The following is a 56,762-nucleotide window of genomic DNA, read 5'->3' on the forward strand; positions in this document are numbered from 1 at the left end:
GAGCAGCGTCGGAACCCTCGTCATGGTGTCCTCCTCCGGGACGTGTCCATTGTTCGATCTTGATCTTGCTTCGGTCACGGCGCGACGGGGTGCGAGCCCGATCAGAGCAGGGCCACCACATCCAGGCTGCGGTCGCGGTCCTCGGGCGTTCCGACCAGTGACAGCACCACCTCGTCGAGCCCGGCGTCCAGATACTCGCGCAGGCGCCGGCGGCAGGCGTCGCGGTCGCCCATCACGGCGAACACGTCCGCCGCCTCGTCGGGCACCAGGGCGAGCGCCGCGTCGCCGTCGCGCCGCGCGATCGCGGCCATGATGGCCTCCTGGTCGATCGGCAGGCCGCTGGCGCGGATGTTCTCCCGGATGTTCTCGTTGCGGAACAGGAAGGCGAGCTTGCGGCGCACCTTGAGCCGCTGATCGGCCGGATCGCCGCCGCCGATGAAGTACACGTAGGCTGTCTTGTGCAGCCGCTCGGCGGCGCGGCCGGCCTCGCCGGCACCAGCCGCCGCGGCGGCGAGCGAGCCCGCCACGAAGGCGGTGCTCAGTCCGGCCGACAGCACCAGCCCGTCCCCGATCGTGCCGGCGAGGCGCAGCATCTGCGGCCCCATCGGGGCGAGGAACACCGGCGGCGTCGGCTGCGGCGCGAAGGCGAGGCGAGCGCCGTCCAGCCTGAACGTGTGACCCTCGCGCGTCACCGGCTCGGCCCCGAGCAGGTCTCGCAATCCGGCGACATAGTCGCGCACCGCACGGAGCGGCTTGTCGATGGCGAGGCCGGACTCGCGCAGGAACAGCGGATTGCCGACGCCGACCGCGATCGCCAAGCGGTCCGGCAGGAATTCGGCCAGACTCGCCAGCGCCATCGCGGTCGGCGTCGGATGGCGCAGATAGGGGCTGACCGAGGTGGGGACCAGCCGGGCGCGGCCGGTGGCGGTGCCGAGCACCGCGGCGGTGACGAAGGACTCCCGGAAGCCGAGATGCTCGGCGATCCAGAACGAGGTCGCGCCACACGCCTCGGCCCGGCGCGCCGTGGCCACCATCTCGGCGATCGGCGCGAAGCAGTCGAAGCTGATCCCGAACGGAACGCTCATGAGAACCCCTGCTCGACCAGACGGCGGACGGCAGCGACATCGAGGCCGTCGAGGCCCAGCTTGGCGCGCGTCAGCCCGATGCTCCGGTAGGGCTTTCCGGTGGCGATGGAGGCGAGCTCGATCACCGCGTCGCTGACCGGCATGGCGACCCCGGCGAGCCGACCGAGCTCGGTGAGCGGCACCAGGCCGAACGGGATGTCCTCGTCGAAGAAGCGATGCTCGATGGTTGACGGCGCCTTGATCCAGCGGTTCGGCTCGCTGTTGTGGAACACGCTGTAGGCGGTGCCGCCGTCGCGGCCGCGCTCGTCCGTGTAGCCGATCTGGAAGAAGTAGTCGGCGAGCCGGTCGACCCGGCACCCGAAGGCGGCCGCCACCGCGCGCCGCTCCTCGTCGAGACCGTCGATGATGCGGCCGACCGATGGGGTGATGCCGTCGTAATAGTGGCAGTAGTCGCCGCCGGTCGATTCCACCCGGCCGATGTTGCACAGGAGCGCCGGTGGATGGTGGATCGCGTTGGTATAGGGAAACACCGTGTCGAGCAGCGTCGGCACCGGGGTCAGCGCCGGGAACAGCGGCCCCAACCGCTCGGCCAGCTCGTCGCGGCGGAAGGCCGGGAAGGCGGCGAACTTCAGCACGGCCGCCTTGCGCGACACCTTCACCCGGTCGGGCGCCACCTTGCGGCAGATGTAGGGGAGCGTCGCCGACTCGCAGGTCACCGGCCGGGCATGGCCGAGCGCACGCAGCGTGTGCGGCAACAGGGTCAGCGTATGGCCGGGTGCCGCGAACAGGATCTGGTCCGCCCGCAGATGCGGGCCGATCGCCCGCGCCATCGCCTCGTGCGCCTGGGTCGGCCCCATCATCACCACGGCATCGGCGCCGGTCATCGCCTCGGCCGGATCGGTGGTGATGGTCGACAGCGGCACGAAGCCGTCGCCGAAGATGCCCTCGTGCTCGACGCCGCCGCGCCGCTGTAACGGCCCGACGGTGCCGACACTGCGGCCGTAGAGCCGCACGTCGAAGCCGCGCCGGACCAGGTCGACCGCGGCCGCACAGCCGCCGTTTCCGGCACCGATCACGGCGACGGTCCTCACCACGCTCTCTGCCATCACGCGACCCTGTATTTCTGGAGCTTCGCTTCGTCGACCTCGATGCCGAGGCCCGGGCGATCCGGGATCGACAGGTGTCCGTCGGCGTAGTGGAACGGCTCGACCACGATGTCGTCGAGATACTTGCGGCCCGCACGCTTGGTACGCTGGGTCTCCGCCGTCGAGGTGATCGGGATCGTCCCGGGCAGTACGATCTCGGGCGCCGCCGCGGCGAGTTGCAGGTTGGCGGCGTTGCCGATGCCCATCTCGCCGGAGCCGTTGACGTCCGAGATCATTCGGTGGGCACCGGCGACGGTGAGCAGCCGCTTGGCTTTGTAGAGGCCGCCCGGCTTCGTATAGTAGGTCGAGATGTAGTGGGCGGCGCCGGCGGCCGCGATGCGGACGACGTCGCGATCGGTCCACACGCTCTCGTCCGCCATCACCGGCACCGGCGAGCGCATCGCGACCTCGGCCAGCTCGTCGATGCCGTCGACGAGCTGCTCCGCATAGGCGATGTCGTAGTCGCTCATGCGGCGGATCGCCGTCAGCGCCTCGGCCCAGGTCCGATAGCCCTGGTTGGCGTCGACCCGGAGGGCCGGGCCGTCGCCGACCGCCTGGCGCACCGCGCGCACCAAAGCGACGTCGCGCTCGACATCGATGCCGATCTTGAGCTTGAGAGTGCGGACGCCCTCCTCCACCACCTGCACGGCCTCGGCCACAGCCTCCTCGATCGGCATCAGGCCGATGCTGTGGGCGATCGCGACGCGGTCGCGGCAGCGGCCACCGAGGAGCTGGTAGATCGGCACCCCGAGCGAGCGACCGAGCGCGTCCAGCACCGCCACCTCGACGGCCGCCTTGGCGTAGGGATAGCCGCGCACCGCGCGCGCCATCGCGGCATGCAGCACCTCGATGTTGCGGACGTCGACCTCGGCGAGTCGCGGTAGGAGAAGGTCGTCGATCACGTGCCGGGTGGTCACCGGCGTCTCGCCGTAGCGGTTGCCGTCGTCGCCGCCCCAATTGGCCAAGGTCTGCGCCTCGCCCCAGCCGACCGTGCCGTCCGAGAGGGCGAGCTTGAGAACGACGTAACCTTGTCCGCTGGTGGCGGCGAGACCGGCCCACAGGTGCGGCCGCCGCAACGGGAGCGCCACCACGAAGGTCTCGACGCGCGCGATGGTGAGAGCGCCGGCCACGATCAGCCCACCTGGATCAGTTCGTCGTTCTTGCAGATGTCGCCGGTGATGAAGTCGAAGCCGTCGCGGGTGATGACGTACATGTCCTCCGCGTGAAACCCCATCTCGCCCGGGATCATGTAGAGCGGCTCCATCGTGAAGGTGATATTGGGCTCGAACACGATGTCGCGGGTGTCGGTGATGTAGGGCTCCTCGTGGATCGTCTGGCCGATGCCGTGACCGAGGAACTTGAGCGTCGGCTCGATGCCGCTCTCACGGCAGGAGGTGACGTAGGTCCGGTACAGATCGGCCACCGGCAGGCCCGGCCGGATCATGGTCTTGCAGATCTCGCGGGCGCGAACGAGGCTGGCGAAAATGTCGCGCTGACGGTCGGTCGGACGGCCGACCACCGCGGTGCGGGTGACGTTCGAGCGGTAGTTGTCGAGCTCGCCCAACACCTCGATGCGGATAATGTCGCCCGCCTCGATCTTCTTGTGCGTCGTTCCGCAGTTCGTCACGGAGCTGTTGACGCCGGAGCCGAACCGATACTTGAAGTTGGTCGAGCCGCCGGCGATGAGCTGATCGACGACGCGACGGGCAACGTCGATCTCGGTCATGCCGACCCGAACTTCCTTGAGGCTGTCGTGGATCACCCGCTCGGTCAGCAGGCCGATGCGGCGCAGGATGCCGACCTCCTCGTCGGTCTTGATCATGCGGGTGCGGAAGTAGATCTCCTTGCACTCCTCGAACACGGCCCGCGGCAGGCGCTCGCGCAGCCGCAGGAAGTCGCGCGCCGGCATGTAGTCGAGCTCGACGGCGATGCGGCCTTCGGCGACGCCGGCCTCGATCAGCGCGTCGGCCAGCACGTCGGCCGGATCGTCGGCGAACTGGTCGTAGCTGCGCACATCGGCGAATCGCGACCGCGCCACCGCCTGCTTCTCCTCGACGCTGACCACGATCTGGGACGCGAAGCTGTCGCCGGCGAGGATCGAGATGGTGCGGCGGAAGCGATTGGTCGCGTGACTCGGGACCAGGAAGCCCGCCGTGTAGGTGACGTTGTCCTGCGACAGCGCGACCAGCGCGTCGTACCCCGCCGCCTTGGTGGCGGCGCGTAGGCGCCGGAACACCTCGTGCTCGTCCTTGCCGTGGGTCGCGGGCGTCAGGGGTCGCGCGGTCGCCTTCTTGTGCTGCGCCGCCGCAATGCTTGACATGGGTCGATCCCTCGTTCGCTGGCGTCTCGGACGGGGCGTCGCACTGCCGTAGCGAGCCGCCGTGGTGATTCCATTGTGTCGAGACCGAACGACTTTTGATCGTTTTCTTGCTCGCGCTCGCGACCAATCGTGCGGCCGCGGCCGGGCCTCGCGACCAAACATGTCGCGTCGGCGAGTCAGGAGACCGGACGTGAGGGGCAAGGGCGCGCGCGAGCGCGGCGTCGGAGGTGACGTCCGGCGTGCCGCGGCGGCGATGCTGCGGCGCCGCGAGCCTTTCGAAGGTGTTCTGGCGTGTGAAACGAGCACGGCCGCGACGGGCCTGGGTTGGCCCGCGCGTCGGCACGGGCCGCGACAGGCGGGCGCCTGCTTCGGCAGCCGGATGCAGCCGCTCGACGGCGGCTCGGCGCCAAGCGGGAGGCGCGACGCGACGGAACGGCGGCCGCCCGCCTCGCCCGGCGGTCACGCGAGCCAGGCTGCGGGCCGGCAACCGGAGCCTCACTCGCCCCGGAACACCGGCGTCTCCTTGCGCAGGAACGCCTCGAACCCGATGCGGTAGTCACGCGAGTCGGCGAAGTCGTAGGACCGCGCCCGCTCGGCCGCCGTCACCGGGCTCCAGTCGCGCAGCAGGCGCAGGAGCTGCTCCTTGTTGCGGCGAGCCGCCAGCGGCGAGCCGGCGGCGATCCGCGTCGCCGTCGCCATCGCCTCGGCCTCCAGCGCCTCGGCCGCCACCACCCGCTGGACGAGGCCGACCCGCAGCGCCGCCTCGACGTCGTAGATGCGCCCTTCGAGCAGCAGCTCGGCCGCGACGTTGCGGCCATACAGCTTGAACAGCAGCTCCGCCTCGCCGAACGCCAGCGGAAAGCCCATGCGGGCGATCGGAATGCCGAAGCGGCCATCCGGCGCGGCGATGCGGATGTCGCAGGCGGCGGCGATCTCCAGCCCGCCACCCATGCAGGCGCCGCGGATCATCGCCACCGTCGGCACGCCGCATTCGAGCACGGCGGCCACGCAGGGGCCGACGCACTCCTCGTGGTAGCGGGTGATCTGCTCGCGGCTCGACCGCTCTTGCTCGAACTCGCTGATGTCGGCGCCCGCCACGAAGGTGTCGCCGGCCCCGCGCAGAACGACGCAGCGGCAGTCGGACGCCGCGTCGAGCGACACCATGGTGTCGCGCAGCGCCCGCCACAACTGCACCGTCAGCGCGTTGCGCCGCGCCGGGTTGGCGATCGTCACCACCGCGATGTCGCCCCGTCGGTCCAGATCGATCCGCGCCGTCACGGTCGCGCCGCCTCGCCGCCGAACACCACCCGCCCGTCCATGAGTGCCGCGATCGCATCGGGCGCGTAGCCGAACTCGGCCAAGACCTCGGCGGAGTGCTCACCGAGCCGCGGCGGCGGCCGGCGCACGCAGCGGCCTTCGAGGTCGGAGAGGCCGATCGGCGTCACCACCTGGCGCAGCGCCCCGATGGTCGGATGCTGCACGGTCTCGACCAGGCCCGTCTCGGTGACCTGCGGCTCGGACAGCGCATCGGCGACGTCGTTGATCGGCCCGGCCGGAATGCCGGCGGCGACCAGGCGGGCGGTCCACTCGGCCCGGGTGCGGGCGGCGAGCCGCTCGTCGATCGCGGCGTGCAGGGCGTCGCGATGATGCATGCGGCCGGCATTGTCGCGGAAGCGGGGATCGTCGGCCAGCGCCGGCACGCCGAGCACGCCGCACAGCGACACCCACATGTCCTGGGTGGCGGCGGCGATGTTGAGGTCACCGTCGGCGGCGCGGAACACGCCGTAGGGCGCGATGATCGGATGATGGTTGCCGGCCGGCCCGGCGACGTCGCCGAGGCTGAGCCAGCGCTGGCCCTGCATGCTGAGAAGGCCGATCAGCCCGGCGAACAGCGACGCCTCGACGCCCTGCCCGCGGCCGCTGCGCTGCCGCGTGATCCAGGCGGCGAGCACGCCGATCGCCGCCCACAGGCCGGCCGCGAGATCGCCGATCGCGACGCCGACCCGCGTCGGCCCACTCTCCGCCGTGCCGGTGAAGCTCATGAAGCCGGCATAGCCCTGGGCGATCTGGTCGAACCCGGGCTGAGCGCCGAGCGGGCCCCGGCTGCCGAAGCCGCTGATGCTGGCGACGATCAGCCCGGGCCGCTCGGCCCGCAGCCCGGCGGGATCGAGCCCCATGGCCGCCATGGTGCCGGGCTTGAAGTTCTCGACCACAACATCGGACGCGAGCGCGAGGTCGCGCAGCAGCCGCAGGCCGTCGGGTGAGCGGAAGTCGACGACGAGGCTGCGCTTGTTGCGGTTGGTGGAGAGATAATAGACGCTCTCGCCGTGATCGAACGGCCCCCACGCCCGGATCATGTCGCCGGCGGGCGCCGGCTCGACCTTCACCACGTCGGCGCCGAGATCGGCGAGGATCATGGCGCAGAACGGCCCCGACAGGGCGCGGCTGAGATCGAGCACCCGCATGCCGGCGAGCGGCAGGTCGCCGGCCTCGGGTGTCGGCGTCCCGTCGGCCTGCTCCTCGGTCGGCGATCGTTCGGTCGCGGCGTCGACCATCTCGTCCTCTCCTCAGCGGTGACAGAACACGGGCGGGCGCTTCTCGACGAAGGCGGTCATCCCTTCCTTGCGGTCCTCGGTCGCGAAGGTCGCGTGGAACACCCGCCGCTCGAAGCGGATGCCGACATCGAGGGGCGTGTCGAAGGCGCGATCGACCGCCTCCTTGATCAGCATCACGGCCGGGCGCGACAGCGACGCGATCTTCTCGGCGGTGCGCAGCGCCTCCGGCAGCAGCTCGGCGAGCGGCAGCACGCGGCTGACGAGGCCGGCGCGCTCCGCCTCGGCCGCGTCCATCTGGCGGCCGGTGAGGCACATCTCCATCGCCTTGGACTTGCCGACGAAGCGGGCCAGGCGCTGCGAGCCGCCCATGCCCGGCATGGTGCCGATGGCCACCTCGGGCTGGCCGAAGCGGGCGTTGTCGGCCGCCAGGATGAAGTCGCACATCATGGCGAGCTCGCAGCCGCCGCCGAGCGCGTAGCCGGCCACCGCGGCGATCATCGGCTTGCGGCAGGCCGCGACCCTGTCCCATAGCGCGAGATGATCGCCGAAATAGGCGTCGACGAAGCCCAGCTCGATCATTTCTTTGATGTCGGCGCCGGCCGCGAACGCCTTGTCGTTGCCGGTCAGCACCACGCAGCCGATGGTGTCATCCGCATCGATCTCGGCCGTCGCCGCCGCCATCTCGGTCATCGTCTGGTGCGACAGGGCGTTCAGCACCTTGGGGCGGTTCAGGGTGATCAGCGCGACACCGCCGCGCCTCTCCAACAGGATCATCTCGTAGGCCATGGACAGCTCCCAGGCGATGCATGACGGGGCGGCCGCGGCGGGCCGTGCCGCCGCGACGCGCATCAGGTCATGTTGAGAATGACGGTCTTTTTGTGGGTGAAGTGCTCCAGCATGGCTTCGAGCGAGGCTTCCTTGCCGAGGCCCGACTGCTTGATGCCGCCATAGGAGAGCGACGGCTGCACCACGAGGTTCTGGTTAACCTGCACGAAGCCGGCTTCGAGCCGGTGCGCCGCATCGAGCGCCGTTTTCAGGTCGCGGGTCCAGAGGGTGGCGGCGAGCCCGTAGTCGCTGTCGTTCGCTGCGGCGATCGCCTCCTCGTAATCGCGAAAGCGGATCACGCAGCACACCGGGCCGAAGATCTCCTCGCGCGCCAGCCGGCTGTCGTTGCCGAGCCCGGTGAAGACGTGCGGCCGCACGAACAGGCCGCCGGCGAGCGCCGGATCGTCCGGCAGCGCCGAGCAGGCCCGGACGCCGGCACCGGCCGCGCGGCCCGCCTCGATGTAGCCGCAGACGCGCTCGTGCTGGCTCTTGGACACGATGGCGCCGATGTCGGTCCGCTCGTCGAGGGGATCGCCCATCACCATGCGGTCGACGGCCGCGGCCAGCCTGTCCACGAAGGCGTCGTGAATGCTGTCGTGGACGAAGATGCGGCTCGACGCCGTGCAGCTCTGTCCCTGGCGGGTGAAGCGCATGCCGGCGACGGCGCCGGCCACCGCCCGGTCGAGATCGGCGTCGGCCATGACGATCATCGGGCTCTTGCCGCCGAGCTCGAGCGTCACCGGGATCAGCTTGTCGGCGGCGGCGCGGTAGACCGCCCGCCCGGTCTCGACGGAGCCCGTGAAGGTGATCTTGCGGACCGCCGGAGCGGCGACCAGCGGGGCGCCGCACTCCGGGCCGAAGCCGGTGATCAGGTTGAACACCCCCTTGGGCAGCACCGTGTTCATCACCTGCGCGACCCGCAGCACCGCCAGTGGCGCCTCCTCGGCGGCCTTCACCACGACGGCGTTGCCGGCCACCAGCGCCGGAGCGATCTTCATCGCCATCAGCATCATCGGGGCGTTCCATGGGATGATGGCGCCGATGACGCCGATCGGCTCGCGCAGCGTCACGGTCAGCATCGCCGGATCGAACGGGATGGTCTCGCCCTTCAGCTCCGAGCCGAGACCGCCGAAGAACGTGAACACGTCGGCCAGCACCGACGCCTCGCCGCGGCTCTCGGTGCGCAGCGCCTTGCCGGTCTCGAGCGCCACCAGCCGGCCGAGCTCCTCCACCCGGCCGGCGAGCAGGCGGCCGCATTCGGCGACCAGGGCGCCGCGCCGGCGCGCCGGCAGCTTCGCCCACGCCTTCTGGGCCGCGGCCGCGGAGGCGACCGCCGCCTCCACATCGGCCGCCTCGCCGAACGGCGCGGTCGCGATGGTCTGTCCGGTCGCCGGATTGATCACCGCGTAGGTGCGGCCCGAGACCGCCGGCACCAGGGCGCCGTCGATCAGCATGCGGCCCGACAGGGCCGCAGCGAGAGCGTGCGGATCGGTCACCGGCTCGATCGCGATGGTCATGGCTGTCGTCCTCGCTCGGTCACGCGGCACCGCGCAGCATCTCGACGATGCCGGAGAAGTCGCGGTCGCCGCGGCCGCTACCCACAAAGAGCGCGTAGAGGGACACCGCCGCGGTGCCGAGCGGCGTCGCGGCGCCGGTTCCGGCGGCGGCCTGCTGGGCGAGCGTCAGGTCCTTCAGCATCAGGGCGGCCGCAAAGCCGGCCTCGTAGCCCTTGTTGGCCGGCGAGGTCGGGACCGGCCCGGGAACCGGGCAATAGGTGGTGAGCGACCAGCATTGGCCGGACGAGGTCGACGATACGTCGAACAGGGTCTGCGCATCGAGCCCGAGCTTCTCGGCCAGCGCGAACGCCTCGGCCACCCCGATCATCGCGATGCCGCACATCATGTTGTTGCAGATCTTGGCGGCCTGGCCATTGCCGGACGCCCCGGCATGGACGACGGTGCGCCCCATCGCCCGCAGGATCGGCTCCGCCCGGTCGAACCCATCGCGCGGACCGCCGACCATGAAGGTGAGGGTCGCGGCCTCCGCCCCGACGGTTCCGCCCGACACCGGCGCATCCAGCATCGCGAGCCCGGCGGCGGCCGCCGCCTCCGCCACCGCCCGTGCACTCTCCACGTCGATGGTCGAGCTGTCGATCAGCAGCGTGCCCGGACGAGCCACCGCGATGATGCCGCTTTCGCCGAGATAGACGTCGCGGACGTGCCGGCCCGTCGGCAGCATGGTGATGACGACGTCGGCATCGGCGACCGCCTCCGCCAGGCCCGCAGCGATCCGGCCGCCCGCCGCCGCAAGGGCCTCGCACGCCGCCGGAACGACATCGAAGCCGATCACCTCGTGGCCGGCAGCGAGCAAGTTGCGCGCCATCGGGGAGCCCATCTTGCCGAGGCCGATGAAGCCGATCCGTGCCATGGTGGAACGTTCCCTTCCTGAGTCTTTTCTGTTGTTCCGGCGCCTCAGCGCCGCGGCGGCAGCACCAGCTCGTCGTCGCCGAGCGGCGCGAAGACGGCGTCGACGTCGGCGATCGAAACCTCCTCCAGCCGGGCCGGCCGCCAGACCGGGCGCTGATCCTTGTCGACCAGCAGGGCGCGGACCCCCTCGAAGAAGTCGTGGCCCGCCATCATGCGCCGCGCCATCCGGTACTCCATCGCCATCACCTCACGAAACACCAAGTGGGCGCCGAGGCGGATCTGACGCACCGTCACGGCGAGGGCGGTCGGCGACTTGCGGGCGAGCTCGGCCAGGATCTCCGCGGCGCGCGGATCGCGCTCGCGCGCCAGCGCCGCCATGATCGCCTCGACGGTGTCGAAAGCGAAGCAGCGATCGATCAGCGCCCGTCGCGACGACAGCGGCGCCGACCCGGGATCGACATGGTGCGCGCCGAGGATGTGGTTGATCGCCGCGACGGCGTCCTCGGCCGGATCGAGGGTCGAGAGCTCCGCCACGAGGGCGGCCGTGCGGTCGTGCGGAACGTGGTGGGTGGCGAGCCCGGTGTAGACGCAATCGGCTGCCTTCAGCCGCGCCCCGGTGAGCGCCAGGTACATGCCGATCTGGCCCGGCAGGCGCGGCAGCACGTAGCCGCCGCCGACATCGGGGAACATGCCGATCCCGGTCTCCGGCATCGCGAACAGCGTGCGGTCGGTGGCCACCCGGTGGCTGCCGTGCACCGAGATGCCGACGCCACCCCCCATGGTGATGCCGTCGATGAGCGCCACATAAGGCTTGGGAAACGCCTGGATCTGCGCGTTGAGGGTGTACTCCTCGCGAAAGAACCGCGGAAACAGGCCGGGATCGGCGGCGCGCGCCGCGAAGAGACTGCGCAGATCGCCACCGGCGCAGAAGGCGCGATCGCCGGCGCCGGTGACCAGCACGGCCGAAATCGCCGGGTCGGCGGCCCACTCGGTGAGCCGCGCCGCCATGGCGCGGATCATGTTCAGCGTGAGGGCATTGAGCGCCTTCGGCCGATCGAGGCGGATCATCCCGACGGCGCCGTGGACATCGAAGCGAATCTCGTCGGCCGCGACGGCTGCGTCGTTCATCTGCACGCTCTCCCCGGTTCGCATCGCCGCGGTCATTGACGCAGCAGCGCGCGGGAGACGATCACCCGCATGATCTCGTTGGTGCCTTCGAGAATCTGGTGGACCCGGAGGTCGCGCAGATACCGCTCGATCGGGAAGTCGCGCAGGTAGCCGTAGCCACCATGGAGCTGGAGCGCCTCGTTGACGATCCGAAAGCCGTTGTCGGTGGCCAGCCGCTTGGCCATGGCACACTGCATCGTGGCATTCGGCGCCTGGCGGTCGAGCGCCACCGCGGCCCGGTGCAGAAGAAGGCGGGCGCTCTCCAGCGCGGTCGCCATGTCGGCGAGCTTGAACTGGACCGACTGGAAGTCGGCGAGCGCCTGGCCGAACTGCCGCCGCTCGCGACTGTAGGCGGTGGCGAGATCCAGGCAGGCCCGTGCCCCGCCGAGCGAGCAGGCGCCGATGTTCAGTCGCCCGCCGTCCAGCCCCATCATGGCGATGGCGAAGCCGTCGCCTTCGCGGCCGATGCGGTTCTTCACCGGGACACGGCAGCCGTCGAACAGCACCGCGGCGGTGGGTTGCGACTTCCAGCCGAGCTTGCGCTCGTTGGCCCCGAAGCTCAGCCCCGGCGTGCCCTTCTCGACCGCGATACAGGAGATGCCCTTGGGGCCTGGACCGCCGGTGCGGGCCATCACCAGATAGAAATCGCTCACCCCGCCGCCCGAGATGAACGCCTTGGCGCCGTCGAGCACGTAGTGATCGCCGTCGCGCACCGCGCGCGTCGCCAGGCCGGCCGCGTCCGACCCCGCATTCGGCTCGGTCAGGCAATAGCTGGCGAGCCAGTCCATGGACACCAGCCGGGGAATCCAGGTGCGGCGCTGCTCGTCGCTGCCGAACCTGTCGATCATCCAGGTGACCATGTTGTGGATCGACAGATAGGCCGCGGTCGACGGGCAGGCGGCCGCCAGCTCCTCGAAGATCAGCGCGGCATCGAGCCGGCCGAGACCGGAGCCGCCGACATCCTCGCGCACATAGATGGCGGCGAAGCCGAGCGCGGCCGCTTCGCGCAGCGTGTCGACGGGAAAGATCGAGTCCTCGTCCCAGCGGGCGCCGTGCGGCAGCATCATCTCGGTCGCGAAGGACCGCGCCGCTTCCTGAAAGGCCCGCTGGTCCTCGGTCGGCTCGAAGTTCATGGCCGGGTCCTCCCCCTCCGGGGTGGTGCCGGCCTGTCGGTCCTGCGCGTGCTCATCGCCTGGTCGCTCCTTCCCCTGGCCGGCTGCGGGTGCGGTGCGATCCCGTGCCGACTCTCGATCGCCCGGTTTTCCGGGTCCGTCTTCTCGCCGGTGTCGCGGCGACCGCGACACCGCTTCGTTCGGCCCTCCTCGCCGGCTCAGCGCCGCGGTGCTGCGAGCAGCGTCACGGCGCAGATCGCCTCGTCGAAGCCGATCACGCCGCCGCCGTTCTCGGCGAGAGCGACGCGGGCGCGCTCGGCCTGGCGTGGCCCCGCCTCGCCACGGAGCTGCACGACAAGCTCGTGGATCATCGACAGGCCGGTCGCTCCGATCGGATGCCCTTTCGAGACCAGGCCGCCGGAGAGGTTGACGGGCCGCTCGCCGCCGAGCGAGGTCGCCCCCGACGCCACATAGGCGCCGCCCTCGCCGTCCGGGCAGAAGCCCAGCATCTCGCACTGGTAGAGCTCGCAGAACGCCGTCGCGTCGTGGACTTCCGCGATGTCGACGTCGGCGGGCGAGAGACCGGCGCGGTCGTAAGCCTTACGGGCGGCGACCCGGCTGAGACCCGGCTCGTCGGGGTCACGATACTTGCCGCCCGACATCTGCACGGTGAGCACCCGCACGGCGCGCTCGCGCACCTCCGGCGGCCGGCTGGCCAGGAACGCCTCCGAGCACAGAACCGCGCCGGCGGCCCCATCCCCGATCGGCGCGCACATGGCCCGTGTCAGCGGCCAGCTCACCTCGCGGTCGTTCAGGACCTCGTCGACCGACATCTCGAAGCGATACTGCGCGCCGGGATTGAGGCTGCCCATGTGGTGGTTCTTGGCGGCGCCCGCCGCGATCTGGCGCTGCGTCGTGCCGAACCGCTTCATGTGGTAGGCCGCCTGCATGGCGTAGGTGCTCATGAACACCGTGGCGCCGCCCGCCTTGGGCGTGAACGGCTTGCCGGCCCGCTCGCCGATGGCCGTATAGTAGGCTTCCCATTCGTGCGGATCGAACCGATCGATGGCGCCGTCGAAGATCTCCTGCGTGCGCGCGCGATCCTCGAAGAAGGTCTTCTCGACACCGACCGCGAGCGCCACGTCGGTCTCCCCCGAGGCGACGTCCTTGACGGCGCCGTAGAAGGCGAGCGAGGCGGTGGCGCAGCCTCCCTCGACATTGACGATCGGCACCCGCTCGGGGAAGCGGCCGTCGCGCACCAGCGGGGTGAAGCAGACCTGGCCGCGGATGTTGCGCTGCTCGAACGCGCCCATGCCGCAGTTGCCGAACCACACCGAGCCGATCGGCCCGCCGTCGTCGAGTCGGGCGTCGGCGAGCACGCCGTCGACGATGTCGCGGGTGAGATCCTTGTAGGTCTTGTGCGGCAGCCTGCCGAACGGCGTGCAGGCGCTGCCGAGGAGGTAGACGTCGGGCATGGTCGGGGGTCCGTCACGGGGGGGACAGAAGTGGCCGAAAAGAGACGCCGCCGGCTCTACCGGCCGAAGCGCACCGGCAGCGCATGGACGCCGCGCATCACCATCGCGTCGATCCAGTCGAGATCCGCGATCGGCCGGGTGACCTCGATAGTGCGATGACGGCGCAGGATCTCGCGCAACGCCGTGCCTGCCTCCAGGCGCGCGAGCGGAGCGCCGAGGCAGAAGTGGATGCCCTTGCCGAAGGTGACATGCCGGTTCGGCATGCGGCCGAGATCGAGACGATCGGGCTCGGCGAAGACGTCGGGGTCGCGATTTGCGGCGGCGATCATCACGAAGATGCGGCTGCCCTCCTCGAGCCGCCGGCCGCCGAGATCGTGCGACTTGGCGACGGCGCGTGAGACCGAGAGCACCGGACCGTCGAAGCGCAGGAACTCCTCCACCGCGGTGTCGACAATGGCGGGCTCCCGGCGCAGACGCTCCTGCTGGTCCGGATTGGCGTGCAGGGCCATCAGGGCATTGCCGAGCAGGTTGGTGGTGGTCTCGTGGCCGGCGAACAGCAGCAGCATGGCGCTGGCCACCACCTCGTCGTCGCTCAGCGTGCCCTGCTCGTCGCGGGCCTGGATCAGCATGGTGAGGATGTCGCCGCGCGGGGCGTCGCGGCGTTCCGCCACCAGGCGGCCGAAGAACTCCGCCATCGCCAGCACGCCGGTGCGGGCGCGCTCGTACTTGGCCTCGACGGTGCGGGGGCTGCCGACGAAGTTCACCAGGTCGTCGGACCATTGCTTGATGGTGCGCAGCATGTCGCGCGGCACGCCCATCATGTCCATGATCACCATGGCGGGAAGCTGCACGGCGAAGTCGGCGACGAAATCGAACTCCTGGTCGGGCTCGATCTCGTCGAGCAGGAAATCGACGATCGCGACGACGCTCGGCCGCAGCGAGGCGACGACGCCCGGATTGACCGCGGTGTTGAGCAGCCGCCGCAGCCGCGTGTGCTCGGGCGGATCACGAAACACCAGCCAGAGGCCGATGTAGCGCATCACCTCGGCGAGCGTGGAGCGATCGGCGTCCTGGGCGCGCCGGTAGAACGGCGACAGCCGGTCGGAGGAGAACACGTCCTCGGCGAGCACCCGCGCGGCATCCTCGTGGCGGGTGACGACCCAGCTCGACAGCTTGGGACTCCAGTGGACCGGGTCCTCGGCCCGCAGCCGCGCAAACACCGCGTGGGGATTGCACATCACGGCGCGATCGGCGGGATCGTAGAGCAGCTCCATCGTGTCCTCCGTCGGGGGTGGGCGGCACGTTCGGCGCCCGAGGAACAGCGGGATCGTCCGCCGGGCGGCTCAGGGCACCGAAGCAGCCGGCACGGAATCCTCGGGCGCACGGTCCCGGTGCGCCGCCTTCAGACGCTCGGCAGCGGCCGCGAAGGCCGAGGTGAGATCCGGATACGCCACCGCGCGGCTCAGATCCGACGCCTGCGCCAGCGCCGCCTCGACCGCCTCGGGCGAAGGATGGTCGGCCGGCAGCACGACGCCGTGCGATTCGACGACGGCCGCCCGCGCCAGATAGCCGCCGCCGGCGACCAGGACCTCGCCCGAGACGCCACAGCGGTCGCTCGCCAGATAGGCGACGACGGCCGAGACATGCTCGGGCGGCATCCGCCGGAACACCTCGGCGTCGAGCACGCCGTCGCTCATCCGGGTGGCGGCGAGCGGGCCGATGGCGTTGACCGCGATGCCGTGGCGCCGCCCCTCCTGGGCCAGCGCCTTCATGAAGCCGACCAGGCCGAGCTTGGCGGTGTCGTAGTTGGTCTGGCCGAAATGGCCGTACAGGCCCGACGACGAGGTGGTGACGACGATGCGGCCATGGCCCTGCTCCACCATGCCGGCCCACACGGCCTTGGTGCAGTAGACGGTGCCGAGCAGATGCACCTCCAGCACCCGGTGGAAGTCGGCGAGATCCATCTTGGCGAAGGTCTTGTCGCGCAGGATGCCGGCGTTGTTGATGAGGATGTCGACGCGCCCGAAGGCATCGATCGCCTGCTCGGCGAGACGCGCGGCGCCGGCCGGCGTGGCGACATCGTCGCCGTTGGCGACCGCCATCCCGCCGGCGGCGCAGATTTCCGCCGCCACCTGCTCGGCCATGCGGGAGGGCTGGCCACGGCCGTCCACCGACGTGCCGAGATCGTTGACGACGACACGCGCGCCGCGCGCGGCGAGCAGCATCGCATGGCTGCGCCCGAGGCCGCCGCCGGCGCCGGTGACGATCGCCACCCGCCCCTCGAACCCGATCGCCCCCATCACGGCTCGCCCGCGCGGCGATCGGTGCGCTCCAGCCGGGCGACGAACAGGGCGATGTGCTCGGCGAGCAGTCGCTCCGGCGCGATGTCCTGGAAGACCCAGCTCTTGAAAGCGTGCATGTGCGACAGGAAGACGATCTCGTAGGCGACGACGCGATCGTCGACGGCGCGGAACTCGTCGGTGATGACGCCGGCCCGGATGATGTCGCGAAACACCTCGGCGATCTCGAACTCCTGCCGCTTGTAGACGGCCTTGGCCTCCGGCGGCAGCGAGCGATACTCGCGATAGGTGAGGCGGACCAGGTCGGCCTTGTCCTGGCAGGCGAGCCAGTAGACCCGCATCGCCGCGGTGAGCTTGTTGATCAGCCCCTGCTCGGCCGCGACCGCGGCGAGCATCTGCTCGCGCAGACCGCCGAAGATGTCCTCGCAGGCGATCACCAGCAGATCGCTCTTGGTGCGGATGTAGCGGTACAGGCCGCCGATGCTGATGCCGGCCTCCTCGGCCACGTCGTTGACCGAAAGCGCTTCGAAGCCGCGCTCCTCGATCAGCCGGACCGCCGCCTTGGCGAGCTGGCGGCGCCGCTCCCGGCTCCGGCGCTGCTGCCGACCGGGCTGGGCGTCGGGCTCCGCCCCGGACGGCGGCTGCCGCTCCGCGTTCTTTGCACCGGGCTGGACCATGGGCTCTCGCATTCGTCTGGAGCCCGCACGCTGACTCGAGCAGCATTGCGAGCGAGTGATCGCTTTTTATTGCTCGCGCCCGGCAGGCTGTCAAGGCGCATTCGACAACCGCTCAGCCACGCTGTCATCCCCTCTCAAGGTTATAAATTACCGTCTAAGAACATTATTTTGCATTCCTCTCGTTCTTTCGCGATCGGAGGAACTCTCGGCACTTGACAGCACAGGCCAACCTGCCACTTCATAATGCGATCGATCGCTCGCTCGTTTAACGAAGCAGCGACAAGAACAATGCGATGGGAGGAAAGGCCGACGATGCCGAAGGTGACCTACGTCCTGGCCGACGGTTCGCGACGCTCGCTCGGCCTGTCGGTCGGCGCCTCGCTGATGGAGGGTGCGACCGGGAATGCGGTTCCCGGCGTGCTCGGCGATTGCGGCGGCTCGTGCGCCTGCGCGACCTGTCACGTCTACATCGAGGACGCGCGGGCCGCGGCGCTGCCGCCGCCGTCGGAGATGGAGAACGAGCTGCTGAACGGTGTCGCCGCCGAGCGCCGCCCGACCAGCCGGCTCGGCTGCCAGGTCCGCGTCACGGCCGAGCTCGATGGTCTCGTCGTGGTGCTGCCGGAGCGGCAGACGTGAGCCAGGGCCCGCTGGTCGTCGTCGGCGCGTCCTGTGCGGGCGTCAGCCTCGCGATGGCGACGCGCGACCTCGGATCGGAGCGCCCCATCGTGCTGGTCGGCGACGAGCCCGACCTGCCGTACCATCGCCCGCCCCTCTCCAAGGCGTTCCTCGCCGGCAAGGCCGAGGAGAGCACGCTGGCGCTGCGCCCCGAGAGCCTGCTCGCATCGCTGGGGATCGAGATCGTGGCCGGCACGGCCGTGACCGTGATCGACCGCACCGCCCGCCGGGTGATCACCGCGAACGGCCGCCGCATCGCCTACGACCACCTCGCCCTCACCACCGGCAGTCGCGCCCGGACCCTCGCGATCGCCGGCACCGCTGACAACGTGCTGACGTTGCGCACGCTGGCGGACGCCCGTCGGCTGCGCGCCGCCGTCGCGACCTGTCGCGAGGTGGTGATCGTCGGCGGCGGCTTCGTCGGCCTGGAGGTCGCCGCCACGCTGGCGGCCGCCGGCGCCGCCGTCACCGTCGTCGAGACCGAACAGCGGCTGCTCAAGCGCGCCGTGTCGCCGGCCGTGTCCGACGCCGTGATGCGTCTCCATACCCGCCACGGCGTCGGGCTCCGGCTCGGCGCGCGGGTGATCGCCATCGACAGGGCCGGAGATCGCGCCCGCGCCGTCCGTCTCGACGATGGCTCCGTGCTGCCCTGCGACCTCGTCGTGGTGGGGATCGGCGCCGTCGCCAACGACGAGCTCGCCGCCGCGGCCGGTCTGCCCTGCCGGGATGGCGTGCTGGTCGACCCCGAAGGCCGCACCACGGACCCGCACATCGTGGCCGCCGGCGATTGCGCCCGGCATCCGAGCCGATTCGCCGACGGGCGTCTGGTGCGGCTCGAATCGGTGCAGAACGCCACCGATCAGGCCCGCGCCGCCGCCGCCGTCCTGCACGGCCTGCCGCAACCCTACGACAAGGTACCGTGGTTCTGGTCCGATCAGTACGACGTCAAGATCCAGATCGCCGGCCTCGTCGACGAGCCCGACACGAGCGTGCTGCGCGGAAACGCGGAGGACGGCCGCTTCTCGGTGTTCCACTTCCGCGCGGGACGTCTGATCGGCGCCGAATCCCTCGGGCGACCCGGCGATCACCTGTTCGCGCGCCGCTGCCTCGGCGAGCACCTCGCCGTCACGCCCGCCATGCTGGCCGACGCGGGCACCGATCTCGCCGCCCTCGCCACCGCGGCGCGGGCCGCAGCCGCCGCACCGAGCCGGACCTCCTGACCCGGTCCAGGCGGAACCTCCGCCGGGACAGTCGCATCGGACCCACCAGGTGCCGAACCATGCTCCAGGACTGCCGATCATTCCCCGCCATCCTGCTTCTCAACGCCGATCGCTTCGCCGAACGGCCCGCCAATCGATTCAAGACGCGGGGCATCTGGCACACCTGGACCTGGCGGGAGGTGGCCGACGAGGTGCGCGCGCTCGCCTTCGGGCTGCGCGAGCTCGGCTTCCGGTCCGGTGATCGCATCGCCATCGTCGGGCGCAACCGGCCGCGCCTCTACTGGGCGATCGCCGCGGCGCAGTCGCTCGGCGGGGTGGCGGTGCCGGTCTATCACGACTCCGTCGCCGACGAGATGGCCTATGTGCTCGGCCACGCCGAGGTCGGCTTCGTGATGGCGGAGGACCAGGAGCAGGTCGACAAGATCCTGAGCCTCGCCGACCGGCTGCCGTCGCTGCGGCACACGCTCTACGACGAGCCGCGCGGGCTGCGCGACTACGACCATGAGAGGCTGCATCACCTCGACACCGTGCTGGCCAACGGCCGCGCCGCACTCGAGCGCGATCCGGCCGGCGACGCGACGTGGCGGGCCGGCATCGCGGCGATCCGCTCCGAGGACCTGGCGGTGCTGCTCTACACCTCGGGCACCACAGGCCGCCCCAAGGGCGTGATGCTCACCTATCGGAATCTGATCTCCTCCGCGGTCAACGCCAACCGCTTCGATCGGCTCGACGAGACCGACGAGGTGGTCGCCTATCTGCCGATGGCGTGGATCGGCGATCACATCTTCTCGCTCGCGCAGTCCTACTGCGCCGGCTACTGCGTCTGCTGTCCGGAAGCGCCCGACACCATCGCGCAGGACCGTCACGAGATCGCACCGACCTACTTCTTCGCGCCGCCGCGCATCTTCGAGGAGATGCTGACCATGATGATGGTGCGGATCGAGGACGCGATGCCGATCAAGCGGCGGATGTTCCACTACTTCGTCGCGGTGGCGCGCCGTTGCGGCGCCGCCGCCGACGCCGGTGCCGCGGTGCCGCTCACGGACCGCCTGCTCTATGGCCTCGGATCGATTCTGGTCTACCGCCCGATCAAGAACCGGCTCGGGCTGTCGCGCATCAAGGTGGCCTACACGGCCGGCGAGGCGATCGGGCCGGAGATGTTCGGCTTCTTCCGCTCCTTCGGGGTCAACTTGAAGCAGCTTTACGGCCAGACGGAAGCCTGCGTCTACATCACCATGCACCCGGACGATGCCGTCGACGTCGAGACGGTCGGGGTTCCGGCGCCGGACGTCGACATCCGGATCACCGAGCAGGGCGAGATCCAGTTCCGCTCGCCCGGCGTGTTCGCCGGCTACTACAAGGAGCCGGAGCGGACCGACGAGATCCGCACCCTCGACGGCTGGGTGAAGACCGGCGACGCCGGCTATCTCGACGACCGCGGCCACCTGCGCATCATCGATCGCGCCAAGGATGTCGGCCGGCTCACCAGTGGCGGCCTGTTCGCGCCGAAATACATCGAGAACAAGCTCAAGTTCTTTCCCGAGATCAAGGAGGCGGTGGCGTTCGGCCACGACCGTGACCACGGCGTCGCGATGATCAACATCGATCTCGCCGCGGTGGGCAACTGGGCCGAGCGCAACGGCGTCATCTATGCGAGCTACCAGGAGCTGGCGGCGCATCCTCAGGTCTACGACATCGTCGCGCGCCATGTCGCGGCCGTGAACCGCAGCCTCGCCGCCGATCCGCGCATGGCGGCCTCCCAGATCCGGCGCTTCCTCATTCTCCACAAGGAGCTCGATGCCGACGACGGCGAGCTGACGCGAACCCAGAAGGTGCGCCGCAGCTTCATCGCCGAACGCTACGCGCCACTGGTGGACGCGCTCTACACCGGGCCGGGCGTCTACGAGATCGCCACCGAGGTGGTGTTCGAGGACGGCCGCAAGGGGCTGGTCAGCGGTCGTGTCCAGGTCCGCGAGGCCGAGATCGTCGCGCCGCCCGCCGGCCCGGCGAGCGTGGCGAGAGCCGCATGACGAGGATGCAAGCGATGGACGCGATGACCCAGCAGGCACCGACGATCCAGCACCACCGGGACGGCACCGCCGAGCCTGCCGCGGGGTCCGCCGCCGCCCGGTCCGCCGCCACCGGGCCTGCCGACCAGGTGCTGCTCGCCGTCGACCGCATCAGCCTGCGCTTCGGCGGCGTGAACGCGCTGACCGACGTGTCGTTCGACATCCGACGCGGCGAGATCCGCGCCATCATCGGACCCAACGGCGCCGGCAAGACATCGATGCTGAACTGCATCAACGGATTCTATCATCCGACCGACGGCGCCATCACGTTCAAGGGCGAGCGGCGCGCCCACATGCGGCCCTATGTGGCGGCCCGCGGCGGCATCGCCCGCACGTTTCAGAACGTCGCCCTGTTCCGCGGCATGACGACGCTCGACAACATCATGACGGGACGGGCCCTGCGGATGAGATGCGGCCTGTGGCGGCAGCTCGTCCGTCTCGGTCCGGCGCTGCGCGAGGAGATCGAGCATCGCCAGGTGGTGGAGGAGATCATCGACTTCCTCCAGATCCAGCACATCCGCAAGGTGCCGGTCGGCCGGCTGCCCTACGGCCTCCAGAAGCGGGTGGAGCTCGGCCGGGCGCTCGCCATGGAGCCGGATCTACTCCTCCTGGACGAGCCGATGGCCGGCATGAACGTCGAGGAGAAGGAGGACATGTGCCGCTTCGTGGTCGAGGCCAACCGGCATTTCCGGACCACGGTGGCGCTGATCGAGCACGACATCGGCGTGGTGATGGACCTGTCGGATCGCGTCGTCGTGCTCGAATACGGCCGCAAGATCGCCGACGGCACGCCGGCCGAGGTCAAGGGCGATCCGGCCGTCATCAAGGCGTATCTCGGCGTGGCGCACTGAAGGAAACCAGCCATGGCGTTCGTCCTCGAGGTGCTGCTCGGCGGCCTGCTCTCCGGTGTGCTCTATGCGCTGGTGGCGCTCGGCTTCGTGCTCATCTACAAGGCGTCGGGCGTGCTCAACTTCGCCCAGGGCTCGATGGTGCTGCTGGCCGGGCTCGCCTTCGTCAAGGCGCAGGCCGCGCTTGCCGCCATCGCGCCGTTCTGGCTCGCCGCGCTCGGCGCCTTCGTGTTCGCGGCCGCCATCCTGGTGGCGGTCGCCTGGGCGACCCAGCGCTTCGTGCTGACGCCTCTCCTCAACCAGAGCCAGCTGTCGCTGTTCATGGCGACCATCGGGCTCGCCTTCGTGATCGACTCGCTCGGCCAGCTCGTGTTCGGCTCGGAGGTCTATGCGCTCGACATCGGCCTGCCGCGCGACCCCGTGTTCCTCCTGGACGGCGTGTTCGACGGCGGCTTGCTGATCAACGGGCTCGATCTCTGGGGCGCCGCCATCGCGGCCATCCTCGTGGTCGCCCTGGTGCTGTTCTTCCACCGGACCGGCACCGGGCTCGCACTGCGAGCGGCGGCCGACGACCACGCGGCGGCCCAATCGGTCGGCATCCCGATCGCCTGGATCTGGTTCGTGGTGTGGACCATCGCCGGCCTGGTGGCGCTGGTGGCGGCGCTGCTGTGGGGCTCCAAGCTCGGCATCCAGTTCTCGATCGCGTTCCTCGCCCTCAAGGCGCTGCCGGTTCTCATCCTGGGCGGCTTCACGTCGATCCCGGGCGCCATCGTCGGCGGCCTGCTGATCGGCGCCGGCGAGAAGCTCGCCGAGGTCTTTCTCGGGCCGATGCTCGGCGGCGGCATCGAGTACTGGTTCGCCTACGTGGTGGCGCTGTCGTTTCTGCTGGTGCGGCCGCAGGGGCTGTTCGGCGAGCGCATCATCGAGCGCGTCTGAGCGGAGAGCGTCATGCTGTATCACGAGGCCGGCCAGTACAAGACCACCTACGCGCAGGACATGGCCCTGTTGCCGATCGCCCAGGAGCGGTGGAGCCTCGCCGGCCTGCTGGTGGTGGCGTTCGTCGGGGTGCCGTCGATGGCGTTTCTCGGCATCCCGCCGTTCGATTCCGACTATGTCTTCTCCGCCATCCTGCTGCCCTTCCTGATCCTCTCGCTCGCCGCGCTGGGGCTGAACGTCCTGGTCGGCTATTGCGGCCAGATCTCGCTCGGCAGCGGCGCCTTCATGGCGGTCGGCGCCTATGCGGCCTACAACACGGCGGTGCGCCTGCCCGAGCTTCCCATCCTGGTCGCGTTGCTGTCCGGCGGGGTCGCGGCGGCGGCGGTCGGCGTCGCCTTCGGGCTGCCCAGCCTGCGCATCAAGGGCCTTTATCTCGCGGTCGCGACGCTGGCGGCGCAGTTCTTCTTCGACTGGCTGTTCCTGAGGGTGAAGTGGTTCACCAACTACGCGCCGTCGGGCTCGGTCACGGCCCCGCCGATCGACGTGCTCGGGTTTCGTCTGGATGCGAGCGTCGAGCGCTATCTTCTGGTTCTCACCATCGTGGTGCTGTTCGCCTTCGGCGTGAAGAACCTCGTGCGCGGCGCCATCGGGCGCCAGTGGATGGCGATCCGCGACATGGACCTGGCGGCCGAGATCATCGGCATCCGCCCCGTCTACGCCAAGCTGACCGCATTCGCGGTGTCGTCCTTCATCATCGGCATCGCCGGCGCCCTGTGGGCGTTCGCGCATCTCGGCTCGTGGGAGCCCCTCACCTTCTCGATCGACCGCTCCTTCCACCTCCTGTTCATGGTCATCATCGGCGGGCTCGGGTCGATCCTCGGGGCGTTCCTCGGCACCGCGTTCATCCTCCTGGTGCCGATCGTCTTGAGCCGGCTCCCCGCCGCCCTCGGCACCCCGCTGTCGACCTCGACGATCTCGCACCTGGAGACCGCCGTGTTCGGCGTGCTGATCATCGTGTTCCTGATCGCCGAGCCGCTCGGGCTCGCCCGCCTGTGGTCGCTGGCCAAGGAGAAGCTGCGCCTGTGGCCGTTCCCCCATTAGCTCCGGCGATCCGGCACACCCGGGCGAGCTCCATGAACCTTGACGTGACGACAACGCCGCCCGCGCCGCGGGCCAACAATCGAGAGCTTCGAGGGAGGATACCCATGCGATACCCGGCACGGCTCGCCGCCATGGGCGCCATGGCGCTCGCCACGCTCGCTCCATCGGCCATGGCGGTGGCCAACGAGCAGTTCATCCCGGTCCTGTCCTACCGGACCGGCCTCTACGCCGCCAATGGCATTCCCTGGGCCAACGGATTCGTCGACTACTTGCAGCTCGTCAACCTGCGCGACGGCGGCATCAACGGCGTCAAGATCGCGTTCGAGGAATGCGAGACGGCCTACGGCACCGACCGCGGCGTCGAGTGCTACGAGCGCCTGAAGGGCAAGGGGCCGACCGGCGCGGCGATGTTCCATCCGGTCTCCACCGGCATCACCTTCGCGCTCACCGAGAAGGCGCCGGTCGACAAGATCCCGATGGTCACGGTCGGCTACGGCCGCTCCGACACCCGCGACGGCTCGGTGTTCCGCTGGAACTTCCCGCTGATCGGCAGCCATTGGACGGCCGCCGGGCTGGCGATCGAGTATCTGGGCCGGGAGGTCGGCGGCAAGGACAAGCTGAAGGGCAAGAAGATCGTGCTCCTGCATCTCGACGCGCCGGCCGGCCGCGAGCCGATCGCCGTGTTCGAGAAGCTCGCCGCCAAGCACGGCTACACCTTCACGGCCATCCCGGTGACGGCGCCGGGCCTCGAGCAGCGGTCGCAATGGTTGCAGATCCGGCAGATGCGGCCCGACTATGTGGTGCTGTGGGGATACGGCGGCATGAACCCGGCCGCCATCCAAGAGGCGGCGGCGGTCAACTTCCCGCGCGACCGCCTGCTCGGCTACGCCTGGTCGGGCGCCGAGCCCGACGTCATCCCGGCGGGCGACCGTGCCAAGAGCTACAAGACGCTGATGCTCCAGCACGGCGCCGAGCGCGACAAGGTGCATCAGGACATCCTGACTCATGTTTACGGCAAGGGCGCGGGACTGGCCACGCCCCAGGAGGTCGGCCAGATCCTCTACAACCGCGGCCTGATCAGCGCCCTGGTCAGCGTCGAGGCGATCCGCACCGCCCAGGCGAAGTTCGGCAACAAGCCGTTGACCGGCGAGCAGGTCCGCTGGGGCCTGGAGAACCTCGACCTCGATGCCGGGCGGCTGCAAGCGCTCGGCGTCGCCACCATGATCAAGCCCCTGAAGGCGAGCTGCGAAAACCACGAGGGCGCACGCTTCGGCCGCGTCCAGCAATGGGACGGCGCGCGCTGGACCGTGATCTCCGACTGGATCGAGGTCGACGGCACGGTGCTGGACCCGCTCGTCAAGGAATCGGCGGCCGCCTATGCGAGCAGCAAGGGCATCACGCCGGTCGACTGCGGCAAGCTTTAGAGCATTTTCCGGCGAAGCGGGATTCCGGTTCGCCGTCGAAAATGCGATCACGCAAAGACTTCTAAAGCGGGGTCCGATCCATTTGGATTGGATTCCGCTCTAACAGGCCGTCGGAGTTCTGAAACTCGGTCGTTCCGGGGCCGGCCGAAGGCCGGAGCCCGGAACCCAGCCCCTACCTGCCCGAACCGATACCCGATCGATCGCAGGAGCCCCCCGTCCATGTCGGTCCCTCTCCCGCTCCACCGGGGCGAACCACCGCCGGCCGCCGCCGATCCGATGCTCTCGGTCGGCAACATCGAAGTTGTCTACGGCCGCGTCGCGCTCGTGCTCAAGGGCGTGTCCCTGACGGTGCCCAAGGGCGGCATCGTCGCCCTTCTTGGCGCCAACGGCGCCGGCAAGACCACCACCCTGAAGGCGATCTCCAACCTGCTCCGCAACGATCGCGGCGAGGTCACCAAGGGCACCATCACGTTCGGCGGCGAGCGGATCGACGCGGCGAGCCCGAGCGATCTGGTGCAGCGAGGGTGCATCCAGGTGATGGAGGGCCGGCACTGCTTCGGCCACTTGACCATCGCCGAGAACCTGCTGGCCGGCGCCTTCACGCGACGTGACGGCAGGGCCGCCGTCGCCGCCGACCTGGAGCGCGTCTATGCCTACTTCCCCCGCCTCCGGGAGCGCCGCAACGCACAGGCGGGCTATGCTTCCGGCGGCGAGCAGCAGATGTGCGCCATCGGCCGCGCCATGATGTCGAAGCCGAAGATGATCCTGCTCGACGAGCCGTCTATGGGGCTGGCGCCCCAGATCGTCGAGGAGATCTTCGAGATCGTGAAGACGCTGAACGAGCGCGAGGGGGTCTCCTTCCTGGTCGCCGAACAGAACACCAACGTGGCGCTGCGCTACGCGACCTACGGCTACGTGCTGGAGACCGGACGGGTGGTGATGGACGGCGAGGCCGAGGCCCTGCGCCAGAACGAGGACGTCAAGGAGTTCTATCTCGGCCTCGCCGATGGCGGCCGGAGGAGCTTCCGCGATGCCAAGTCGTATCGGCGGCGCAAGCGGTGGCTGGCATGACGGGAGCAGCAACCCTCCTGGCCAGGACGCCGGAGCATTACGACACGCGGGAAAGTCGGGACCCCGCGCTGCGCGAGCGCGACCTGATGGCGCGGCTGCCCGGCCTGCTCGCTCATGCGATGCAGGCGCCGGGCTGGCGGCGCCATCTCGCCGGCGTCGATCCGGCGGCGGTGACGGCCCGGCAGGCGCTGCGAGCCCTGCCGCTGCTGCGCAAGTCCGATCTCGTCGGCCTCCAGGCCGCCGATCCGCCGCTCGGCGGCTTCGCCTGTGTGCCGACGACGGCGTTCCGGCGCCTGTTCGTGTCGCCCGGTCCGGTGGCGGAGCCGGAGGGCGAAGGACGCGACTGGTGGGGCATGGCGGCGGGCCTGTTCGCCGCCGGCTTCCGGGCCGGCGACGTGGCGCTCAACTGCTTCTCGTATCATCTCACCCCCGGCGCCTATCTGGCCGAGAGCGGGCTGCGGGCCTTGGGCGGGGTCGTGATTCCGGGAGGTGTGGGCAACACCGACCAGCAGGTCGAGGCGATCCGCCGCTACCGGCCGGTCGGCTATCTCGGCACCGGCGACTTCCTGAAAATCATCCTCGATCGCGCCGCCGAAACCGGGCGGCACTGCGGCTCGCTCACCAAGGCGTTCACCACCGGGGCGGCGCTGCCGCCGTCGCTGCGCGCCGCCCTCGCCGATCATGGCGTCGCGGCCCTCCAGGGCTACGCCACCGCCGATGTCGGGCTGATCGCCTACGAGACGATCGCGGAGACCGGCCTGGTGGTGAACGAGGACCGCATCGTCGAGATCGTCCGACCCGGCACCGGCGATCCGGTTCCCGACGGCGAGATCGGCGAGGTGGTGGTGACGACCTTCACGCGCGACTATCCGATGATCCGCTTCGCCACCGGCGATCTCTCCGCCGTGCGGCCCGGGCGATCGGACTGCGGCCGCACCAACATCCGCCTGGCCGGCTGGCTCGGCCGCGCCGATCAGAGCGCCAAGGTGAAGGGCATGTTCGTCCACCCGAGCCAGGTCGCCGAGATCGCCCGCCGTCACGGCGACATCGGGGCCGTCCGCCTCGTCGTGCTGCGGACCGGCGAGCAAGATGCGATCCGGCTCGAGGCCGAGGTGCCCGTTCCATCCGACGGTCTGCGCGACGCCCTCGCCGACACCCTGCGGGACGTCACCAAGCTGACCGGCGAGATCGTCCTGCTGCGGCCCGGCACGCTGCCGGAGGACGGTCGACGCATCGTCGATACGCGCTGACGCGCCGGAGGGTCCTCGACATCGCCCGGCGGGCCGGATCAGGACGCGCTGCCGCGCAGGCGCCGGCGCGCCGCGTCCGGGGTTTCGGCACGCCGGTACTCGTCCATGCCGGCGACGCGGTCGATCGGCACCACCTCGGCCAGCGTCGTGCCGGGCGCCGGCTGGAGCTTCGGCGGGAACATCGCCAGCCGCTGCATCGCGGTCAGCTTGTCGTCGCGGCCGGGGCTCAGGTCACGCTCGTTAGTTCCGGCGACCGGCGCGCCGGCGACGCCGTCGACCACCTCGAGGTCGAACCACCATCGCTTGATCAGGTTGCGCTTGCCGTTCTGCAAGACGTCGTCCATGGCGATGATGGCGGGCCGGGCCTCCGGATGGCGGATCGACAGCGCCGCGAGCTCGCGCGCCGCGACGGTGTCGTCGCGGTTCCACGGACACATCTTCATGCAGCGCCCGCAGGCCGAGCCCTTCATCTGGGTGACGCGGTACTTGGTGCATTTCTCGACGTCGGCCTTCCAGATCTCGTAGCCGTTGAACATCACCTTGGGGCCGAACGTGATGGCGTTGCACGGGCACTCGCGGGCGCACTTGCGGCAGCGGTCGCAGAAGTCCTGGAGGCCGAAGTCGATCGGCTTGTCGACCGTCATCGGCAGGTCGGTGGTGAGCACCACCGATTTCGAGCGCGGCCCGATGAACGGATTGAGCAGTGTGTCGCCGATGCGCGACACCTCGCCGAGCCCCGCCATCAAGATCGCCGGATTGTGGATGATCTCCGAATGCGCGTTGGAATGGCTGCGCGCCGAAAAGCCCATCTTCCGGCAGTGCGCCGCCATCACGCCGGCGATCTCGGCGCCGCGCAGATAGGCCCGCATCGACTGCGAGGCCGAGATCCAGTCGTCGCCGGAGGCGCCGTCCATGGTTTCGTAGCCCTGGTCGATCAGCATCACCACGGCGTAGTCGTGATACGCCGCGATCGGCCGCCCGTCGGTGTCGTCGGTCGCGTAGTACATCCACGGCTCGGCCCGGCAGATCCCGACGAAGTCGGCGCCGAGATAGTAGCCGAGCGCCTTGATGGCCGCGGCGTTGCGCTCCGGATCGGACAGATCGCCGCCGCGTCCGGTCGGCTGCTGCTTCTCGCGATCACCCTGGAGCGGCACCATGGCCTGGATCAGCGGCTGCATGCCGAGCGCCAGCGGGTGCTTCATCGGAAATCGCTTCTTCTCGAGCCGCGGCTTGTCGCCGAGGTCGCCGGCCTCGGCCCGCTTGAAGAAGTCGCCGCGCTTCGGCACCCGCCCGATCTCCTGCCGGATCACCAGCGTGGTCGGCTCGTCGACGCGGCGGATCGTCTCCATCGGATACCGTCCCATGTGGAGCGGCCGCTGCTCCTCCTCGGCATCGGCCCAGCCCGGCCGGGTGCCGTCGATGCCGACATAGACCTCCGGGGCGTGCTCGCCGAGATCACCGTCCGGCGCCAGCGGCCGGTCCGGCGCGACCACGAAGCCGGTGGTGACGACGCCGATGCGGAAGCCACGCGACAGGAACGGCGCCACCAACCGGCCACCCTCCGCCCGCGCGATGCCGGCGCGGATCGCCAGTCGCGACAGATCGACCAGAGTGTCGCCGGCCACGTGGCCGCGCGCCGGAAAACCCATCCAGCGCAGATAGCCGGCGAGGATCACGGCGATCTCGGTGGCCCGCATGTCGGTCCGCGCCACGTTGGTGCCGCGTATCCACGCGCCGCCCGGCTCGTCGGCCGCCGGCACGCGCCCGAACGGCACCGCGAAGACGAGCGCGTGGGTGTGATCCGGATCGCCGGCCGCACCGGACCCGAGGTCGAGCCGGTCCGCCTCGGCGACGACACAGGTGCCGGCCAGCGCCGCGTCGAGAAAGTAGGCCGACGCCTTGAGGTTCTCGGCGCGGCGCACCGGGTCGTCCGGCACCGCGGGGCTGCGCGGCGCGACCGCCCCGTCGAGGAAGCGGCGGAACAGCGCCGCATAGGTCTCGATCTCCGCCCCGATGGCGTCGGGATGCGCCGCACAAGCGTCGACGCACAGCGGCAGCGAGCGCGGCTCGACGGAGTCTAAACGCGCGAGCCGCTCGAGCGCATAAGGTCCGAGATGACTGGGACGGTCTCGGTTGGAATAGATCCGCATGACGTCCTCCCGCACCGGCATCGCCTCTGCGGGCGATCGCAGCTGCGAAAGACGTTAGCGGAGCGAGCGCGCCCGAACTATTCCGTTGTCATCATGTCGATATGGCGCCATTGACATGAGATGGAGATCTCCCTGTCGCATCTGCGGGCGTTCGAGACGCTGCTGCGCGAGACCTCGCTGACGCGGGCCGCTCATCAGCTCGACCTGTCGCAACCTCAGCTCAGCAAGATCCTGGCGCGCCTGCGCGCGCATTTCGGTGACCCTCTGTTCGTGCGCACCGGCCGCGGCATGGCGCCGACGGCCCGCGCCCTGGAGATCGCCGGCGCGGTGCGCACCATTCTGGCCGCCAGCGCGACGCTGACGCCGACGCCGCCCGCCTTCGCGCCGGCGCGATCGGAGCGCAGCTTCACCCTGCTGATCACCGACGTCGGCGCTCAGCGCCTGGCACCGCATCTGATGCATCGCCTCGACACCGAGGCGCCCGGCGTGACGATCCGCATCGTGCCGCCGGACGCCCGCCATCTCCATTCCATGCTGGAGAGCGGCGAGGCCGACATCGCCGTGGGCGCCTTCCCGGATCTCGTGCAGGACATCCGCCGCCGCAGGCTGTTCGAGGAAGGCTATGTCGCGATCGTGCGGCGGGGCCACCCGTTCACGGCGGCGAGGCCGGATCGCGACACGTTCCTCGACGCCGCCCATGTGCTGGTGCAGGCCCGGCAGGCCGGCCATGCGCACGCCAACGCCGAGGCGCGCCTCGCCGAGATCGTGCCGCGATCGCGGCTGCGCCTGAGCGTGCCGAGCTTCGCCACCGCCGCCATGGTGGTGCGACGGACCGACATGGTGGCGGTGCTGCCCGCCAATCTCGCCAAGTACCTCGCCGACGCGCTCGACCTCGCCATCGTCGAGACGCCGTCGCTCGGGCTCGGCAGCGTCGAGATCTCGCTGCTGTGGCACGAGCGATTTCATCGCGACCCGGCCAACCGCTGGCTCCGTCGCACCCTGCTCGCCATCCTGGGCCGTGGCTACCGGCCCGGCACGGAGGCGGCGCGAGCGGTTCAGGAGCCGTAGAAGACGCGCAGGAACTCGCGCTGATTGGCGACGGCGACCCGCTCGTAGGCGCGCTTGCGGTGCGTGATCACGCTGGTCGGGGCGATGCCGAGCCAGCCGCCGATCTCTTCGGCCGTCATGCCGGCGACGACTCCGGCCGCGACATCCGCCTCGCGTGGCGACAGCATGGGAAAGCGCTCGAGCACCCGCACCCGGGTGGTGGCCGGATCGATCCCACCGTTGCGCCACAGCTCGAAGTGCCGCAGCGCCACCGCCCGCACGATCGGGAAGAAGGCCGCCAGCGCCCGCCGGCTGCTCTCCGAAAGGACGCCCGTCTCACGCCCGCCGTAGAAGCTGACCGAGAACGACAGGCCCCGCTCGGTGCGGCCGATGAGCGACAGCCGGTCCGCGATATGGGCGCGGTCGTAGCACCACGTCCGATAGCCGACGGTCGGGATGTCGTCCCGACTCACATAGGTGATGCGGCTGCCGTCGACACCGCCGTGCTCGAACATGATGCCGAGATTGGGGTCGTCGCGATAGTGCCGGGCCATGTAATGATCGGCCGCCGAGCTGGCGTAGCGCCGGCCCGCCGGCCCCTCGGTGCCGACGAAGATCGGCGTGTTCTTGTTCGGGTACAGAAAGATCGAGACGAACTCGACCGGCGCGAAGACCCGGCTCGACGCGAGCAGCGCCCCGACGAAGGCAGGCTTGCCGACCTGGCGAACCAGGCTGCACAGCGCATCGGGAGGAGCAGACAGGCACGTGGCGTCATCGGGCGCTTGCATGATCTGCAAGACTTGACCCTCCAACCAAGCGTTTCCTGTCGTCAACGCTACATCAAGTCACAACATATGCAACTCATACATACCTCGCTACCACTTGATCGATGGCGCCGAAGATCGAGTGTCCGCGATCGTTCAGCATCTCGATGCGCACGCGCTCGCCCGGCGCCAGGAACAGCGTGCGGACCTCTCCGAACTCCAGCATGTCGCGGGCCCGCCGCTCGGCGATGCATGCGGCGCCCACCGCGGGATCGGCATTGGACACCGTGCCGGAGCCGATGATGCCGCCCGGCCCGATCGGGCGGGTGCGCGCCACGTGCGAGATCAGCCGCGGGAAGGAGAACACCATGTCGCGGCCCGCCTCGGGCGCGCCGAACAGCACGTCGCCGCGGTGGACGCGCAGCCGCAGGTGGACGCGGGCGCCGTCCCAGGCGTCGCCCAGCTCGTCCGGCGTCACCGCGACGGGCGAGAACGCGGTCTGCGGCTTCGACTGGAAGAAGCCGAAGCCTTTGCCGATCTCCGGCGCCACGAGGTTGCGCAGCGTCACGTCGTTCACCAGCATGACGAGCTTGATATGCGCGGCGGCCGCCTCCTCGTCGGTGCCGGCCGGCACCCGGTCGGTCACCACCGCGATCTCGCCCTCGAAGTCGCAGCCGAGCTCGGGATCGGCGAGCGGGATCGGGTCCATCGGCCCGAGATTGCAGTCCGCGGCGCCCTGATAGACCAGCGGATCGTGCCAGAAGCTGTCCGGCATGTCGGCGTTGCGCGCCTTACGCACCAGCGCGACGTGATTGACATAGGCGGAGCCGTCCGCCCACTGGTAGGCGCGCGGTAGCGGCGCCATCGCGAGACCGGGATCGAAGGGTTCGACGCCTGTGGCGGAGCCGGCCTCGACCGCCGCCGCGCGTTCGGCGAGCCGCGGCGCGGCATCGTCCCAGACGTCGAGCGCCGCTTGCAGGGTCGGCGCAATGTCGTCGGCCGCGGCGCAGCGTGCGAGATCGCGCGACACGACGACCAGCCGGCCGTCGGGACGGCCGTTGCGCAAGGTGGCGAGCTTCATGGACAGCCTCGTAAAAGTGCCGCGTCCGGTGCCGGGTCCGGACGCGGCAGGCGGGAGGAACGGCGACTCAGTTCGCGGCGACGGCGAGCTCGGCCCTGTAGGCCTCGAGCAGGGCCGACCCGTCGGCTCCGAGCTTCTTGATCTGTTCGGACCAGCTCGCCTCCAGCGGGCGGACGCGCGCCTTGATCTCCGACACGAAGGCGGTATCCGCGGTGACGAGATCGATGCCGCTCGCCCTGATCTTCGCCAGGGCACTGCGGTCGGTCTCGTCCTGGGCGCGACCGATCAGCCGGGCCAGGGTCTCGCCCGAGCGGGCATCGACGATATCGCGGAGATCGGCGGACAGCCGGTCGTAGCTGGCGCGGTTCATCACCATCGCCCAGCTCGTGTTGTAGAGCCCACCGGGCACCAGCGTGCCATGCTTCACGATGCCGTCGAGCTTGAAGGTGGCAATGGGTTCCGACGGGAAGAACACCCCGTCGACGATCCCCGACGACAGGAGCTCGTAGGACTCCGACGCCGGCTTGAGCACCGCCGAGACGTCGAGCAGCCGGGCGATGTCATTGGCGGCGCCGCCACCGACCCGGATGCGGAGGTCCTTGAGGTCGGCGACGCTCCGCACCGGCCGCCGCACGTTGAAGATGTGCCCCGGCCCGTTGGTGAAGACCGCCAGCACCTTCAGCTTCTTGTCCTGATCGAAGCGGGCGAGGTGCTTGGCGTAGACGCGCTGATAGGCGACGGAGGCGATCTCGGCGCTGTCGCCGGCGCCGGGAAACTCGGCGATGGTCGACAGCAGGAAGCGGCCCGGCGTGTAGCCGTGCACGTTCATGGCGATGTCGGCGACACCATCGGCGATGGCGTCGAACGTGCCGGGCGGTGCCGCCACCGCCTTCGGCAGCGTCGAGACCCGCAGCTGCCCGCCGGAGGCCGCCTCGATCTCCTTGGCCCATACGGCGAGAACGCTCCTGTTGAGAACATGCTGCGGCGGCATCCAGGTGGAGGCGCGCAGCACCGTGCCGGCCTGCGCGTCACCACCGGCGAGGCCGGCCACCGACAAGGCTGCGGACCCTGCCAGAAACTCGCGTCTGTTCATCGTCTCCTCCTCGGGGGTTCGGCCCGTTGACCGGGCTCGTGTTCGAAATCCGCCGATCGGCATTGCGCTCGCGCGGCGCCGGCGGTCAGCCGTGCAGCGTGCGCCACAGCTCCTGATCGCGGGCGTCGGTCCAGATGCGGGGATGCTCGAGGCCGCGCAGCTCGTCGTAGACACGGGCGACGTCGAAGGCCAGCGCATGGACATAGATCGGCCAGTCGCCGAACCGCGGATTGCAAATCCGCTCCGCCTCCTCGTAGCAGCCCTTGAGATCGCGGCCGAGCGACAGGCCGTGCCGCACCGCTCCGACGATCGAGGCGATGAAGTCCTTGGTGGTGTCGATAGCGTCGGCGATCTCCTGGCGCGAGCGCATCGGCGCGCCCCGCCCCGGCACCGCCGCTTGGCAGTCGAGGGCGCGCAGGCGTTCGAGCGTCGTCATCCAATCCTGCACATAGGCGTCGCCCATGTAGACGCCGCAGCGGTTCTCGACGAGATCGCCGGCGAACACCACGCCGGCGTCCGGGATGTGACATACCGTGTCGCCCCGCGTGTGGGCGCGGCCGAGCCGCAGGAAGCGCAGCTCACGGTCGCCGAGATGGAACGAGAGCTCGGTCTCGAAGGTGGCGTCCGGAAAGGTGAGGCCGGGGATCTCCTCACGCCCCTTGAAGAGGCGCGGGAAGCGGCCGATCTCCGATTCCATGTCGGCCTGCCCGCGCTCGCGCAGCAGCGCGAGGGTGTCGCGCGAGGAGAACACGAGATCGGCCCCGAAAGCCGAGGCGCCGAGCGCCCGCACCGCGTGATAATGGGTAAGAAAGAGATACTTGATCGGCCGATCGGTGACGGTGCGGATGCCGGCGATCATCTCGCGGGCGAGCATCGGGGTGGCACGGGCGTCGATCGCCAGCACCGCCTCCTCACCGACCACGAAGCCGCAGTTCGGATCGGACACCGAGCAGTATCCGTAGATGTCGCGCTCCAGCTCGACGATCTGCGGCGTCTGCTCGGTCGTGTCCCGGGTGGACGCGAACTCCTCAGCCATGCGTACTGTCCTTCCTGTAAGGCCGCGCCGCCTCGTCGATGCAGGCATCGAGCGCCGCCTTGGCGCCCACCTGATTGGCGAGCAGGAACACCAGCCGCAGCGCCAGGTCCTGCGACTGCGTCTCGGTGAGCCCTTCGGCGGCGGCGACCAGCGCGGCGTAGAACCCGTCCGGGTCTTCGAGATTGGGATCGAGACGCATGTCAGGCTCCGAATCCGACCGCGGCGCGGAGCGCGGCTTCCGCCGCCGCCGCCGCGGCGCCGCGCACGACGGCGGCACAATAGAGATCCGGGCGGACGACCACGAGGTCGCCCGGCTCCGCGCCGGTCAACGCCGGAAGATGACCTCCGGCGTCGCGATAGGTGCAGCGAACCGCCCCCTGCCCCGCCTCGAGCGTGCGCACCGCGTAGGGAAGCCCTTCGCCGCCGATGCCGCTGATCGCGGCGCGCGCCGGATCGTGCCCCGCCCGCGGCAGGTAGAGCCCGAGCGCCGCCGTGCCGAGATCGGCGAGCGCCGCCGACAGCGAGGTGGCGCCGCCGTCGGCCCGCTCCAGCCTCAGGTTGGGCAGCGCGTAACCGCCGTCCGGCGCCAGGATGGCGGAGCCCGGATAACGGTTGGCGACGGCGAGCCGGCCGGTATTGACCATGGCACGGGCGAAGGCGTGCTGCCGAGCGAGGCCCAGCAGTGCGTCGCGAAGCCGGCGCTCGAACGGCGACTGCGGCGCCAGGAAGCGGGCCGACCGGGAGGTGACGAGGATGTTCTCGGCCGCAGCGGCGCGCCGCTCCTCGTCGTAGGTATCGAGCAGACGCTCGCTCGCCTTGCCCTGGACGACGAGCGCCAGCTTCCAGGCGAGGTTCTCGGCGTCGCCGATGCCGGAGTTGCCGCCACGCGCCCCGAACGGGCTCTTCACATGGGCGGCGTCGCCCGCGAACAGCACGCGCCCATGCCGAAACCGCTCCAGCATCTGGGTGCGGTAGGCCCACGGCCCGACCCACACGAGCTCGAACGCGACGTCGGGACCGAGATGGGCACGCACCCGCGCGGCGGCGATCTCCGGCCGCGCCGCCTCCTCGGGGTCGGTGCCGGGGGCGAGCTGATAGTCCAGCCGCCACACCTTGTCGGCCATCATGTGCTGCCAGACGGCGCGGCCGCCGTTGAACGGCGCGTCGACCCAGGTCCACCGCTCGGGCAGCTCGACCTCGTCCAGCCGGGCATCGCAGATGCACCAGCAGTCGACGTGGCGCGACGCCTTGACGGGAAGTCCGAGCGAGTCGCGCAGATGCGAGTTGGCCCCGGTCGCATCGATCACCCAGTCCGCCGCGACGACGTAGTCGCCGCCGGGACTCTCGACCTCCAGCCGGACCGATGCCGGGCCGGGCTCGATGGCACGGACGCGGTTCTTCCAACGCAGCTCGGCGCCGTCGAGCGCACCGAGACGATCGACCAGGAACCACTCAAGATAGAACTGCTGGAGGTTGACGAACGGCGGCTGGAGGGAGGCGTTGCCCTCGGCGCGATTGAACGCATAGACGATCTCCTCGCCCGACAACGTCTTGCCGACCGACCAGACGACGCCCTTCTCGATCATGCGCGGCGCGACGCCGAGCCGGTCCATGATCTCCAGCGTCTTCTGCGACCACACCATGCCGCGCGACGAGGCGCCGCGCACCCCGACGGTGTCGTCATCGTCGAGCAGCAGCACGGCGACGCCGCGCGAGGCCAGGTCGGCCGCGAGCGTCAGGCCGGTGACGCCGCCGCCGACCACGACGATGCCGGCGCGCTCCACCTCGGCCCGTCCGGCCGAGGGCGGCACCACCGCGGGGAACACCGGCAGCCGGTAGCCGTTGCCGTTCCACTCGACGCCCCGGCAGCTCGCGGTCATCGCCGTCACGAGGCGAGCCCCAGGCGCTCCGACTTCTCCTTCGTCCAGGAGTCGAGATCGGATCGTGCGCTCCGGCGCTTCGCCTCCTTGTAGTCGGCGAGGCCGACGTCGGTGGTCAGCTCCAGCCGGATGCCGTTCGGATCGAAGAAGTAGATGGAGTGGATGAACGTGTGATCGGTGATGCCGAGGATCGGGATGCCGGCCTGTTCCAGCCGCATCTTCGCCTCCTTCAGCTCCTCGGTCGACGACACCGCGAGCGCCAGATGATTCACCCAGTTCGGCGTATTGGGCGACGGCTCCGCCTTCACGTTGTCGCCGAGGTCGAAGAAGGCGATGTGAGAGCCGTCCTTCATTTGAAAGAACAGGTGGACGAACGGACAGTACTCGCCGGTGCTCGGCACATGGTCGGACTTGACGATGTGGACGAGTGGCAGGCCGAGAATGTCCTCGTAGAAATGCCGCGTCTCCTCCGCGTCGCGGCAGCGATAGGCGAAGTGGTGCAGACCGTTGATCGGAACCATGGCGGACATGACGAGCCTCCGGGACGATGGCCGGATGCTAGCTGCCGAACGCCCGGGTCCGCATTCCTCACGAGTGAGGATTGGCGCCGCCACCCCGCCGGATCATATGGGGCCGGATGAGCGGTCCGGCCCCGGAGCGGCCGCCGGGTCCGCCGACCAGCAGGCCGGACGCGCCGGCCGGAGGCATGTCGTGACGCTGTACACCTATTTCCGCTCCTCGGCGGCCTATCGGGTCCGCATCGTCCTCGCCCTCAAGGGGCTCGCCTGGCAGCCCTCCGTCGTCCACATGCTGCGCGACGGCGGCGAGCAGCACCGCCCCGAATACCGCGCCGTCAATCCGCTCGGTCTGGTGCCGACGCTGGTCGACGGCGACGCGGTGCTGGTGCAGTCGACGGCGATCTGCGAGTACCTGGAGGAGACGCACCCGGAGCCGCCGCTGCTGCCGCGCGATTCCGTCGCCCGCGCTTATGTGCGAGCCGTGATGGCGACCATCGCGTGCGAGATCCATCCGCTCGACAATCTGCGGGTGCTCCACTACGTGACCAAGACGCTCGGCCATGACGAAGACGAAAAGCTCGCCTGGTATCGCCACTGGGTGGCGGTCGGCTTCGCCGGCCTGGAGGCCCTGATGACGAAGGCCGGACGCACCGGCCGTTACGTCCATGGCGACACCCCCACACTCGCTGACGCCTTCCTGGTGCCGCAGGTCTTCAACGCGCGGCGCTTCCAGTGCCCGCTTGACGCCTTTCCGACCATCGTCCGGGTGGCCGATACCGCCGCGGCGCATCCGGCCATCGCCTCGGCCCGGCCGGACGCGCAGGTCGACGCCGCCTGAATGCCGCTGGCGCGGCGACCAGGGCGCCGCCGGGAGACCGACCATGACCGTCATCCGCGAGGACGACATCGTCGCGAGCGTCGCCGCCGCGGCGCAGTTCATCTCCTGCTATCATCCGGCCGACTACGTGCGGGCGCTCGCCGCCGCCCACGAGCGCGAGCAGAGCCCCGCCGCCCGCGAGGCGATCGGCCAGATTCTGATCAACTCGCGCCTCGCCGCGCTCGGCCGCCGGCCGATGTGCCAGGATACCGGCGTCGTCAATGCGTTCGTGCGGGTCGGGCTCGGCGCGCGGATCGCGACGACGCGCGCGATCGAGGAGCTGGTCGACGAAGGCGTACGACGCGCCTATCGGGACACGGCCAATCCGCTGCGCGCCTCGATCATCGCGGACCCTCTGCTCACGCGGCGCAACACCCGCGACAACACGCCGGCGGTGACCCACACGGCGGTGGTCCCCGGCGAGGTGGTGACGGTGGTGATCGCCGCCAAGGGCGGCGGCTCGGAGAACAAGAGCCGCTTCGCCATGCTCAATCCGTCCGACGACGTCGAGGAGTGGGTGCTGCGCACGGTCGAGAGTCTCGGGGCCGGCTGGTGCCCGCCCGGCCTGCTCGGTCTCGGGGTCGGGGGCAGCGCCGAGAAGGCGATGCTGATGGCGAAGGAGGCGCTGCTGGCGCCGATCGACATGCCCGATCTGCTGGCGCGCGGCCCGGCGGACGCCGAGGAGGAGATGCGAATCCGCCTCTACCGCGCCGTCAACGCGCTCGGCATCGGCGCCCAGGGTCTCGGCGGCCTGACCACGGTGGTCGACGTGAAGCTCCGCACCTTCCCGACCCACGCGGCGTCGAAGCCGGTGGCCCTGATCCCGCAATGCGCCGCCAACCGGCACGTCTCGTTCGTGCTCGACGGATCGGGGCCGGCGACCTTCACGCCGCCCGATCTCGCCGACTGGCCCGAGATCGTGCTCGACCGCACCGCGGGGCTCGCCCGCCGCGTCGATCTCGACGCCCTCACCCAGGACGAGATCGAGAGCTGGGCGCCGGGCGACACGCTGCTGCTGTCGGGCCGGATGCTGACGGGACGCGACGCCGCCCACAAGCGCATGGCCGATCTCGTCGCACGCGGCGAACCGCTGCCCGTCGATCTGCGCGGCCGTGCCATCTACTATGTCGGCCCGGTCGACCCGGTGGGCGACGAAGTGATCGGCCCGGCCGGGCCGACCACGGCGACCCGGATGGATCGCTTCACCGAGACGCTGCTGGCGCGGACCGGGCTGCGCGTCATGATCGGCAAGGCCGAACGGGGGCCGGCGGCGATCGAGGCCATCGCCCGTCACCGCGCCGCTTATCTGATCGCCGTCGGCGGCGCCGCCATTCTGGTGTCACGGGCGATTCGTGCGGCGCGGGTGGTGGCGTTCGAGGACCTCGGCATGGAGGCGATCTACGAGTTCACCGTCGAGGACATGCCGGTCACGGTGGCGGTCGACAGCGGCGGACGCTCGCTCCACACGCTCGGCCCGGCGCGCTGGCGCGGCCGGGTGGCCTGACGCAGCCTCGCCGTCTCGCCTGGCCGCTGGCCTCGACGGCTTTCAGCGGATCAGCTTCAGCCAAGTCGGCAGCGCCAACGAGATCGCCGGCACCAGCGCCAGGATCGCGATGCGGACGAAATCCACCACCACGAACGGCACCAGGCCGCGGAAGATCACGCCGGTCGGAACGTGCGGCGTGAAGGCGCGGAGCACGAAGACGTTCATCCCCACCGGCGGGGTGATCAGGCTGATCTCGGTGACCACCACCACCAAGATGCCGAACCACACGAGATCGAAGCCGAGGCCCTGCACGATCGGATAGAACACCGGCACCGTGAGAACGATCATCGAGATGCTCTCCAGCAGGCAGCCGAGCAGCACGTAGATCGCGATCATCATGAAGATCACGGCCAGCGGATGGACCCGGTAGGCCTCGATCAGCGCCACGAGATCGGACGACATCGAGGTGAAGTTCACGTAGTTGGCGAAGATCAGGGCGCCGAGCAGCACCGCGAAGATCATCGCGCTGGTGCGGGCGGAATCGACCAGCACCTCGACGTAGTCGTAGACCCTCAGCTCGCGCCGCGCGAGGGCGATCAGGAAGGCGCCCGCCGCACCGATCCCGGCCGCCTCGGTCGGCGTGAACACTCCGCCGTAGATGCCACCGAGCACGACGCCGAACAGCGCGAGCACGCGCCACACCTCTCGCAGGGCCACCAGCCTGTCGCGCACCGACACCCGCTCGCCGCGCGGGCCGGCGGCGGGGTCGCGCCAGGTCGTCCAACGCACCGCCCCGACATAGAAGAGCGTCGCGACGATCCCCGGCAGGACGCCGGCGGCGAACAGCGCGCCGATGCTGGTGTCGGTCATCAGCCCGTAGAGGACCATGATGACCGAGGGCGGGATGAGGATTCCGAGTGTCCCGCCCGCCGCGATCGAGGCGGTGGCGAGCCCGGGCTTGTAGCGGCGCGCCTCCATCTCGGGCAGCGCCACCCGCGCCATGGTGGCGGCGGTCGCCAGGCTCGAGCCGCAGATCGCCCCGAAGCCCGCGCAGGCCACGATGGTGGAGGTGGCGAGCCCGCCCGGCCGGTGGCCGACGAAGCTGTAGGCGGCCGTGTACAGCTCCTTCGACAGGCCGGACCGCGTCACCAGGTTGCCCATCAGGGTGAACAGCGGGATCACCGACAGCGTGTAGAGCCCGCCGGTCTGCATCACGGTCTGCACCGTGGAGGAGATCGCTGCCGGCAGCGACTGGGTCAGCGCCAGCGCCCCGAAGCCAACGAGGGCCATGGCGAAGGCGAGCGGCACGCGGCACGCCGCCAGCGCGAGCAGAACCAGGAACGCCAGCAGCGCGTCGATCATGGCGGCTTTCGTCAGGGTGAGCGGGGGAGAAGGGCGAGGCAGAGATGAACGATCGCGGTCGCCAGCAGTGCCGCCGCCATCAGGAAGACCGGAAGCGCGGCGGAGAACTGGAGCGTCGCGCTGGTCTCGCCGCGCTCGGCGAGTCGCAGACCATGAATCACGAGATGCCAGACGAGACAGACGAGGCCGGCCGCGACCGCGCCGTTTGCCAGGCGGTCGAGCACCGCGACGGCGCCGGCCGGCAGCACGTCGTCGAGATAGTCGATCGATACGTGGATGCGCCGCGCCGAGGCCCCGGGCAGCGCCATGAAGATGGTGCCCACGATGGCGAGCTCGACCAGCTCGATGCCGGCGGCGATCGGCCGATTGAAGGCGTAGCGGAAGAACACGTCGACGGTGACGACCGCCACCATCCCGCCGAGCGAGGCTGCGGCGAGAAGCTGGGTGAGGCGGATCAATCGGCCCATGCGGCTCCCTTTCGGACGGCCGAATGCTTCTCCGCGACGCCTCCCCTCTCAATCCTCATCGATGATGAACCGCGTGGCGGTGGGCACGCAACCGTGCCGTCGCGGCGTTCGCACGGCCGGTGTGGCGGCCGGCGACCATCCTGATCAGGGCATCCTCGCGGCGCAGTCTCTGCTTGGAGTGGCGGTCGGCCGCGATCCGGCTGGTCCGGCACACATCCGACGTCGGAACGCTCGTGCTTGCCGGTTCGTGCGGCAAGCGGACGATACGCCCGCCCTACCCTTTCGTCAGCTCGGCGAGCTTGCGCTTCTCCTCGTCGGAGAGCGGCGGCGCCGCGGTGACGGTCACGGGCGCGCCGGCGCGCCGGCGGCGCAACGCCACCACCAGGCCGGCGACGCCGGCCAGCAGCACCGCGGCGGGCGCCGCCCACAGCAGCGCGGTGTGCCAGGAGAAGCGCGGCTTCAGCAGCACGAACTCGCCGTAGCGCTTCACCAGAAAGTCGATCACCTCGGAGTCGCTGTCACCCTCCTTGAGGCGCTCGCGCACCAGCAGGCGCAGGTCGCGCGCGAGGCCCGCGTCGGAATCGTCGATCGACTGGTTCTGGCAGACCAGGCAGCGCAGATGCTGCGAGAGATCGCGGGCGCGCTGCTCCATCGTCGGGTCGGGCAGCATCTCGTCGGGCTGCACGGCCACGGCTGGAGCGGTCAGGCCGAGCATGAGAACGGCGACGACGACGAGCGACAGCGTCCGCATCACGGTCTCACTCCGCCGGCTGGGCTGCGAGCCGGGCCTTGGAGGGCCGCGGCGCACCGACACGAAGCCGGCGGTCGGACAGAGACAGGCCGCCGCCCACCGACATCACCAGCGTGCCGATCCAGATCAGCAGCACCAGCGGCTTGTCGTAGGCGCGCACCGCCACCCGGCCGTCCGGCTCGAGATCGCCGAGCGACACGTAGAGCTGGCCGACGCCGTGGCGCATCAGCGCCGCCTCGGTGGTCGACATCTCGCGGCTGGTGAAGGCGCGCTTGGACGGCGTGAGCGTGGCGATCGGTACGCCGCCCTCCCGCACCGTGAAGCGCACCAGCAGCTCGCGATAGTTCGATCCCTGGCGCTGGTCGAGCCCGTCGAAGACGATCTCGTAGCGGCCGACGGTCGCCACGTCGCCGGTCTTCATGGCGGTGATGCGCTCGATGTTCCACTGCGACTCGCCGACGACGCCGAGCAGCATGACGCCGAGCCCCGCATGGGCCACCGCGGTGCCCCAGGCCGAGCGCGGCAGCCCGACGGCACGCCGCCACGCGATCGCGACCGGCAGCCGGAACAGGCCGATGCGCTCGACGATGTCGATCGCGGCACCGACGATGACGAACACCGCGAGCCCGATGCCGAGCGGCGCCAGCACCGGCCGGCCCTGGAGCGCGAAGGTCACCGCCATCGCCAGCACGGCGGCCGCCAGCGCCGTGAGCAGCCGCTGGGCGACGCCGAGCAGATCACCGCGCTTCCAGGCGAGCAGCGGCCCGAACGGCACCGCGATCAAGAGCGGCACCATCAGCGGCCCGAACGTCATGTTGAAGAACGGCGCGCCGACCGAGATCTTGGCGCCGGTCAGCGCCTCCAGGGCCAGCGGATAGAGCGTCCCGACGAACACCGTGGCGCAGGCGGTGGTGAGGAACAGGTTGTTGAACACCAGCGAGCCTTCACGCGACACCGGCGCGAACAGGCCGCCCTGGCGCAGCATCGGGGCCCGCCAGGCGAACAGCGTCAGGCTGCCGCCGATGAACAGCACCAGGATCATCAGGATGAAGACGCCGCGAGCCGGATCGGTGGCGAAGGAGTGCACCGAGGTGAGCACGCCCGAGCGGACCAGGAAGGTGCCGATCAGCGACAGCGAGAAGGTGAGGATAGCGAGCAGGATGGTCCACACCTTCAGGGCCTCGCGCTTCTCCATCACCAGGGCGGAGTGCAGAAGCGCGGTGCCGGCCAGCCACGGCATCAGCGAGGCGTTCTCGACCGGGTCCCAGAACCACCAGCCGCCCCAGCCGAGCTCGTAATAGGCCCAGTACGAGCCCATCGAGATCCCGAGGGTGAGGAAGATCCAGGCGATCAGCGTCCACGGCCGCACCCAGCGGGCCCAGGCGGCATCGATGCGGCCGGTCAGCAGCGCCGCCGCCGCGAACGAGAACGACACCGAGAAGCCGACATAGCCGACATAGAGCAGCGGCGGATGGATGGCGAGGCCGATGTCCTGCAACAGCGGATTGAGATCGCGCCCTTCGACGGGCGCCTGCGCCAGCCGCGCGAACGGGTTCGAGGTGAGCAGGATGAAGAGATAGAACGCGATGGCGATGATCGCCTGCATCGACAGCACGGCGGCGTGCAGCGCCGCCGGCACGTTGCGGCCGAGGAGCGCCAGCAGCGCGCCGAACAGTGCCAGGATCAGCACCCACAGGAGCATCGAGCCCTCGTGGTTGCCCCACACGCTGGTGACCTTGTAGATCAGCGGCATCGTCGAGTGGGAGTTCTCGGCGACGTTGAGGACCGAGAAGTCGGACTGGACGTAGCAGGCGGTGAGCGCCGCGAAGGACAGCGTCACGAAGGCGAACTGCACCAGCGCGGCCGGCTTGGCGACGCCGAGCAGAGCCGGGTCGCCGCTGCGCAGGCCGAGGAGCGGCACGGTCGCCTGCGCCACCGCGAGCACCAGCGCCAGCACCAGGGCATAGTGGCCGAGCTCGGCGATCATGGCGTCGCTCCCGCACGGGCCGGCGGCGCCGCGGCGCTGCCGGCGGACGAGGGCGAAGCGCCGCCCTCCGATGCCTTCTTGTCGTAGTCGCTCTGCCAGTGCCCTTGCTTCTTGAGGGCGTCGGCCACCTCGCGCGGCATGTACTTCTCGTCGTGCTTGGCGAGCACGCTGTCGGCCTTCACGCCGGTGCCGTCGAGCACGCCCTCGGCGATCACGCCCTGCCCCTCGCGGAACAGGTCGGGCAGGATGCCGCGATACGCCACCGCGATGGTGTTGGCCCCATCGGTCACCTGGAAACGGACCGCGAGATTGTCGCCGCGCTCCACCGAGCCGGGCGCCACGAGCCCGCCGATCCGCAGCCGCGTGCCGGCCTGCACCTTCTTCTCCACCACGTCGGTCGGCGAGTTGAAGAACACGATGGTGTCGTTGAGCGCGGTGAGCACCAGGCCGACCGCGACCGCGAGCACGGCGAGGCCGCCGGCCAGGAGAGCGACGCGGCGCTGCTTACGGGTCATCGAGCGTCTCCAGACGATCCAAGAGGCAATCCCAGCTCCTTCACGACGGTGTCGAGCCGGGCGAGCTTGTCGGCCGCGCCGGCCAGCGCCCGGCGGGCATCGACCACGGCGGCGGTCGCCCGCTCGCGGTCGCCGAGTGCGACGTGGCTGCGCACCAGCCGAATCCAGCCTTCGACGTCGGAGCCGTCGGCGGCGAGGCGGTCGGCGAGCCGCGCCACCAGGCCACGCATGCCGGCATCGTGGTCGGCGGACGGGTCGGCCGAGGCGGTGGCGGGCGTGCCACCCGGCAGCGCCGGTAAGGCGAGGCCGGCGGGGGCGCCCGCGGGCGCCGCGACCCGCGGACCGGCCGGTGCGGCGGGGGCGGCTGGTTCGATGCGCAAGGACCGCACCTCGGCATCGAGACGGACCAGCTTGTCGGGCGCATCGGCCAGCGCCTTGCGGGCCTCGGCGAGGGCGGCGCGGGCCTTGTCGGGCTCGCGCATCACCATATGGGCGCGCACCAGCCGCAGCCAGCCGTCGACGTCGCCGCCGTTCTGGCGCAGCTTGGCGGCGAGCTGATCGATCATGCCGCGCACCATGGCGCGCTGCTCGTCGGTCAGGGCGCGCGGCACGTCCTCCTCGGCGCCGTCGAGGCCGGCGAGCGCGGTGCGGACGAAGCCGGTCCACGGCGCGTCGGCCGGGGCACGATCCAACAGCGCCTGCCAGATCCGCCGCGCCTCGTCGGGCCGGCCCTCCTGCCTGGCGGCGAGGCCGAGATAGTAGGCGGCGGAGACGTGCTCGCGGTCGAGCACCAGGGCGCGCTCGAACTGCTGCTTGGCGGCAGCCGTCACGGTGCCGCCCGCCTGACCGACCAGCGCCTCGCCGAGATCGGCGACGCGGTCGCCGGTCTCGCCCAGGAGCCGGATGGTGTTGCGGTATGCCTTGGCGGCGTCGTCGAAGCGCTCCAGCCGCATGTAGGCGGGGGCCAGCACGGCCCAGCCGCGGCCATCGTCGGGGTTGCTGCGCAGATGCGCCTCCACCCGCGGGATCATCGCCGCCATCGCGGCGTTCTCGTCGGTGGCCGACCCCTGCCCGGCCTGGAGCCGGGCGAGCCGCTCGGCCAACGGCTGGCCGGGCAGTTCGGGCGAGCCGGTGGCGAGATAGTAGCCGAGGCCGGCGAGCGGCAGCGCCACCAGCACGGCGGCGGCGACCCGGCGGACGAGCGGCGCGGCGCGCGGCGGGGCTGCGCTGTCTGACGGGGCCGCCTCGGCGGCGGCGATCAGCCGACGCGACACCTCGACGCGGGCCGCCTCGGCCTCGGCCGGCGCCAGCACGCCGGCCGCGAGGTCGCGCTCGATCTCGTCGAGCTGGTCGCGATAGACCGCCACGTCGTCGCCGGCGCGCGGCGGCGCCGGGCGCCGCAGCAGCGGCCACAGCGCCGCACCGAGCGCAACCGTGGTCATCAACGCGAGCAGGAACGGAAACGTCATGGCGGGACCCTAGCCGGTGGTGTCGTCATTGACCATGACGAGCCCGGTCGCAACCTTGGGAAATGTCAAACAGACCGGCCGCGGTGGGCGCCGCCCGATAGGGCGGGAAGGCGGCGAAAATGGGGGATGACGGAACGCCGACCGGGGACCCGGCGAGCGAGCGGCATCAGGGTCCGGGCGGAGCCGGGCGCGGCGCGAGACGGAGGAGGCAAAGGAGGAGGCAGAAGGCGGCAGGAGGAGACGGCGGGGAGGCTCGACGGGGCGGGCGACGACGGCGGGAGACCAGCCGTCGCGAGAACCCAGGGGGGAGGACGCAAAGGGGAGAACGTAGAGGGAGGACGCAGGAGGGAGGCCGAGCCGCGAGGACGCAAGCAGGTCCGGCGGACGATGATCGTGCGCCAGGAACGCCGGCCCGGGGCGGGCTTGCGGCGGCCGGAAGCCGCTCAGGCTTTCGCCGTCTTGGCCTTGCGCTCGCTGTCGACCGCCACCTCGGCGGCCCGTCCCAGCAGCACGGCGTAGTCCTCGCCGAGGATCTTGGCGCAGAAGCGCGTGGCGGCATCCATCTGGGCCTGACGGTACGGCAGCTCGGCCGCATCGCAGGCACGCAGCACGTCCAGGATGGCGCGCGAGCCGTTGTCGAGCTGAGTTTGCAGCTCGGACAGCACCCGCAGGGTAATCTCGTTGAGGGCGAGTTCGCTCGCGGAGTTCTTGCAGGCCGAGAGAAAGCGAAGCAGGTCCTCGATCTCGCTCACCTCGCCCTGGTCGACAGTGGCGCCGCGCGGAAGATGCTTCCCGGGCACGATGCGGATGACCCGGCGGACCCGGCCCGGAATGGTCTCCAGCTCGGACTTGAAGGTGTCCGCCACCCCGGCCCGCACGGCGGCGAGCTGGCGCGCCGGCCCGGAGCCCGACACCATGTTGACCTCGCTGCGCAGGCCGCGCACCGCCTCGTGGATCTCCTTGAGGCGCTCGATGGCACGGTCCATGTGGCCGCGCCGGAACTCGCGCACGAGATCGCGCACCATGCGCTCGGTGTCGGCCAGCACCATGGTGAGCGCCAGCCCATAGGGGCTCTCGGCGATGCGATCGGCCTTGTCGGACTGCACCGCCCGCACCGCCACCCGGACGAGCTGCCAGGGCGCCCCGACGCGGTTCATCGTCAGCACCAGGGCGAAGCGGAACAGCTCCTTGCTCCGCGCCTGGGCGCCGTCCAGCGCGGCGACGATCTGGTCGAGCTGATCGCCCGAGAACGAGCGGATGCGCGACGGCAGCCGGCCGCCGATGGTGGCGATGGCGTCGCGGTGACGCAGGATGCCGTGAACCTCCCGGACATCGTCCTCGGCCCGCGGGGTGCCGACCCGAAAGGCGATCCGGCGGCGCGCCTTGTCGTCGCGGCCAGCGGCCTGAAGGGCCTCGTCGAGACGACGCACCACCTGGTCCTGGAAGGCGCGTGCGGCCTGCTCGGCCCGGCCGGCATCCTTGGCGGCGAGATGGCGGGACACCTCGGCCAGGTAGGTCTTGGCCTCGTCGGGCGCGATGTCGCCGGTGATCCACTCCCACATCGGGCCGAGGGCGGCGCGCGGCAGCCGCCCCTCGTGGGCGATCTCCGGCTCGTCGTCGACGATGAACGGCTCGACCGGGGCGAAGAACAGGCGCGCCGGGCTGCCGGTGCGATCCGGCACCGGGTCCTCGTCGCGCAGCACCTCGCGCAGATGGGTCAGCAGCAGGTCCGGAGCGGGCAAGTGGTCGTGGCCGTTCTGCAAGCCCCGCTCCACCTCGGCCATCAGCATGGCGCGGGCTTGGGGCGAGAGAGCCCGGAGATACGCACGCAACTTCTCGGAGGCTTGCTCCTCGCCCGCCATCCACGCACCTTGCCGAACGGACTGTCCTGGCTCGGGTATAGAAGCGCGGTCTGAAGAACCTGTTAAGCGCTGCCGGAGCGGGCTCGCCGCGCCGGCAGGAGGGTCGCGATCAGCCGACCCGGATCACCCGACCGGGGTCCACGACCCGTCCGGGTTGCGGCAGGCGGTGCCGCGGGCGGTCTGCGGCCGGCCGTCGATATAGATCGTGTGGGTGAATTGGCGGCAGTTCATCCCGCCCTGGTCGTAGGCCGGGCCCGGCACGATGGTGCCGTAGCGGCCCGAATCGGGATTGCGCCAGCTCACCGGGGCGCCGGAGCGCCCGGTCTCCAGGGCCGCCATCTGGGCCTCGTAGGCGCGGCGACGGTCCTCGTCGTCGAGCGCGGCGCCGATGCGGTTGCCGATCAGGCCGCCGATGGCGGCGCCCGCGATGCCGCCGGCGATCTTCGAGCCGGCCCCGCCTCCGGTGACGGCGGCCCCGAGGGCGGCGCCGCCGAGCGCCCCCAGCATGGTCCCGGTGTTCTCCCGCGGTCCCGCTCCGTAGGGATCGCCGGCACACCCCGCCAGCCCCAACGCGACCACCAGGGCGGCCGACGCGGCCACCTTCGACAACGGTGTCATGGATTCCCCGCTCCTCCGCGCGCGCCCGATCCGGGCGCAGCGCCCCACATCTCCTGTGCCCCGACAAATAGGCCGAAAATGGGCCGATCCTGCGGCCGATGCGCTCGTCCAGCGACGGCGCGGCGCGCCGGCCCCCTACCCGGCCGGCAGCACCAGCTCGGCCCGCAGGCCACCGATCGGCGCGTTGGAGAGTGTCAGCTTGCCGCCGTAGAGCCCGGCCAGCTCGGTGACGATGGAGAGGCCGAGACCGGAGCCCGGCTTGGACTCGTCGAGCCGCCGGCCCCGACGGGCGACCTGCTCGCGCTCGTCCTCCGACAAGCCCGGCCCGTCGTCGTCGACCACGATCAGCAGGCCCGCGCGGGCGCGCGGGCCGGGCGGCGGCGCCGGCCTCACCTCGATCGAGACCCGCCCCTCCGCCCATTTGCAGGCGTTGTCGACCAGGTTGCCGACCATCTCCTCGAGGTCCTGCCGCTCGCCGACGAAGCGCAGCGTGTCGGGCACCTCGGCATCGATGACGAGGCCGCGGTCGTGGTGCAGCTTCTCCATGGTGCGGGCGAGCGCGGTGACCACCGGCCGCACCTCGGTGACGGTGCCGACCACGGTGAGGCGGGCCGAGAGGCGGGCGCGCTCCAGATGGCGGGTGACCTGATCGCGCATGATGGCGGCCTGCTCGCGCACCTTGCGGGCGAAGGGGTCGTCGCGGCCGGCCGCCTCGTTGACCATCACCGAGAGCGGTGTCTTCAGCGCGTGCGCGAGATTGCCCACATGGGTGCGGGCGCGCTCGACGATCTCGCGGTTGGCTTCCAGCAGCGCGTTGGTCTCGCGGGCGAGCGGCGCGATCTCGTGCGGGAAGTCGCCTTCGAGGCGCTCGCTGCGACCGGCCCGGATCGCCGCCAGGCTCTCCGAAATGCGCTTGAGCGGCGCCAGGCCGAAGCGCACCTGGAACATGGTGATCAGCAGCAGCACGGCGGCTAGCATCACGAAGGTGATGCCGAGCGCCTTGTCGAACGAGCGGGTCTCCTCGTCGATCTCCTGCGGGTCGCCGGCGACCGATACCAGGAACCGCCCCTCCTCGCCGAGATCGACGGTGCGCTCGACCAGCCGCAGGCGCTGCTCCTCGGGGCCGCCCACATAGGCGCGGCGGCTACCGTCCGGCCCCGGCACGATCGCCTGGTCGGCCAGATGCGGCAGCGTCGAGTCCCACAGCGAGCGCGACGAGCGGGTCTCCGGCTTCGGGGCGCCGAGCCGCGAGATCTGCCAGTACCAGCCGGACAGCGGCAGCTCGAACAGCGGCTCGCCGAGCCACAGTGGGCCGCGCTCGTTCCCCTCCTCCGGGGCCGCGACCTCGGCCACCAGGGTGCGCAGATAGACGCCGAGCCGGCGGTCGAAGGAGCGCTCCACCGCCTGCCGGTACAGCGACGACAGGCTGATGCCGGTCGCCAGCAGGATCACCACGGTCCATGCGGTGGCGGAGAGGAACAGCCGCAGCGCGAGCGAGTTGGCGCGCATGGGGGTCAGCGGGTCTCGCCGGGCGGGGCCAGCAGGTAGCCGAGGCCGCGCACCGTCTGGATGACGTCGACCCCGAGCTTCCGGCGGATGCGCCCGACGAACACCTCGATGGTGTTGGAGTCGCGGTCGAAGTCCTGGTCGTACAGATGCTCGACCAGCTCGGTGCGGGAGACCACCCGGCCGGTGTGGTGCATCAGGTAGGAGAGCAGCCGGTACTCGTGAGAGGTGAGCTTGACCGGATCACCATCGACGGTCACCCGCCCGGTCCGCGAGTCGAGCCGCACCGGCCCGCACAGGAACTCGGACTTGGCATGGCCGACCGAGCGGCGCAGCAGCGCCCGGATGCGGGCCAGCACCTCCTCCAGATGGAACGGCTTGGCGACGTAGTCGTCGGCGCCGGCGTCGAACGCCTGCACCTTGTCGCTCCAGCGGTCACGGGCGGTCAGCATCAGCACCGGCATGGTGCGGCCGGAGCGCCGCCACGACTCCAGCACCGAGAGGCCGTCCATCTTGGGCAGGCCGATATCGAGGATGATGGCGTCGTACGGCTCGGTCTCGCCGAGATAGTGGCCCTCCTCGCCGTCGGCGGCGCGGTCGACCGCGTAACCCGCGTCGGTCAGCGCGGTGACGAGCTGGCGGTTGAGGTCGGGATCGTCCTCGACGACGAGGAGCCGCATGGTCGTGTCTGTCCGTTCGGCGTCTGTCAGCCGGTTCGGCGTTCCGCCGCAGGATCGGCGCCACAGCCCGCGACCCGGCGGGCGTCTGATGCATTTTTAGGACGACGGGACGCACCTGTCCAAATCTTGGTGGCCGGGTCTTGGTGGCCGGGCGGCCGGTCCGGGTTCAGTCGCGGGTTCGGCGGTTCATGGCTCGACGGTGATCCGGCTCGCGTCATGGCTTCTCGGGTCACCGCCGCGTGCTCGTCATCGGGGCCCGCCGTCATTTGGCCGAGACGAGCGTCCCGGTGCCGGCATCGACGGTCGCCCGCACCAGCTTGCCGCCGCGCGGCAGCACCGTGAGGATGTAGACCAGCCGGCCGTTCTGCTCGCACAGGCGCGCCCGCAGGAGCTCGCCGCGCCGCGCCTTGACGGCCTCGGCCGCCTTGGCGAGCGGCACCACCGTGTTGGCGGCGCTGCGGGTGCGCTGCTCGGCGCGGCTGAGGCAGCGCAGGCCGGGCGAGCCGACCATCGCCTCCGCCCCGCTGGCCGGCGTCGCAGCCCCCGGCGTGGCGGCCGCCTGGGTGCGCGCCTCCGGATCGGCGGCTCCCACCGGATCGGCGGCACCGGCGGGGCTTAGTCCCACCCCCACCACTGCGAGCACGATGCCGAACGCCACCGGGATTGTCTGCCGCGTCATACTGGTCGCCGCGTCATGTCTGCCTCTCCGGCCGGGGACTCGCCGGAGCCGGTCTGCGCCCGATCCGCGTCAACATTACGGTGGGGGCCGCGTCGCTCCACCCTATCGGGAGGATGAAGGTAGGGCACCGTCGTCCGCAATGGAGACGATCCCGGATGGACACAAGGCCGTGAACGGCATCGCGGTGGCCCGGCGGCGGGCGGGCCGCGAGGCGGTCGAGCTCAGCGGCGGCGCTGCACGGTGCGCGCCACCCGCTCGATCACGGTGGGCACCGGCTCGCCGGTGAGCAGCGCCTGCTTTTCGCGCGAGCGGCCGTTGACATACACGCCGAGCACGGCGAAGCGGGCGCCCCAGTAGAGCGTCAGCAGGCCGGTGGCATTGATGGCCGCGTTGAGCGGGGCGACGTCGCCGCGGGCCAGCGCCCCGATCAGCACGAGCCAGAAGGCCGCGCATTCGAGGGTCAGCTCGAAGGCGTAGAGCGGTCGCCACCACCGCTGCACCACATCGCCGGCCGCCTGCTCGGCCCGCATGGTGGCGTTGGTGGCGGCGACCGCGGCAGCCTGCGCCTCGGCCTCCGCCCGGACGATGGCGGCGAGCGCCGGCCACCGCGCCTGCACGGCGTCGTCCGCCGCCGCAAGCCGCTCCTCCAGGGCCGGTGCCGGGGTGGTGCGCAACGCCGTGTCGACCGCCGCGGGGGTCGGCTCGACGCCGAGCGCCTCCGCCACCACGCCGCCGATCGCCTGCCCGATCAGCCCGCCGAGCGGCCCGCCGAGGGCGGTGCCGATGATCGGTGCCCCCGCCTTCACCAGGGCTCCGCCGAGATCGCGCCAGTCCATGCCACTCCTCCCGTTCTCAGCCGTCGATTCCAGGCGCCGCGGCGGGTACCCCGGCGACCGCCGGCCGGCCGCGCCGACGCCAATGCAGCGCCACCCCGATCGCCACGGCGACCAGCACGAGCGCGACCGCCAGCCCGGCGAGCGCCCAGGGCGGCGCATCGGCGAGCCATCCGCCGGCCCCGGCGCCGGCGCCCGCAGCGGCACCCGCCGCTGCCACCATCCCGCCGGCCGCCGCCGCCCCGGTGATGGGCCGCCGCGGCGGAGCACTCCGCCCGGACGCCATCCTGAGCGCCGTGGCCCGCACCTCGGCCACCCGTCGACCCCAGCCGCGGCCGAACACCGGCCAGGTCTTCAGCCGCCGCAGGAAGGTGAGACGCTCGTCGCAGATCGCCGTGACCAGGGCGGCGGGATCGCGCCGCGCCACCGCCGCGATCACCGCAGTAGTGACGGCATGCTCGCGGTCCGGCAGGCCGAGCAGCCGGCGCAGAACGCGCCCCGCGCGGCCGATGCCGGAGTTCACCCCGTAGTCGAACACCGCGTAATCGACGCCGGCCGGCAGGTCGTCGCAGCGCAGCGCGTCCCAGTAGCGCGCCCGGTAGATCGCCTTGGCCTGATCCACCGTCATGACCCGCACGTCGGCCGCGGTGCCGCCGGGATCGATGAAGCGGCGATAGTCGTGGATGGTGATGCCGTGCTTGGTCGGCCCGCCCGGATCGGAGGGATGGTTCGTGTAGCCGCCTTCATGGACGAGCAGGCGGCGCAGCGCTTCGTCGTAGGTGTGCGTGGCCATGGGGATCTCCGCAGGTGGAGGACGGACGGCGCGCGCGGCGGTCGGACCGCGACGGCGATCAAGCGATCTGGCCGCCGGTCGCGAGCGCGCCGGGGCTGCTGCCGGGCAGCACAGTGCCGGGCGCGATCAGCACGCTGTTGGCGTCGATGATGTATTGCGGCCCGTTGATGCTGCCCGCGAAGGTCGCCGGCGTCAGGATCAGCTCGGCAATCGCGGTCAGCCCGATGACGGCCTGGGAGAATGCCGGGGTGCCGATCGCCGTCACGGTGACGGACTGCGCCGAGACGATCGAATTGTTGGCCGCGCGGTAGTGGTTCCGGCCGCCGCCCGAGATCGTGTAGGCGCCGCTGATGCCGAGATAGCTCATGCGGCGGGCGAAGAGGTGATCGCCCGCCGGGCCGGTCGCGCCGAAGTCCATTGGGCCCTGCACCATCACGCTGCTGAAGCGCGCGGCGTCGATCAGCACGCCCGCCATCGACGTCAGCTTGAAGCCGCTCGCCGTGAACTGGGCGCCGTCCTCGCCGCGCATCACCGAGGTGGCGTCGGCTGTCTGCATCACCACCCGGGTGGGGTCGGTGGTGTCGCCGATCAGCGCGAGCGCGTCCGGCCCGCGGGCGCCGACCAGCGGCCCCCTGACGGTGACGCCGCCGAACACGCCGGCATTGCCGGCCCGGATGGTGACGGCGCGGCCGGCGAGATCGAGGGTCTCGCGCACCACGTCGACGGCGCACTGGAAGGTGCGGAAGGCGCCGCCCGGCGAGTTGAGGGCACCGACGTTGGTGTCGGACCCGTCGGTGCGCACGAAGTACTCGCGGTCGGCGGTCAGCACCTCGCGCGGCCCGCCGGTCGCCGGGAAGAAGACCCGGCCGGAGGCGCGGTCGATGCGGAGGGCGTCGAACCAGGCGGCGCCGTCCGGCGACACCTTGAACCGCAAGTCATCATCACCCGCGAGCCCGATCTCGGCGCGGCCCGACCACGCGGTCTGCATCAGCAGCGACAGCGTCCCGGCCGCGCTCTCCTTGTTGAGCTTGTAGCGCAGCGAGCCGTCGCCGCCCTCGCCGACGCCGCGCGCGGCCCACAAGGCATTGTTCAGCTTCACGGCGAACGGATTGCCGGCATCCGCGGTGGTGCCGACCCCGAGCATGCCGAGATTCTGGAGCGCCGCGCCGGTCAGCCCGGTCTCCACCACCGGGCGCCACGCCGCGCCGGTCCAGGCGAGCAGAACGCCCTCGTCGGCCACCCAGCACAGCCAGCCGGGCCGCGGCGCGTAGAAGTCCCAGCCGCCATCGACGTAATGGGCGATCTGCCCGGCCCGGCCGGCGAAGCCGCCGGCGGCCCCGGTCGGGACGAGATAGCGGTCGCCCTCGGCGGGTGCGGCCGGCGGCGCGGCGAGGTCGCGGTCGGCGACCGCCAGCATCACCAGCGCATCGAGCCGGTGCAGGGCCTCGTTGTGGGTGACGTGCTTCTGGGCCTGCGCGGCCGCGAGCGTCGGCAGGCCGAGATGGGGCGTGTCGGTCATCGGGTGATCCAGGAACGAGGGAGGGTCACACCGCGAGGGTCGCGGTGGTGGGGACGCCGGCGCCGACCGTCGCCGAGAGCTGGGCGACACGCACCGTCAGGCTCGCCTGCGGGGCACCGAAGTCGGCGATCTCGTCGGCGGCCGGGTAGAGAACCGCGGGGGTGTCCGTCGCCAGGGTGCGCCGCACCGCGGCGCCGGCCAGGACGTCGATCCGGTAGGCTTCGCGCTCCTCACCGAGCGGCACCTCGGCGGCCTCCCACGAGTCGCCGTCGCGACGGGTGCGGCGAACCCACGCGAGGTGCACACCGGCGACGCTCCGCCGCGCCCGCAGATGCACGGGCGAGAGCGGCCGCAGCGCGGTCGGCTGCGCCGTCAGATCCACCGTGACGGCGCTCGGATCGCCGTGGTGGCGATCGGCCGCCACCACCCGCAGCGTCATTGGACGACCGAGCAGATCGATGCTCTGGGCGACCGCCGTGACGGCCGCGTCCAGCATCACGAAGCCGGCGCCCGCCGGCAGCGATGCCGTGACCGCGTGCTCGGTGCCGGCCTGGCCACGCAGAAGCCGCGACAGCCGCCAGGTCCGCGTGTCCACCAGCTCGGCGGCGGCGAACTGGATCACCTCGCAACGGCCGTCCGCGCCTTGCAGCACCGCCGCGTTGGCGCCGCCGAGCAGCGCCGCGTCGGAGACCGCCGCGAGCATCCCGCCGGCGAGGCGGACCCGGAAGGCGGTACGGCGATCGAGCCGGCCGGTGGGGCCGGCCGGCACCGGGTCCAGCGTCTCGCCCATCAGGGCCGGCGCCGGGATCACCGCGACGCGCTCGAAGGTCTCGCCGTCGAAGGAGCGCCATACCGCCATGGCGCGCGGCCACGGCGAGGCGACGACCGCGATGCGGGCCAGCACCGGCGCGGTGTCGGCCGGCAGACCCGGCAGGTCGAGCACCGTGACGGCGGCCGGCCCGACCGGATCGGGCATCGGCGGGGCCTCGCGCGGCCGCGGCCGCAGCGGCAGGGCGAACACCTCCGGATCGATCGATCGCGCCGTCACGGCCCGCGCCGCGCCGTCGACGAGCTCGCCGATCTCGACGAGGCGGCGGCGGCCCGCGACCGTCAGGGCGACGACGTCGCCCGGCATCAGCGCCAGCCGCGACGGCGGCAGCGCGAAGCTCGCCCGCTCGCGGCCGGCCCACAGATCCTGGAGCCGGATCTCGGCCCGGCGCTCCGCCTCGGCCCGCTCGACGACGGCGGCGAGATCGGCGTGCAGCACCCGGGCGGCCCCGCCGACCAGGCGGCGCGACTGCACGGCGGCGCGACGATAATCGGCGGCGCCATCGGTGAAGCCGAGCGACACCGCGTGCGGCAGCTCGGTCTCCTGCGCCCGCACCAGGCGGACGGGGGCGCCGCGCTCGGGCAGCACCAGATCGTCCTCCGACAGCTCCGCCACCGGCGCGCCGCCGCGGTGCCGGAACGCCAGGGTGGCGCCCTCGGCGACGGCGTCGAACGCATAGGCGGCGGCGAGCGGCTCCAGCGCGGCCCGCACCGTCATCGGCCGGTCGATCACATAGCCGTCGGGCCCCTCGCCGAGCCGGCCGCTGTCGCAGCCGGCGACGCCGGCATCGGCGAGCATCGCGGCGACGAGGCCATCGAGCGGAGCACCGCCGAGCCGGCCGCAGAGCCAGTGCCCGGTCTCCCAGTTGGCGGCGTCGCTCCAGATGTCGGCGGCGGCCGGGAACACTGGCCAGGGCCGCGCATCCCAGGTCCACAGATGGATGGCCGCCGGATCGATCATGCGGCCGCCATAGAGCGGCGACATCGGGTTGTCGGCCTCGACGGCGCCGAGCGCGGGATCGAGGCGGGTCAGCACCGCTTCGAGAAAGCGGCGCTGCATCAGGTCGTCGCGGCGCCCGCTGGAGAACCACGGCCGGCCGCCTTCCGACGACTTCTCATCGGGAAAGATGCTCGGCTGGTTGGCGCCCTTGTCGACCGCCGGGCAGCCGACCTCGGTCAGCCAGATCGGCTTCGATCGCGGCACCCACGGCGTCGCGGTCGCCAGCTCGACGCCACCCACCCGCTCGTGGTGCGGGCCCGCCCAGAAGCTCCAGATGTCC

The 56,762-nt window shown here is 70.9% G+C and carries 51 protein-coding genes (2 of these 51 cut by a window edge); 12 read left to right on the top strand and 39 right to left on the bottom strand.

All coding sequences use genetic code 11. The features are described from left to right. The 16 genes from ACFQUV_RS22380 to ACFQUV_RS22455 all read right to left on the bottom strand — a co-directional run. Positions 1–24, bottom strand: partial view of an ABC transporter substrate-binding protein gene (locus tag ACFQUV_RS22380; RefSeq protein ID WP_129611232.1) — the 5' portion only. It extends 1,098 nt beyond the left edge of the window; 24 of the gene's 1,122 nt are visible here — the first part of the coding sequence; the start codon lies at positions 22–24; its stop codon lies beyond the left edge, outside the window. 77 nt (positions 25–101) lie between these two features. Next, a complete protein-coding gene (locus ACFQUV_RS22385; RefSeq protein WP_129611231.1) occupies positions 102–1,085 on the bottom strand; it encodes an LLM class flavin-dependent oxidoreductase in 984 nt (327 codons plus the stop codon). Then, positions 1,082–2,191 (bottom strand): NAD/NADP octopine/nopaline dehydrogenase family protein, encoded by a 1,110-nt coding sequence (locus ACFQUV_RS22390; protein WP_378395759.1) that lies wholly within the window; start codon positions 2,189–2,191, stop codon positions 1,082–1,084. The genes ACFQUV_RS22385 and ACFQUV_RS22390 overlap by 4 nt, the downstream gene beginning before the upstream one ends. Next, a complete protein-coding gene (locus ACFQUV_RS22395) occupies positions 2,191–3,360 on the bottom strand; it encodes a mandelate racemase/muconate lactonizing enzyme family protein (protein ID WP_129611229.1) in 1,170 nt (389 codons plus the stop codon). Before ACFQUV_RS22395 ends, ACFQUV_RS22390 begins: the two co-directional genes overlap by 1 nt. Positions 3,361–3,362: 2 nt before the next feature. After that, positions 3,363–4,550, bottom strand: a complete 1,188-nt coding sequence (locus ACFQUV_RS22400; RefSeq protein WP_165364163.1) for a Xaa-Pro peptidase family protein — start codon at positions 4,548–4,550, stop codon at positions 3,363–3,365. Between the two features lie 495 nt (positions 4,551–5,045). After that, positions 5,046–5,828 carry an enoyl-CoA hydratase-related protein gene (locus ACFQUV_RS22405; protein WP_129611227.1) on the bottom strand — a complete coding sequence of 261 codons (783 nt, stop codon included), beginning with the start codon at positions 5,826–5,828 and terminating at the stop codon, positions 5,046–5,048. Further along, positions 5,825–7,105, bottom strand: a complete 1,281-nt coding sequence (locus ACFQUV_RS22410) for a CaiB/BaiF CoA-transferase family protein (protein ID WP_129611226.1) — start codon at positions 7,103–7,105, stop codon at positions 5,825–5,827. The genes ACFQUV_RS22405 and ACFQUV_RS22410 overlap by 4 nt, the downstream gene beginning before the upstream one ends. 12 nt (positions 7,106–7,117) lie before the next feature. Continuing rightward, positions 7,118–7,891 carry an enoyl-CoA hydratase gene (locus ACFQUV_RS22415; protein ID WP_129611225.1) on the bottom strand — a complete coding sequence of 258 codons (774 nt, stop codon included), beginning with the start codon at positions 7,889–7,891 and terminating at the stop codon, positions 7,118–7,120. A gap of 62 nt (positions 7,892–7,953) precedes the next feature. Then, positions 7,954–9,447 (bottom strand): aldehyde dehydrogenase family protein, encoded by a 1,494-nt coding sequence (locus ACFQUV_RS22420; protein ID WP_129611224.1) that lies wholly within the window; start codon positions 9,445–9,447, stop codon positions 7,954–7,956. A gap of 19 nt (positions 9,448–9,466) precedes the next feature. After that, entirely contained in the window at positions 9,467–10,405 is a 939-nt protein-coding gene (mmsB, locus tag ACFQUV_RS22425) for a 3-hydroxyisobutyrate dehydrogenase (protein ID WP_244601741.1), read from the bottom strand. Next, positions 10,402–11,484: an enoyl-CoA hydratase/isomerase family protein gene (locus ACFQUV_RS22430; protein ID WP_129611222.1), complete on the bottom strand. Its 1,083-nt coding sequence runs from the start codon at positions 11,482–11,484 to the stop codon at positions 10,402–10,404. The genes mmsB and ACFQUV_RS22430 overlap by 4 nt, the downstream gene beginning before the upstream one ends. A gap of 32 nt (positions 11,485–11,516) precedes the next feature. Beyond that, positions 11,517–12,656 (bottom strand): acyl-CoA dehydrogenase family protein, encoded by a 1,140-nt coding sequence (locus ACFQUV_RS22435; RefSeq protein WP_129611221.1) that lies wholly within the window; start codon positions 12,654–12,656, stop codon positions 11,517–11,519. A gap of 197 nt (positions 12,657–12,853) precedes the next feature. Continuing rightward, positions 12,854–14,110, bottom strand: a complete 1,257-nt coding sequence (locus ACFQUV_RS22440) for a thiolase family protein (protein WP_129611220.1) — start codon at positions 14,108–14,110, stop codon at positions 12,854–12,856. A 56-nt stretch (positions 14,111–14,166) separates the two neighbouring features. Next, positions 14,167–15,384: a cytochrome P450 gene (locus ACFQUV_RS22445; protein ID WP_129611219.1), complete on the bottom strand. Its 1,218-nt coding sequence runs from the start codon at positions 15,382–15,384 to the stop codon at positions 14,167–14,169. Positions 15,385–15,453: 69 nt separating this feature from the next. Then, positions 15,454–16,410 (bottom strand): SDR family NAD(P)-dependent oxidoreductase, encoded by a 957-nt coding sequence (locus tag ACFQUV_RS22450; RefSeq protein WP_129611218.1) that lies wholly within the window; start codon positions 16,408–16,410, stop codon positions 15,454–15,456. Next, complete coding sequence (locus ACFQUV_RS22455) at positions 16,410–17,087, bottom strand: TetR/AcrR family transcriptional regulator (protein ID WP_165364162.1); 678 nt, start codon at positions 17,085–17,087, stop codon at positions 16,410–16,412. Before ACFQUV_RS22455 ends, ACFQUV_RS22450 begins: the two co-directional genes overlap by 1 nt. Positions 17,088–17,399: 312 nt before the next feature. Here ACFQUV_RS22455 and ACFQUV_RS22460 point away from each other — a divergent pair, with 312 nt between their 5' ends. The 9 genes from ACFQUV_RS22460 (at position 17,400) to ACFQUV_RS22500 (ending at position 27,681) form a co-directional block, all read left to right on the top strand. Then, positions 17,400–17,723 carry a 2Fe-2S iron-sulfur cluster-binding protein gene (locus ACFQUV_RS22460; RefSeq protein ID WP_111383268.1) on the top strand — a complete coding sequence of 108 codons (324 nt, stop codon included), beginning with the start codon at positions 17,400–17,402 and terminating at the stop codon, positions 17,721–17,723. Then, the gene (locus tag ACFQUV_RS22465; RefSeq protein WP_207211588.1) at positions 17,720–18,982 is read left to right on the top strand and encodes an NAD(P)/FAD-dependent oxidoreductase; all 1,263 of its coding nucleotides are present in this window, start codon (positions 17,720–17,722) and stop codon (positions 18,980–18,982) included. Before ACFQUV_RS22460 ends, ACFQUV_RS22465 begins: the two co-directional genes overlap by 4 nt. 59 nt (positions 18,983–19,041) lie before the next feature. Beyond that, positions 19,042–21,012, top strand: coding sequence for an AMP-binding protein (locus tag ACFQUV_RS22470; RefSeq protein WP_129611216.1), 1,971 nt, complete (start codon positions 19,042–19,044; stop codon positions 21,010–21,012). After that, positions 21,009–21,902 (top strand): ABC transporter ATP-binding protein, encoded by an 894-nt coding sequence (locus ACFQUV_RS22475; RefSeq protein WP_244601738.1) that lies wholly within the window; start codon positions 21,009–21,011, stop codon positions 21,900–21,902. Before ACFQUV_RS22470 ends, ACFQUV_RS22475 begins: the two co-directional genes overlap by 4 nt. A 12-nt stretch (positions 21,903–21,914) precedes the next feature. Further along, the gene (locus ACFQUV_RS22480) at positions 21,915–22,835 is read left to right on the top strand and encodes a branched-chain amino acid ABC transporter permease (protein WP_129611215.1); all 921 of its coding nucleotides are present in this window, start codon (positions 21,915–21,917) and stop codon (positions 22,833–22,835) included. A gap of 12 nt (positions 22,836–22,847) precedes the next feature. After that, a complete protein-coding gene (locus ACFQUV_RS22485; RefSeq protein ID WP_111383271.1) occupies positions 22,848–23,936 on the top strand; it encodes a branched-chain amino acid ABC transporter permease in 1,089 nt (362 codons plus the stop codon). A 104-nt stretch (positions 23,937–24,040) separates the two neighbouring features. Continuing rightward, on the top strand, positions 24,041–25,360 hold the full coding sequence (locus ACFQUV_RS22490; protein ID WP_129611214.1) for an ABC transporter substrate-binding protein: 1,320 nt from the start codon (positions 24,041–24,043) through the stop codon (positions 25,358–25,360). 219 nt (positions 25,361–25,579) lie between these two features. Beyond that, entirely contained in the window at positions 25,580–26,431 is an 852-nt protein-coding gene (locus tag ACFQUV_RS22495) for an ABC transporter ATP-binding protein (RefSeq protein ID WP_111383273.1), read from the top strand. Continuing rightward, positions 26,428–27,681 (top strand): phenylacetate--CoA ligase family protein, encoded by a 1,254-nt coding sequence (locus tag ACFQUV_RS22500; RefSeq protein ID WP_129611213.1) that lies wholly within the window; start codon positions 26,428–26,430, stop codon positions 27,679–27,681. Before ACFQUV_RS22495 ends, ACFQUV_RS22500 begins: the two co-directional genes overlap by 4 nt. A gap of 38 nt (positions 27,682–27,719) precedes the next feature. Here ACFQUV_RS22500 and ACFQUV_RS22505 read toward each other — a convergent pair whose 3' ends face one another. Then, positions 27,720–29,831 carry a 4Fe-4S dicluster domain-containing protein gene (locus ACFQUV_RS22505; RefSeq protein ID WP_129611212.1) on the bottom strand — a complete coding sequence of 704 codons (2,112 nt, stop codon included), beginning with the start codon at positions 29,829–29,831 and terminating at the stop codon, positions 27,720–27,722. Positions 29,832–29,951: 120 nt separating this feature from the next. Here ACFQUV_RS22505 and ACFQUV_RS22510 point away from each other — a divergent pair, with 120 nt between their 5' ends. After that, positions 29,952–30,899 carry a LysR family transcriptional regulator gene (locus tag ACFQUV_RS22510; RefSeq protein WP_129611211.1) on the top strand — a complete coding sequence of 316 codons (948 nt, stop codon included), beginning with the start codon at positions 29,952–29,954 and terminating at the stop codon, positions 30,897–30,899. Here ACFQUV_RS22510 and ACFQUV_RS22515 read toward each other — a convergent pair. From ACFQUV_RS22515 to ACFQUV_RS22545, 7 genes are all read right to left on the bottom strand, one after another. Then, positions 30,887–31,666: a helix-turn-helix transcriptional regulator gene (locus ACFQUV_RS22515; protein ID WP_165364161.1), complete on the bottom strand. Its 780-nt coding sequence runs from the start codon at positions 31,664–31,666 to the stop codon at positions 30,887–30,889. The genes ACFQUV_RS22510 and ACFQUV_RS22515 overlap by 13 nt on opposite strands. 73 nt (positions 31,667–31,739) lie before the next feature. Beyond that, on the bottom strand, positions 31,740–32,723 hold the full coding sequence (locus ACFQUV_RS22520) for a fumarylacetoacetate hydrolase family protein (protein ID WP_129611209.1): 984 nt from the start codon (positions 32,721–32,723) through the stop codon (positions 31,740–31,742). A gap of 67 nt (positions 32,724–32,790) precedes the next feature. Beyond that, positions 32,791–33,816, bottom strand: a complete 1,026-nt coding sequence (locus ACFQUV_RS22525; protein ID WP_129611208.1) for a TRAP transporter substrate-binding protein — start codon at positions 33,814–33,816, stop codon at positions 32,791–32,793. Positions 33,817–33,901: 85 nt separating this feature from the next. Further along, positions 33,902–34,852, bottom strand: coding sequence for an MBL fold metallo-hydrolase (locus ACFQUV_RS22530; protein WP_129611207.1), 951 nt, complete (start codon positions 34,850–34,852; stop codon positions 33,902–33,904). Next, positions 34,845–35,051, bottom strand: a complete 207-nt coding sequence (locus ACFQUV_RS22535; RefSeq protein WP_111383280.1) for a DUF2783 domain-containing protein — start codon at positions 35,049–35,051, stop codon at positions 34,845–34,847. Before ACFQUV_RS22535 ends, ACFQUV_RS22530 begins: the two co-directional genes overlap by 8 nt. 1 nt (position 35,052) lies before the next feature. Next, positions 35,053–36,732 (bottom strand): FAD-dependent oxidoreductase, encoded by a 1,680-nt coding sequence (locus ACFQUV_RS22540; protein ID WP_129611206.1) that lies wholly within the window; start codon positions 36,730–36,732, stop codon positions 35,053–35,055. A 5-nt stretch (positions 36,733–36,737) separates the two neighbouring features. Beyond that, positions 36,738–37,262 carry a VOC family protein gene (locus ACFQUV_RS22545; protein WP_244601737.1) on the bottom strand — a complete coding sequence of 175 codons (525 nt, stop codon included), beginning with the start codon at positions 37,260–37,262 and terminating at the stop codon, positions 36,738–36,740. A gap of 181 nt (positions 37,263–37,443) precedes the next feature. On the opposite strand from ACFQUV_RS22545, the gene maiA reads away from it, so the two are divergent. Both maiA and ACFQUV_RS22555 read left to right on the top strand, forming a co-directional pair. Further along, positions 37,444–38,088, top strand: a complete 645-nt coding sequence (gene maiA / locus ACFQUV_RS22550) for a maleylacetoacetate isomerase (RefSeq protein ID WP_129611205.1) — start codon at positions 37,444–37,446, stop codon at positions 38,086–38,088. Between the two features lie 43 nt (positions 38,089–38,131). Then, positions 38,132–39,631: a fumarate hydratase gene (locus tag ACFQUV_RS22555; protein ID WP_129611204.1), complete on the top strand. Its 1,500-nt coding sequence runs from the start codon at positions 38,132–38,134 to the stop codon at positions 39,629–39,631. Between the two features lie 42 nt (positions 39,632–39,673). Here ACFQUV_RS22555 and ACFQUV_RS22560 read toward each other — a convergent pair whose 3' ends face one another. From ACFQUV_RS22560 to ACFQUV_RS22630, 15 genes are all read right to left on the bottom strand, one after another. Beyond that, positions 39,674–40,975 (bottom strand): TRAP transporter large permease, encoded by a 1,302-nt coding sequence (locus ACFQUV_RS22560; RefSeq protein ID WP_129611203.1) that lies wholly within the window; start codon positions 40,973–40,975, stop codon positions 39,674–39,676. 11 nt (positions 40,976–40,986) lie between these two features. Next, complete coding sequence (locus tag ACFQUV_RS22565) at positions 40,987–41,442, bottom strand: TRAP transporter small permease (protein ID WP_129611202.1); 456 nt, start codon at positions 41,440–41,442, stop codon at positions 40,987–40,989. A gap of 274 nt (positions 41,443–41,716) precedes the next feature. Beyond that, positions 41,717–42,193: a cytochrome c-type biogenesis protein gene (locus ACFQUV_RS22570; protein WP_129611201.1), complete on the bottom strand. Its 477-nt coding sequence runs from the start codon at positions 42,191–42,193 to the stop codon at positions 41,717–41,719. A 7-nt stretch (positions 42,194–42,200) separates the two neighbouring features. After that, complete coding sequence (locus tag ACFQUV_RS22575; RefSeq protein ID WP_129611200.1) at positions 42,201–44,180, bottom strand: heme lyase CcmF/NrfE family subunit; 1,980 nt, start codon at positions 44,178–44,180, stop codon at positions 42,201–42,203. Continuing rightward, positions 44,177–44,695 (bottom strand): cytochrome c maturation protein CcmE, encoded by a 519-nt coding sequence (ccmE, locus tag ACFQUV_RS22580; protein WP_111383290.1) that lies wholly within the window; start codon positions 44,693–44,695, stop codon positions 44,177–44,179. Before ccmE ends, ACFQUV_RS22575 begins: the two co-directional genes overlap by 4 nt. Then, positions 44,692–46,164: a c-type cytochrome biogenesis protein CcmI gene (ccmI, locus tag ACFQUV_RS22585; protein WP_129611199.1), complete on the bottom strand. Its 1,473-nt coding sequence runs from the start codon at positions 46,162–46,164 to the stop codon at positions 44,692–44,694. The genes ccmE and ccmI overlap by 4 nt, the downstream gene beginning before the upstream one ends. 443 nt (positions 46,165–46,607) lie before the next feature. Continuing rightward, positions 46,608–48,026 carry a hypothetical protein gene (locus ACFQUV_RS22590; RefSeq protein ID WP_129611198.1) on the bottom strand — a complete coding sequence of 473 codons (1,419 nt, stop codon included), beginning with the start codon at positions 48,024–48,026 and terminating at the stop codon, positions 46,608–46,610. A gap of 123 nt (positions 48,027–48,149) precedes the next feature. Further along, positions 48,150–48,644 carry an RT0821/Lpp0805 family surface protein gene (locus ACFQUV_RS22595; protein ID WP_207211586.1) on the bottom strand — a complete coding sequence of 165 codons (495 nt, stop codon included), beginning with the start codon at positions 48,642–48,644 and terminating at the stop codon, positions 48,150–48,152. Positions 48,645–48,779: 135 nt separating this feature from the next. Next, positions 48,780–50,153 (bottom strand): sensor histidine kinase, encoded by a 1,374-nt coding sequence (locus ACFQUV_RS22600; RefSeq protein ID WP_129611197.1) that lies wholly within the window; start codon positions 50,151–50,153, stop codon positions 48,780–48,782. A gap of 5 nt (positions 50,154–50,158) precedes the next feature. Then, positions 50,159–50,830, bottom strand: coding sequence for a response regulator transcription factor (locus ACFQUV_RS22605; RefSeq protein ID WP_111386741.1), 672 nt, complete (start codon positions 50,828–50,830; stop codon positions 50,159–50,161). A gap of 262 nt (positions 50,831–51,092) precedes the next feature. Further along, complete coding sequence (locus tag ACFQUV_RS22610; protein WP_129611196.1) at positions 51,093–51,509, bottom strand: PepSY domain-containing protein; 417 nt, start codon at positions 51,507–51,509, stop codon at positions 51,093–51,095. A gap of 221 nt (positions 51,510–51,730) precedes the next feature. Next, on the bottom strand, positions 51,731–52,345 hold the full coding sequence (locus tag ACFQUV_RS22615; protein WP_129611195.1) for a 3TM-type holin: 615 nt from the start codon (positions 52,343–52,345) through the stop codon (positions 51,731–51,733). Between the two features lie 16 nt (positions 52,346–52,361). Beyond that, the gene (locus ACFQUV_RS22620; RefSeq protein WP_129611194.1) at positions 52,362–53,135 is read right to left on the bottom strand and encodes a glycoside hydrolase family 108 protein; all 774 of its coding nucleotides are present in this window, start codon (positions 53,133–53,135) and stop codon (positions 52,362–52,364) included. A gap of 58 nt (positions 53,136–53,193) precedes the next feature. After that, entirely contained in the window at positions 53,194–54,654 is a 1,461-nt protein-coding gene (locus ACFQUV_RS22625) for a DUF2793 domain-containing protein (RefSeq protein ID WP_129611193.1), read from the bottom strand. 25 nt (positions 54,655–54,679) lie between these two features. After that, positions 54,680–56,762, bottom strand: the 3' portion of a protein-coding gene (locus ACFQUV_RS22630) for a glycoside hydrolase/phage tail family protein (protein WP_129611192.1). 1,796 nt of this gene lie beyond the right edge of the window; 2,083 of the gene's 3,879 nt are visible here — the last part of the coding sequence; its start codon lies beyond the right edge, outside the window; it ends in the stop codon at positions 54,680–54,682.

Origin of the sequence: Rhodoplanes sp. P11 (assembly GCF_964266735.1) — a bacterium.
Lineage (GTDB): Bacteria > Pseudomonadota > Alphaproteobacteria > Rhizobiales > Xanthobacteraceae > Rhodoplanes > Rhodoplanes serenus.

Excerpts from the sequence above, each read along its gene's own strand:
- ACFQUV_RS22610 (WP_129611196.1), bottom strand. The coding sequence starts at position 51,509 with ATGACGCGGCAGACAATCCCGGTGGCGTTCGGCATCGTGCTCGCAGTG.
- ACFQUV_RS22385 (WP_129611231.1), bottom strand. The coding sequence starts at position 1,085 with ATGAGCGTTCCGTTCGGGATCAGCTTCGACTGCTTCGCGCCGATCGCC.
- ACFQUV_RS22600 (WP_129611197.1), bottom strand. The coding sequence starts at position 50,153 with ATGCGCGCCAACTCGCTCGCGCTGCGGCTGTTCCTCTCCGCCACCGCA.
- ACFQUV_RS22435 (WP_129611221.1), bottom strand. The coding sequence starts at position 12,656 with ATGAACTTCGAGCCGACCGAGGACCAGCGGGCCTTTCAGGAAGCGGCG.
- ACFQUV_RS22575 (WP_129611200.1), bottom strand. The coding sequence starts at position 44,180 with ATGATCGCCGAGCTCGGCCACTATGCCCTGGTGCTGGCGCTGGTGCTC.
- ACFQUV_RS22475 (WP_244601738.1), top strand. The coding sequence starts at position 21,009 with ATGACGAGGATGCAAGCGATGGACGCGATGACCCAGCAGGCACCGACG.
- ACFQUV_RS22480 (WP_129611215.1), top strand. The coding sequence starts at position 21,915 with ATGGCGTTCGTCCTCGAGGTGCTGCTCGGCGGCCTGCTCTCCGGTGTG.
- ACFQUV_RS22390 (WP_378395759.1), bottom strand. The coding sequence starts at position 2,191 with ATGGCAGAGAGCGTGGTGAGGACCGTCGCCGTGATCGGTGCCGGAAAC.
- ACFQUV_RS22415 (WP_129611225.1), bottom strand. The coding sequence starts at position 7,891 with ATGGCCTACGAGATGATCCTGTTGGAGAGGCGCGGCGGTGTCGCGCTG.
- ACFQUV_RS22525 (WP_129611208.1), bottom strand. The coding sequence starts at position 33,816 with ATGAACAGACGCGAGTTTCTGGCAGGGTCCGCAGCCTTGTCGGTGGCC.
- ACFQUV_RS22590 (WP_129611198.1), bottom strand. The coding sequence starts at position 48,026 with ATGGCGGGCGAGGAGCAAGCCTCCGAGAAGTTGCGTGCGTATCTCCGG.
- ACFQUV_RS22595 (WP_207211586.1), bottom strand. The coding sequence starts at position 48,644 with ATGACACCGTTGTCGAAGGTGGCCGCGTCGGCCGCCCTGGTGGTCGCG.
- ACFQUV_RS22605 (WP_111386741.1), bottom strand. The coding sequence starts at position 50,830 with ATGCGGCTCCTCGTCGTCGAGGACGATCCCGACCTCAACCGCCAGCTC.
- ACFQUV_RS22520 (WP_129611209.1), bottom strand. The coding sequence starts at position 32,723 with ATGAAGCTCGCCACCTTGCGCAACGGCCGTCCCGACGGCCGGCTGGTC.
- ACFQUV_RS22440 (WP_129611220.1), bottom strand. The coding sequence starts at position 14,110 with ATGCCCGACGTCTACCTCCTCGGCAGCGCCTGCACGCCGTTCGGCAGG.
- ACFQUV_RS22420 (WP_129611224.1), bottom strand. The coding sequence starts at position 9,447 with ATGACCATCGCGATCGAGCCGGTGACCGATCCGCACGCTCTCGCTGCG.
- ACFQUV_RS22400 (WP_165364163.1), bottom strand. The coding sequence starts at position 4,550 with ATGTCAAGCATTGCGGCGGCGCAGCACAAGAAGGCGACCGCGCGACCC.
- ACFQUV_RS22565 (WP_129611202.1), bottom strand. The coding sequence starts at position 41,442 with ATGGGCCGATTGATCCGCCTCACCCAGCTTCTCGCCGCAGCCTCGCTC.
- ACFQUV_RS22485 (WP_111383271.1), top strand. The coding sequence starts at position 22,848 with ATGCTGTATCACGAGGCCGGCCAGTACAAGACCACCTACGCGCAGGAC.
- ACFQUV_RS22455 (WP_165364162.1), bottom strand. The coding sequence starts at position 17,087 with ATGGTCCAGCCCGGTGCAAAGAACGCGGAGCGGCAGCCGCCGTCCGGG.
- ACFQUV_RS22450 (WP_129611218.1), bottom strand. The coding sequence starts at position 16,410 with ATGGGGGCGATCGGGTTCGAGGGGCGGGTGGCGATCGTCACCGGCGCC.
- ACFQUV_RS22490 (WP_129611214.1), top strand. The coding sequence starts at position 24,041 with ATGCGATACCCGGCACGGCTCGCCGCCATGGGCGCCATGGCGCTCGCC.
- ACFQUV_RS22460 (WP_111383268.1), top strand. The coding sequence starts at position 17,400 with ATGCCGAAGGTGACCTACGTCCTGGCCGACGGTTCGCGACGCTCGCTC.
- ACFQUV_RS22410 (WP_129611226.1), bottom strand. The coding sequence starts at position 7,105 with ATGGTCGACGCCGCGACCGAACGATCGCCGACCGAGGAGCAGGCCGAC.
- ACFQUV_RS22560 (WP_129611203.1), bottom strand. The coding sequence starts at position 40,975 with ATGATCGACGCGCTGCTGGCGTTCCTGGTTCTGCTCGCGCTGGCGGCG.
- ACFQUV_RS22530 (WP_129611207.1), bottom strand. The coding sequence starts at position 34,852 with ATGGCTGAGGAGTTCGCGTCCACCCGGGACACGACCGAGCAGACGCCG.
- ACFQUV_RS22625 (WP_129611193.1), bottom strand. The coding sequence starts at position 54,654 with ATGACCGACACGCCCCATCTCGGCCTGCCGACGCTCGCGGCCGCGCAG.
- ACFQUV_RS22500 (WP_129611213.1), top strand. The coding sequence starts at position 26,428 with ATGACGGGAGCAGCAACCCTCCTGGCCAGGACGCCGGAGCATTACGAC.
- ACFQUV_RS22515 (WP_165364161.1), bottom strand. The coding sequence starts at position 31,666 with ATGCAAGCGCCCGATGACGCCACGTGCCTGTCTGCTCCTCCCGATGCG.
- ACFQUV_RS22445 (WP_129611219.1), bottom strand. The coding sequence starts at position 15,384 with ATGGAGCTGCTCTACGATCCCGCCGATCGCGCCGTGATGTGCAATCCC.
- ccmE (WP_111383290.1), bottom strand. The coding sequence starts at position 44,695 with ATGACCCGTAAGCAGCGCCGCGTCGCTCTCCTGGCCGGCGGCCTCGCC.
- ACFQUV_RS22510 (WP_129611211.1), top strand. The coding sequence starts at position 29,952 with ATGGAGATCTCCCTGTCGCATCTGCGGGCGTTCGAGACGCTGCTGCGC.
- ACFQUV_RS22570 (WP_129611201.1), bottom strand. The coding sequence starts at position 42,193 with ATGCGGACGCTGTCGCTCGTCGTCGTCGCCGTTCTCATGCTCGGCCTG.
- ACFQUV_RS22620 (WP_129611194.1), bottom strand. The coding sequence starts at position 53,135 with ATGGCCACGCACACCTACGACGAAGCGCTGCGCCGCCTGCTCGTCCAT.
- ACFQUV_RS22495 (WP_111383273.1), top strand. The coding sequence starts at position 25,580 with ATGTCGGTCCCTCTCCCGCTCCACCGGGGCGAACCACCGCCGGCCGCC.
- ACFQUV_RS22615 (WP_129611195.1), bottom strand. The coding sequence starts at position 52,345 with ATGGACTGGCGCGATCTCGGCGGAGCCCTGGTGAAGGCGGGGGCACCG.
- ACFQUV_RS22430 (WP_129611222.1), bottom strand. The coding sequence starts at position 11,484 with ATGAACGACGCAGCCGTCGCGGCCGACGAGATTCGCTTCGATGTCCAC.
- ACFQUV_RS22505 (WP_129611212.1), bottom strand. The coding sequence starts at position 29,831 with ATGCGGATCTATTCCAACCGAGACCGTCCCAGTCATCTCGGACCTTAT.
- ACFQUV_RS22540 (WP_129611206.1), bottom strand. The coding sequence starts at position 36,732 with ATGACCGCGAGCTGCCGGGGCGTCGAGTGGAACGGCAACGGCTACCGG.
- ACFQUV_RS22555 (WP_129611204.1), top strand. The coding sequence starts at position 38,132 with ATGACCGTCATCCGCGAGGACGACATCGTCGCGAGCGTCGCCGCCGCG.
- ACFQUV_RS22545 (WP_244601737.1), bottom strand. The coding sequence starts at position 37,262 with ATGTCCGCCATGGTTCCGATCAACGGTCTGCACCACTTCGCCTATCGC.
- ACFQUV_RS22535 (WP_111383280.1), bottom strand. The coding sequence starts at position 35,051 with ATGCGTCTCGATCCCAATCTCGAAGACCCGGACGGGTTCTACGCCGCG.
- ACFQUV_RS22470 (WP_129611216.1), top strand. The coding sequence starts at position 19,042 with ATGCTCCAGGACTGCCGATCATTCCCCGCCATCCTGCTTCTCAACGCC.
- ccmI (WP_129611199.1), bottom strand. The coding sequence starts at position 46,164 with ATGACGTTTCCGTTCCTGCTCGCGTTGATGACCACGGTTGCGCTCGGT.